53 protein-coding genes, 1 tRNA gene and 1 rRNA gene (1 of these 55 running past the window's edge) are annotated in these 57,515 nt (G+C 44.6%); 33 read left to right on the forward strand and 22 right to left on the reverse strand.

Annotation, left to right across the window (positions count from 1 at the left end; all coding sequences use genetic code 11):
* The 7 genes from rrf to AC2D6U_RS00035 form a co-directional block, all read left to right on the forward strand.
* Positions 1-78 (forward strand): 5S ribosomal RNA (gene rrf / locus AC2D6U_RS00005); the annotation flags it as partial.
* 223 nt (positions 79-301) lie between these two features.
* Positions 302-2,287, forward strand: a complete 1,986-nt coding sequence (locus tag AC2D6U_RS00010; protein ID WP_484718882.1) for a BatA domain-containing protein — start codon at positions 302-304, stop codon at positions 2,285-2,287.
* Between the two features lies 1 nt (position 2,288).
* On the forward strand, positions 2,289-3,551 hold the full coding sequence (locus AC2D6U_RS00015) for a dihydroorotase (protein ID WP_484718883.1): 1,263 nt from the start codon (positions 2,289-2,291) through the stop codon (positions 3,549-3,551).
* Positions 3,548-4,087 carry a DUF4199 domain-containing protein gene (locus AC2D6U_RS00020; protein WP_484718884.1) on the forward strand — a complete coding sequence of 180 codons (540 nt, stop codon included), beginning with the start codon at positions 3,548-3,550 and terminating at the stop codon, positions 4,085-4,087. The genes AC2D6U_RS00015 and AC2D6U_RS00020 overlap by 4 nt, the downstream gene beginning before the upstream one ends.
* 122 nt (positions 4,088-4,209) lie before the next feature.
* The gene (locus AC2D6U_RS00025) at positions 4,210-4,713 is read left to right on the forward strand and encodes a DUF4199 domain-containing protein (RefSeq protein ID WP_484718885.1); all 504 of its coding nucleotides are present in this window, start codon (positions 4,210-4,212) and stop codon (positions 4,711-4,713) included.
* Positions 4,714-4,717: 4 nt separating this feature from the next.
* Positions 4,718-5,680 carry a glycosyltransferase family 2 protein gene (locus AC2D6U_RS00030; protein WP_484718886.1) on the forward strand — a complete coding sequence of 321 codons (963 nt, stop codon included), beginning with the start codon at positions 4,718-4,720 and terminating at the stop codon, positions 5,678-5,680.
* Complete coding sequence (locus AC2D6U_RS00035; protein WP_484718887.1) at positions 5,677-6,657, forward strand: glycosyltransferase family 2 protein; 981 nt, start codon at positions 5,677-5,679, stop codon at positions 6,655-6,657. The genes AC2D6U_RS00030 and AC2D6U_RS00035 overlap by 4 nt, the downstream gene beginning before the upstream one ends.
* Here the strand turns inward: AC2D6U_RS00035 and AC2D6U_RS00040 are convergent.
* A complete protein-coding gene (locus tag AC2D6U_RS00040) occupies positions 6,636-7,403 on the reverse strand; it encodes a class I SAM-dependent methyltransferase (RefSeq protein ID WP_484718888.1) in 768 nt (255 codons plus the stop codon). The genes AC2D6U_RS00035 and AC2D6U_RS00040 overlap by 22 nt on opposite strands.
* A gap of 324 nt (positions 7,404-7,727) precedes the next feature.
* Between AC2D6U_RS00040 and AC2D6U_RS00045 the strand changes: the two genes are divergently transcribed.
* The 3 genes from AC2D6U_RS00045 to AC2D6U_RS00055 are packed head-to-tail and all read left to right on the forward strand — an operon-like array spanning position 7,728 to position 12,083.
* Complete coding sequence (locus AC2D6U_RS00045) at positions 7,728-9,182, forward strand: efflux RND transporter periplasmic adaptor subunit (RefSeq protein ID WP_484718889.1); 1,455 nt, start codon at positions 7,728-7,730, stop codon at positions 9,180-9,182.
* A gap of 18 nt (positions 9,183-9,200) precedes the next feature.
* On the forward strand, positions 9,201-10,568 hold the full coding sequence (locus tag AC2D6U_RS00050; RefSeq protein ID WP_484720569.1) for an ABC transporter permease: 1,368 nt from the start codon (positions 9,201-9,203) through the stop codon (positions 10,566-10,568).
* Between the two features lie 12 nt (positions 10,569-10,580).
* Positions 10,581-12,083, forward strand: coding sequence for a TolC family protein (locus AC2D6U_RS00055; RefSeq protein ID WP_484718890.1), 1,503 nt, complete (start codon positions 10,581-10,583; stop codon positions 12,081-12,083).
* Positions 12,084-12,108: 25 nt separating this feature from the next.
* On the opposite strand, the gene purB is transcribed toward AC2D6U_RS00055, so the two are convergent.
* The gene (purB, locus tag AC2D6U_RS00060) at positions 12,109-13,452 is read right to left on the reverse strand and encodes an adenylosuccinate lyase (protein WP_484718891.1); all 1,344 of its coding nucleotides are present in this window, start codon (positions 13,450-13,452) and stop codon (positions 12,109-12,111) included.
* A 169-nt stretch (positions 13,453-13,621) separates the two neighbouring features.
* Between purB and AC2D6U_RS00065 the strand changes: the two genes are divergently transcribed.
* The gene (locus AC2D6U_RS00065; RefSeq protein WP_484718892.1) at positions 13,622-14,689 is read left to right on the forward strand and encodes a 2Fe-2S iron-sulfur cluster-binding protein; all 1,068 of its coding nucleotides are present in this window, start codon (positions 13,622-13,624) and stop codon (positions 14,687-14,689) included.
* 78 nt (positions 14,690-14,767) lie between these two features.
* Here the strand turns inward: AC2D6U_RS00065 and paaD are convergent, their stop codons facing one another.
* From paaD to AC2D6U_RS00090, 5 genes are read right to left on the reverse strand one after another with little or no spacing between them, the layout of a single operon-like run.
* The gene (gene paaD, locus AC2D6U_RS00070) at positions 14,768-15,250 is read right to left on the reverse strand and encodes a 1,2-phenylacetyl-CoA epoxidase subunit PaaD (protein WP_484718893.1); all 483 of its coding nucleotides are present in this window, start codon (positions 15,248-15,250) and stop codon (positions 14,768-14,770) included.
* Between the two features lie 11 nt (positions 15,251-15,261).
* Entirely contained in the window at positions 15,262-16,017 is a 756-nt protein-coding gene (gene paaC, locus AC2D6U_RS00075; RefSeq protein WP_484718894.1) for a 1,2-phenylacetyl-CoA epoxidase subunit PaaC, read from the reverse strand.
* A complete protein-coding gene (locus AC2D6U_RS00080; RefSeq protein WP_484718895.1) occupies positions 16,014-16,631 on the reverse strand; it encodes a phenylacetic acid degradation b in 618 nt (205 codons plus the stop codon). Before AC2D6U_RS00080 ends, paaC begins: the two co-directional genes overlap by 4 nt.
* 13 nt (positions 16,632-16,644) lie before the next feature.
* Positions 16,645-17,631 carry a 1,2-phenylacetyl-CoA epoxidase subunit PaaA gene (paaA, locus tag AC2D6U_RS00085; protein ID WP_484718896.1) on the reverse strand — a complete coding sequence of 329 codons (987 nt, stop codon included), beginning with the start codon at positions 17,629-17,631 and terminating at the stop codon, positions 16,645-16,647.
* Positions 17,632-17,634: 3 nt separating this feature from the next.
* The gene (locus AC2D6U_RS00090) at positions 17,635-18,234 is read right to left on the reverse strand and encodes a TetR/AcrR family transcriptional regulator (RefSeq protein ID WP_484718897.1); all 600 of its coding nucleotides are present in this window, start codon (positions 18,232-18,234) and stop codon (positions 17,635-17,637) included.
* 46 nt (positions 18,235-18,280) lie between these two features.
* Between AC2D6U_RS00090 and AC2D6U_RS00095 the strand changes: the two genes are divergently transcribed.
* A complete protein-coding gene (locus AC2D6U_RS00095; protein ID WP_484718898.1) occupies positions 18,281-18,808 on the forward strand; it encodes a hypothetical protein in 528 nt (175 codons plus the stop codon).
* 1 nt (position 18,809) lies between these two features.
* On the opposite strand, the gene AC2D6U_RS00100 is transcribed toward AC2D6U_RS00095, so the two are convergent.
* From AC2D6U_RS00100 to AC2D6U_RS00125, 6 genes are all read right to left on the reverse strand, one after another.
* Positions 18,810-19,796, reverse strand: coding sequence for a hypothetical protein (locus AC2D6U_RS00100; RefSeq protein ID WP_484718899.1), 987 nt, complete (start codon positions 19,794-19,796; stop codon positions 18,810-18,812).
* Positions 19,797-19,808: 12 nt separating this feature from the next.
* Positions 19,809-20,657, reverse strand: coding sequence for a porin family protein (locus AC2D6U_RS00105; RefSeq protein ID WP_484718900.1), 849 nt, complete (start codon positions 20,655-20,657; stop codon positions 19,809-19,811).
* A gap of 22 nt (positions 20,658-20,679) precedes the next feature.
* Entirely contained in the window at positions 20,680-21,369 is a 690-nt protein-coding gene (locus AC2D6U_RS00110; protein ID WP_484718901.1) for a hypothetical protein, read from the reverse strand.
* Positions 21,359-21,940 carry an RNA polymerase sigma factor gene (locus AC2D6U_RS00115; RefSeq protein ID WP_484718902.1) on the reverse strand — a complete coding sequence of 194 codons (582 nt, stop codon included), beginning with the start codon at positions 21,938-21,940 and terminating at the stop codon, positions 21,359-21,361. Before AC2D6U_RS00115 ends, AC2D6U_RS00110 begins: the two co-directional genes overlap by 11 nt.
* A 151-nt stretch (positions 21,941-22,091) precedes the next feature.
* Complete coding sequence (locus AC2D6U_RS00120) at positions 22,092-24,536, reverse strand: PspC domain-containing protein (RefSeq protein ID WP_484718903.1); 2,445 nt, start codon at positions 24,534-24,536, stop codon at positions 22,092-22,094.
* Positions 24,533-24,880, reverse strand: coding sequence for a PadR family transcriptional regulator (locus AC2D6U_RS00125; RefSeq protein WP_484718904.1), 348 nt, complete (start codon positions 24,878-24,880; stop codon positions 24,533-24,535). The genes AC2D6U_RS00120 and AC2D6U_RS00125 overlap by 4 nt, the downstream gene beginning before the upstream one ends.
* Before the next feature lie 261 nt (positions 24,881-25,141).
* Between AC2D6U_RS00125 and AC2D6U_RS00130 the strand changes: the two genes are divergently transcribed.
* Genes AC2D6U_RS00130 through AC2D6U_RS00140 form a run of 3 tightly spaced genes read left to right on the forward strand, consistent with a single transcriptional unit; the run spans position 25,142 to position 26,335 of the window.
* Positions 25,142-25,372 (forward strand): hypothetical protein, encoded by a 231-nt coding sequence (locus AC2D6U_RS00130; RefSeq protein ID WP_484718905.1) that lies wholly within the window; start codon positions 25,142-25,144, stop codon positions 25,370-25,372.
* Positions 25,373-25,405: 33 nt separating this feature from the next.
* Entirely contained in the window at positions 25,406-25,708 is a 303-nt protein-coding gene (locus AC2D6U_RS00135; RefSeq protein WP_484718906.1) for a hypothetical protein, read from the forward strand.
* Positions 25,709-25,765: 57 nt separating this feature from the next.
* A complete protein-coding gene (locus AC2D6U_RS00140) occupies positions 25,766-26,335 on the forward strand; it encodes a hypothetical protein (RefSeq protein WP_484718907.1) in 570 nt (189 codons plus the stop codon).
* Here AC2D6U_RS00140 and AC2D6U_RS00145 read toward each other — a convergent pair.
* From AC2D6U_RS00145 to AC2D6U_RS00160, 4 genes are all read right to left on the reverse strand, one after another.
* On the reverse strand, positions 26,332-26,529 hold the full coding sequence (locus AC2D6U_RS00145; protein WP_484718908.1) for a DUF1643 domain-containing protein: 198 nt from the start codon (positions 26,527-26,529) through the stop codon (positions 26,332-26,334). The two genes, AC2D6U_RS00140 and AC2D6U_RS00145, sit on opposite strands and share 4 nt — an antisense overlap.
* Positions 26,530-26,581: 52 nt before the next feature.
* Positions 26,582-26,663: transfer RNA gene (locus AC2D6U_RS00150), tRNA-Leu, on the reverse strand.
* Between the two features lie 117 nt (positions 26,664-26,780).
* Positions 26,781-27,077, reverse strand: coding sequence for a putative quinol monooxygenase (locus tag AC2D6U_RS00155; RefSeq protein WP_484718909.1), 297 nt, complete (start codon positions 27,075-27,077; stop codon positions 26,781-26,783).
* A complete protein-coding gene (locus tag AC2D6U_RS00160; RefSeq protein WP_484718910.1) occupies positions 27,077-27,820 on the reverse strand; it encodes an SAM hydrolase/SAM-dependent halogenase family protein in 744 nt (247 codons plus the stop codon). The genes AC2D6U_RS00155 and AC2D6U_RS00160 overlap by 1 nt, the downstream gene beginning before the upstream one ends.
* Positions 27,821-27,905: 85 nt before the next feature.
* Here AC2D6U_RS00160 and AC2D6U_RS00165 point away from each other — a divergent pair, with 85 nt between their 5' ends.
* The 12 genes from AC2D6U_RS00165 to AC2D6U_RS00220 are packed head-to-tail and all read left to right on the forward strand — an operon-like array spanning position 27,906 to position 41,429.
* Positions 27,906-28,868: a PhoH family protein gene (locus AC2D6U_RS00165; RefSeq protein WP_484718911.1), complete on the forward strand. Its 963-nt coding sequence runs from the start codon at positions 27,906-27,908 to the stop codon at positions 28,866-28,868.
* Positions 28,846-29,283, forward strand: coding sequence for a GNAT family N-acetyltransferase (locus AC2D6U_RS00170; protein ID WP_484718912.1), 438 nt, complete (start codon positions 28,846-28,848; stop codon positions 29,281-29,283). Before AC2D6U_RS00165 ends, AC2D6U_RS00170 begins: the two co-directional genes overlap by 23 nt.
* A 41-nt stretch (positions 29,284-29,324) precedes the next feature.
* Positions 29,325-31,367, forward strand: a complete 2,043-nt coding sequence (locus AC2D6U_RS00175; protein WP_484718913.1) for a ComEC/Rec2 family competence protein — start codon at positions 29,325-29,327, stop codon at positions 31,365-31,367.
* 3 nt (positions 31,368-31,370) lie between these two features.
* Positions 31,371-32,141 carry an enoyl-CoA hydratase/isomerase family protein gene (locus AC2D6U_RS00180; protein WP_484718914.1) on the forward strand — a complete coding sequence of 257 codons (771 nt, stop codon included), beginning with the start codon at positions 31,371-31,373 and terminating at the stop codon, positions 32,139-32,141.
* 31 nt (positions 32,142-32,172) lie between these two features.
* Positions 32,173-34,104 (forward strand): RecQ family ATP-dependent DNA helicase, encoded by a 1,932-nt coding sequence (locus tag AC2D6U_RS00185; protein ID WP_484718915.1) that lies wholly within the window; start codon positions 32,173-32,175, stop codon positions 34,102-34,104.
* Between the two features lie 23 nt (positions 34,105-34,127).
* Positions 34,128-34,718, forward strand: a complete 591-nt coding sequence (locus tag AC2D6U_RS00190; protein ID WP_484718916.1) for a hypothetical protein — start codon at positions 34,128-34,130, stop codon at positions 34,716-34,718.
* Positions 34,719-34,723: 5 nt separating this feature from the next.
* Positions 34,724-35,095 carry a carboxypeptidase-like regulatory domain-containing protein gene (locus tag AC2D6U_RS00195; protein WP_484718917.1) on the forward strand — a complete coding sequence of 124 codons (372 nt, stop codon included), beginning with the start codon at positions 34,724-34,726 and terminating at the stop codon, positions 35,093-35,095.
* On the forward strand, positions 35,085-35,642 hold the full coding sequence (locus AC2D6U_RS00200) for an NUDIX hydrolase (RefSeq protein ID WP_484718918.1): 558 nt from the start codon (positions 35,085-35,087) through the stop codon (positions 35,640-35,642). The genes AC2D6U_RS00195 and AC2D6U_RS00200 overlap by 11 nt, the downstream gene beginning before the upstream one ends.
* A 48-nt stretch (positions 35,643-35,690) precedes the next feature.
* Complete coding sequence (locus tag AC2D6U_RS00205) at positions 35,691-38,519, forward strand: T9SS type A sorting domain-containing protein (RefSeq protein ID WP_484718919.1); 2,829 nt, start codon at positions 35,691-35,693, stop codon at positions 38,517-38,519.
* A gap of 47 nt (positions 38,520-38,566) precedes the next feature.
* Positions 38,567-39,277: a tetratricopeptide repeat protein gene (locus AC2D6U_RS00210; protein WP_484718920.1), complete on the forward strand. Its 711-nt coding sequence runs from the start codon at positions 38,567-38,569 to the stop codon at positions 39,275-39,277.
* Positions 39,277-40,245, forward strand: coding sequence for an L-threonylcarbamoyladenylate synthase (locus AC2D6U_RS00215; protein ID WP_484718921.1), 969 nt, complete (start codon positions 39,277-39,279; stop codon positions 40,243-40,245). The genes AC2D6U_RS00210 and AC2D6U_RS00215 overlap by 1 nt, the downstream gene beginning before the upstream one ends.
* Positions 40,242-41,429, forward strand: coding sequence for a phosphoglycerate kinase (locus tag AC2D6U_RS00220; RefSeq protein ID WP_484718922.1), 1,188 nt, complete (start codon positions 40,242-40,244; stop codon positions 41,427-41,429). The genes AC2D6U_RS00215 and AC2D6U_RS00220 overlap by 4 nt, the downstream gene beginning before the upstream one ends.
* Before the next feature lie 65 nt (positions 41,430-41,494).
* On the opposite strand, the gene AC2D6U_RS00225 is transcribed toward AC2D6U_RS00220, so the two are convergent.
* Positions 41,495-46,789 (reverse strand): T9SS type B sorting domain-containing protein, encoded by a 5,295-nt coding sequence (locus AC2D6U_RS00225; RefSeq protein WP_484718923.1) that lies wholly within the window; start codon positions 46,787-46,789, stop codon positions 41,495-41,497.
* A gap of 204 nt (positions 46,790-46,993) precedes the next feature.
* On the opposite strand from AC2D6U_RS00225, the gene AC2D6U_RS00230 reads away from it, so the two are divergent.
* Together AC2D6U_RS00230 and AC2D6U_RS00235 are read left to right on the forward strand one after the other, a co-directional pair.
* Positions 46,994-48,091, forward strand: a complete 1,098-nt coding sequence (locus AC2D6U_RS00230) for a PorP/SprF family type IX secretion system membrane protein (RefSeq protein WP_484718924.1) — start codon at positions 46,994-46,996, stop codon at positions 48,089-48,091.
* A 13-nt stretch (positions 48,092-48,104) separates the two neighbouring features.
* The gene (locus AC2D6U_RS00235) at positions 48,105-49,346 is read left to right on the forward strand and encodes a M48 family metallopeptidase (protein ID WP_484718925.1); all 1,242 of its coding nucleotides are present in this window, start codon (positions 48,105-48,107) and stop codon (positions 49,344-49,346) included.
* On the opposite strand, the gene AC2D6U_RS00240 is transcribed toward AC2D6U_RS00235, so the two are convergent.
* Genes AC2D6U_RS00240 through AC2D6U_RS00250 form a run of 3 tightly spaced genes read right to left on the reverse strand, consistent with a single transcriptional unit; the run spans position 49,339 to position 53,186 of the window.
* The gene (locus AC2D6U_RS00240) at positions 49,339-50,367 is read right to left on the reverse strand and encodes an NAD(P)H-dependent glycerol-3-phosphate dehydrogenase (RefSeq protein ID WP_484718926.1); all 1,029 of its coding nucleotides are present in this window, start codon (positions 50,365-50,367) and stop codon (positions 49,339-49,341) included. The genes AC2D6U_RS00235 and AC2D6U_RS00240 overlap by 8 nt on opposite strands.
* Positions 50,360-52,066, reverse strand: coding sequence for a 1-acyl-sn-glycerol-3-phosphate acyltransferase (locus tag AC2D6U_RS00245; RefSeq protein WP_484718927.1), 1,707 nt, complete (start codon positions 52,064-52,066; stop codon positions 50,360-50,362). Before AC2D6U_RS00245 ends, AC2D6U_RS00240 begins: the two co-directional genes overlap by 8 nt.
* A gap of 37 nt (positions 52,067-52,103) precedes the next feature.
* Complete coding sequence (locus tag AC2D6U_RS00250; RefSeq protein WP_484718928.1) at positions 52,104-53,186, reverse strand: aminotransferase class I/II-fold pyridoxal phosphate-dependent enzyme; 1,083 nt, start codon at positions 53,184-53,186, stop codon at positions 52,104-52,106.
* Positions 53,187-53,267: 81 nt separating this feature from the next.
* Between AC2D6U_RS00250 and AC2D6U_RS00255 the strand changes: the two genes are divergently transcribed.
* Both AC2D6U_RS00255 and AC2D6U_RS00260 read left to right on the forward strand, forming a co-directional pair.
* Complete coding sequence (locus AC2D6U_RS00255) at positions 53,268-54,275, forward strand: lipid A deacylase LpxR family protein (RefSeq protein ID WP_484718929.1); 1,008 nt, start codon at positions 53,268-53,270, stop codon at positions 54,273-54,275.
* Positions 54,276-54,351: 76 nt separating this feature from the next.
* Positions 54,352-55,326 carry a polyprenyl synthetase family protein gene (locus tag AC2D6U_RS00260; protein ID WP_484718930.1) on the forward strand — a complete coding sequence of 325 codons (975 nt, stop codon included), beginning with the start codon at positions 54,352-54,354 and terminating at the stop codon, positions 55,324-55,326.
* Between the two features lie 94 nt (positions 55,327-55,420).
* Here AC2D6U_RS00260 and AC2D6U_RS00265 read toward each other — a convergent pair whose 3' ends face one another.
* The gene (locus tag AC2D6U_RS00265; RefSeq protein WP_484718931.1) at positions 55,421-55,975 is read right to left on the reverse strand and encodes a hypothetical protein; all 555 of its coding nucleotides are present in this window, start codon (positions 55,973-55,975) and stop codon (positions 55,421-55,423) included.
* 369 nt (positions 55,976-56,344) lie between these two features.
* Here AC2D6U_RS00265 and mraZ point away from each other — a divergent pair, with 369 nt between their 5' ends.
* Together mraZ and rsmH are read left to right on the forward strand one after the other, a co-directional pair.
* Positions 56,345-56,791, forward strand: a complete 447-nt coding sequence (mraZ, locus tag AC2D6U_RS00270; RefSeq protein ID WP_484718932.1) for a division/cell wall cluster transcriptional repressor MraZ — start codon at positions 56,345-56,347, stop codon at positions 56,789-56,791.
* 5 nt (positions 56,792-56,796) lie between these two features.
* Positions 56,797-57,515, forward strand: partial view of a 16S rRNA (cytosine(1402)-N(4))-methyltransferase RsmH gene (gene rsmH, locus AC2D6U_RS00275; RefSeq protein ID WP_484718933.1) — the 5' portion only. Its footprint extends 190 nt past the window's final position; the window shows 719 of its 909 coding nt (coding positions 1-719); it begins with the start codon at positions 56,797-56,799; its stop codon lies beyond the right edge, outside the window.

The following is a 57,515-nucleotide window of genomic DNA, read 5'->3' on the forward strand; positions in this document are numbered from 1 at the left end:
CATTCCGAACAGAGAAGTTAAGCTCACTTGCGCTGATGGTACTGCCTCAAAAGGTGGGAGAGTAAGTAGTCGCCAGACCTTTATTAAACCCTGATCGTTCAAACTTTCAGGGTTTTTTTATGCGCCAGTGTTTCTTAAATAGGGAAACTGTAACGCCTTCTTTGTTCTTAGTGCTGGCTTTTTTTGCACTTCCTTACCTTACCTGTAGAACCTTTTTTTATTTCTCTAGTAATTAATTATGTTGCTTCTGTGACACTCCAAATGGGGAAAAACTGTTACATCATTCCTAAAATCTTCAAGATTGGTACTTAGCCTTTTCGCCCTACTTGTTTTTGATCAGCCAGCCGTGTTACCCTTCTTGGGATTGGTGATCATCCCAATCATTGTCCACTTATTCAATTTGCGAAAGACCAAGAAAGTGGTGTTCTCCAATACGGCACTGCTGAAAAAGGTAAAGGAAGAGACGTCGTCTAAACGGAAACCTAAGGAGTTGCTGATCTTACTCTCACGGATACTTGCCGTTATCTGCCTCGTTCTGGCCTTCGCCCAGCCTACGTTACGCTCATCAGAACAGTTGGATGATTCGGCCGAGCAGGTGATCATCTATCTCGATAACGCACCCGCCCTTCAAAATGTATTAGAAGGGGAAAGTAGAATTAATGAGGCGGTGAAATATGCTCAAGCCATTTTGTCTGCATACCCCGACGGAACTGCTTTTCATTTTATCGAAAACAGCTACGCCAATTCATTACAGACGAAGTATACGAAAGAAAGTCTCGGTAACCTGTTGGCTGAAACCGATGTGGTGGCGACAGGCAGAACCTTAAACGAGGTATTGAGCAGAGTGAATGCAAACAACGCAAAGGGCGATGTTTACTTAATTTCTGATTTTCAGAAGCCCGCCAGTGGTGTTGCATTCGATTCTCTTAACCAATACTACTTGGTACCGGTGCTCAATGATTTGTCTGAAAACCTATTCATTGACACGGTATACCTAGAAAACTCATTCTTATCAGGCACATTTTCTAATCAGTTGAAGATCAATTTGCGTTCAAATAACCAAGAGGAACGCACCACCACCGTCCGAGTCTTTTTTGAGGACAGGTTGTCAGGAACGCTTTCTGTCGATGTAAACGGTATAGGTGAAGGCGTATTTGAGATATCGAAGGATCAGACGTCATTGGATCAAATACGACTGGAATTGGAGGATCCTACGGTGTTATTTGATAACGAGTTTTTCTTGAGCATTAATTCGTTGCAGCAAACCCAGGTGCTGGAAGTCTTTGGTCCTTCTTCATCTCGTTTTATCTCTGACCTTTTTGAAGACAATGAATACTTCAATTTTGATCGTACTTCAGCAGCAAACTTGAATACACAAGTACTGGACAATGCTGATATGGTCATTGTCAATGGCGTGTCGGATTATTCCAATCAGTTGAATAATAAGTTGCAGGAAGTGTTAAGCAATGGCGCGAATGTCACGATCATCCCGGCCCTAGGGATGTCTGCAGGAACTCTAGGCACGCTTGGCATTCGTTTATTGGCAGACGACGATCAGCGCATTGTTCTTGAATCGCCTGATTTTTCGAATCCCTTTTTTGACGGTGTCTTCGAGGAAGAGAATATAAATATGCAAATGCCCTTTGGCACCACCTCCTATCGGTTGTTGAACTCGGAGTATGATCTGCTATCGTATTTGAATGGGAGGCCTTTTCTCTCCAAGGTGGCCGGTCAAAACAACTTATTCATGTTCACAACTCCTTTCGAAACCGAGCTGACCAGCTTTGTCAATCATGCCCTTTTTGTTCCGGTATTCTATCGTTTGGCCTTAGGGAGTCAACGTAATTTTGCTAATCTCTACAATTACACAGACAGCGAAGTGGTTACTTTTCCATTACCTCCAAGTGAAGCGGGACGTGTTTTTCAGTTAGTTGGAGAACAAGTGACCATAACGCCCGATCAACGGGTGGACAATGGCCAACTCATCATGAGCTTTCCTAAAGATCAGCTCGTGGCTGGGAATTATCGGGTCAAGAGTGGTGATGCCGACTTCGGTTATATGTCTTTCAATGAAGCACAACAGGAATCAATAGCCAACCCTGATGTAGGTTCTTATCTTACACAATTGACTGAAAGCAGCAATGTGCAGCAAATTGTGGCGGCTAGCACTGGTGATTTTGCTACTGAGCTACAGGCCAATTTGGTGGGTATTTCCCTCTGGAAGTACGCTTTAGCCCTTGGTTTACTTTTCCTTTTTTTAGAAATAATATTAATCCGATATTTGTAGCATGAACTTGCTCATCAAGAGTGCCGAGATCTTAGACGCTCATTCTCCTCATCACAAAGAAAAACTGGATATTCATATTGTTGACGGAGTCATTCGACAGATCGGTAAAGACCTCGTTGATGATGCTTCAGAAGTCATTTCAGGAAATGGTTTAAAGGTCAGTACGGGTTGGGTCGATATGCGGGCTCATTTCAACGATCCCGGTGCTGAGCATAAAGAAGACTTGGATAGTGGGGCCGAGGCAGCGATGGCAGCGGGGTTTACTAAAATATTACTTATGCCCAATGTCAATCCGGTTGTTGACCAAAAGGGGGGCGTGCAGTACATCAGCCGAAACAGCAAGTCCAAAACGATCGATCTTCTGCCTTGTGCGGCCGTAACGCTAGGTGCAGAAGGAAAGGACTTAACTGAAATGATCGACCTACAAAAAGCTGGAGCAGTCGCTTTTTCAGACGGAATCGAAACCATATGGCATACTGACATCATGCTCAAGGCGCTGCAATACGTGCAAAAGTTTAACGGCACCCTGATCAACCGGGCAGAAGATAATATGCTAACAGCATTTGCTCATATGAATGAAGGAGCGATCAGTACTGTCATGGGCCTCAAAGGCATGCCCGTTTTGTCAGAAACGATCATGATCGAAAGAGATTTGAAACTGTTGGAATATGCAGGAGGAAAGCTGCACATCAGCATGGTCTCTGCTAAGGAAAGTGTTGACCTGATCGCCAAAGCAAAAGCAAGCGGACTTCAAGTGACCTGTGATGTGGGCGTCAATTACTTGCTATACACAGAAGATGACGTTGAAGGCTATGATACCAACTTAAAGGTAAATCCACCTTACCGAACAAAAGCAGATCAACAAGCTTTGATCAAAGGATTAACAGATGGTGTGATCGACGCTGTGGTCTCAGATCACCAGCCTCATGACGAGGAAAGTAAAAAGCTCGAATTTGATCTGGCTGAATTCGGCACCAATAACCTACAAGGCTTTTGGCCTATTTTGAACTCGGTATTTGGGACGGAACTTGATCAGATTATTCCTGCCATTACGTCTAATCCACGACAAATAGTAGGCCTTGATCCCCTAAAGATCGAGGTAGGAGCGAAAGCAGAGTTAACCATCTTTGATGGAGAGACCAAATGGACATTAGATGCATCGACCAATCGCTCCAAGTCGTGCTACTCACCTTTGTGGAATCAAGAATTAACAGGCAAGGTCTGGGCCATTGTCAATCAACAACAGTTCGAATTGTTTACATGAAGGTCCATCCTGGGGTAAAAAAGGTCGTTTGGAATTATGGCGCCGCTGGAGGCCTCATGATGGTCATTGCCTTTGCTGTGTTTTATTGGCTTGATCAACAACCGTGGCGTAATTTGATCTCTTTCTTGCTCGACGCTGTGATCATTGGATTTTTTCTTGTGCTGGCCATCAGAGATTTCAAGGTGAACCGAAACCAAAATGAGCTACGCTTTTATCACGGCATGACAGTTGGTTTTTTATGCTTCATGATCATGGCTGGCTTTTATGCGCTGGCTTATGCCGTTTTCGTTTACGTGATCGATCCCAGCTTTATCGAAACCTATATTCAGTTGGCTATTGAAGACCTAACCTCACGCCGAGAGATCCTGACTGAGAATATCGATCAGGATCCTGATACTTTTATGGCCACCCAGGTCAATAATGTAAAGTCCATCACCAAGTCGCAACTGGTCTTGGATGTCTTCTTGAAGAGAACATTGATCGGATTCTTTTTGACCCCTGTCATCAGCATTGTTTTCCGAACAAATCAACGCTGATTTTAAACGCTTATCTGTCAATAGGGTCGTTCAAGGGTTTTAATGACGGTTTCAGAATGTCTTCACTTATACTTATTGAAAAAATCAGTACATTCAAATCATCAACCATTAATGTAAACAACATGTCAGAAGAAATTAATAAAGGAGCTTACAGCAGAAAATGGGGCTTGATCTTTGGCCTCGTCAGTGCGATCGTGTTTATCATCACTGCCGTGGCTAGACTCAATTTGGGTTTTGCAGGTATTGCGGTCTCGTGGACAATAGTCATTGGTGCGTTTGTCTTGGGGATCAAGGAGTTTAGGACAGACAATGAGGGCTTTGTTTCCTTCGGCCAAGGCTTTGGTATTGCCTTTATGATCGCATTGATCGGTGGGTTGGTACGTTCTGTCATTCAATATGCCTACTTGATGATCGACACCGAGTTCTTGGCTTGGCAGCAAGAGGTACAAGCACAGCAAAGTCCTTTCGGTGCTCCACCTGAAGGGCAAGAAATGCCAAGCTGGTTAGAGTTTTTCCAAACGGCAGAATTTGTTGCCATCGCAAGTGTTATTGGCGCTATATTCGCAGGACTTATCTTTGGGGCCATTGTTTCGGCCATCATGAAGAACGAAGAGGAAGAATATTAAGAAATTGAAACAAATAGCTGTCGTAATACCAGTCTTTAACGAAGAAGAATCTTTACCAGAGTTATTAGAATGGATAAGCCGTGTGATGAACTCGCATGGCTTTTCTTATGAGCTTATTTTGGTTGACGACGGGAGTACAGACAGCTCTTGGCAAGTGATTACTTCACTGAAAGATCAATACCCATTGAAGGCCATTCGTTTCAATAGAAATTATGGCAAATCTGCTGCTTTGAATGAAGGGTTTAGGCAAGTCAATGCTGAAGTGGTCATTACGATGGATGCCGATATGCAAGATAGCCCGGATGAAATACCGGGACTCTACCAATTAATCAAAGAAGGGAATCATTTAGTCTCTGGCTGGAAGAAAAAGAGGCATGATCCAATCTCAAAGACCATTCCTTCGAAGTTTTTCAATCGAGTGACGCGCATCATTTCCGGCATTAAATTGCATGATTTCAATTGTGGATTAAAGGCCTACGATAGCAAGGTGGTAAAGAGTTTGGAGATCTATGGGGAAATGCATCGGTACATTCCGGTCATGGCCAAGCGCAATGGTTATGCGAAGATCACCGAGAAGGTCGTGGAGCATAGGGCTCGAAAGTACGGCACTACAAAATTTGGATTGGAGCGTTTCATTTATGGATTTCTTGATCTGATCAGTATCTCTTTTGTGTCGAAATACCGGAAAAGGCCTATGCATTTCTTTGGCACCTTAGGCACGTTTTCTTTCCTGGCAGGTTTCGCAGCAGTGCTTTGGATGATCTGGAAAAAAATTGAGGCCATCTATATCTTAGAAGGTGCAGTCTACCGAGAAGTTGTTGATCAACCGCTGTTTTTCATTGCGCTGATCGCCATCATTATTGGTGTACAACTCTTTTTAGCAGGGTTTATTGGCGAAATGATGGCCATGAATTTCAACTCCAAAAAGGATTATATCTTTGAAGATACCATCGGTATTGATCAATGAGACTGTACTCCATTATCGTTCCTGTTTACAATCGCCCCAATGAAATTGATGAGTTGCTGCACTCATTGACTCAACAGACTTATCCGCATTTCGAAGTATTGGTCATTGAAGATGGTTCAAAGGAAACCTGTCAGCATGTCGTTGCTAATTATGCTTCCACACTCACCGTTCACTATTATCAGAAGGAGAATGGAGGACAAGGGTTTGCTCGTAACTACGGCTTTGAGCGCGCTAAAGGAGAATTTTTAATTGTCTTCGATTCCGATTGCCTGATACCTAAGGAGTACCTCCAGCAAGTGGATGATTATCTTGACGAAAAGCTAGTTGATTCCTTTGGAGGACCGGATAAAGCCCACCCTGAGTTTAACTCCTTACAAAAAGCGATCAGTTATAGCATGACCTCGCCCTTTACCACAGGAGGTATTCGAGGTCGAAAAAAACACATCGGCACCTTTCACCCAAGGAGCTTCAATATGGGGATATCCCAAGCAGTATATCAGGCGACCGGAGGCTATAAGATTACTCGCATGGGAGAGGACCTAGAATTTAGTATTCGCATCATCAATGCAGGATTTAAGACCGCATTGATCGAGCGCGCCTTTGTTTACCACAAACGAAGAAGCAGTTTGCGACAATTTTATAAGCAGCTTCATTTCTTTGGCCGCGCACGAATAAACGTGAACCGCTTTTTTCCTGGAGAGATCAAACTCGTGCATTTGTTGCCGTTGTTTTTTGCGCTCGGGCTTTGGGGTTGGTTGAGTACCTTTTTCTGGCAGCAAGACCTATTTAGCATTGGTGGGGCCGTTTTGGCTGTATTTTTCGGATTGATCTTTATTGATTGTACCCTCAAGACCAAAAGTCTGCATGTTGCACTGCTCAGTGTATTGACCAGTTTTATCCAGCTCTATGCTTACGGAATGGGGCTAATCGCTGAACGGTTACGGCCAAGGGGTGATCAGCCTTTTGCACAAAAATAAATGATCTCTTGTGCTGGAAGCGCATATCGCTTCACCTTGGCGGGGTCCATCTCCATCACAAAGCGATCTTCAGTGACCTTAAAGCCGGCTTTTTCAAGCCGCTTGCCATAATCGAGACCAAAGAGCCTCACGTGATCATCTTGCCAATACACACGCTCTCTCTCCTTTGGGTCTGTGATGCTTGGGTCTTCCAATGTTTCTGCTCTGCTGTAGTCCTGTGGAGATTGAATGATCGCCCAGCCGCCGGGCTTCAGTACCCGATGGATTTCAGACATGGCCTTGATGTCATCTTCAACATGTTCCATTACATGATTACAAAAGACCACATTGAACGTATTATCGTCAAAGGGAATCTCGTGCACATCCATTTTCACATCGGCAAGAGGACTTTCGAGATCAGCCGTTGTATAGTCGATGTTGGGCATGGACTTGAATTTTTTAATAAAACATAGCTCAGGTGCTATGTGGAGCAGCTTCAAATTTTCCGAAAAGAAATCCGTACGTTCTTTCAGGTACAGCCACATCAATCGATGTCGTTCTAAGGAAAGTGAATCTGGGCATAACGCATTTTCCCTTGGCTTCAGCCTTCCGTAGGGCAAAAATTTGCGGTAAGAGATCTCACAGATGGGACATTCCACGGCGTTGCCTCTCATGAAAAGACTCATCACCCGCAGCACGTAGTGACTGACATATTGCAGCTGTTTTCTTGGCACATGCCGCAGCACAAAACTGATGAGCTTTTTCATTCGAATTATTTGGGCAAAGATAGAAATGAAATCAATACAAAAAGGAAACCGCCTAAATGCTTATTACCCAGCTGGAAATACGTATGTACCGCTCTTGTAATTCGGTCGGATTGACTAAACCAAGGGGGCTTTCTGGGCGTCCAACTAGTGTGTTGGAAAGTACATGAACGGTAAAACATTTAAAAAAATAGCATGTTCTCTTAGCGTTCTCCATCGGGGACGATTTAACGACTTTCTATTATTTGAGAGGCGACAAAGTTTTTTAGATGGGGATAATGAAAAGAACCAACGCAATAATTTTGCAAACAACATAAGATTTTTGTCATGAAGAAAAAGCTGATCATTTTCGGTATAGTAGTGGTAGCAGCCATTGTCATTGCAGTGAATATATTTAATCCTTCTAAGGCTGAGGAAGGAGCCTCATTATTTACCACTGCAGAAAGAGGTGAGTTCACAGTTGAAGTTACCACCACTGGGGAGCTCTCTGCTGAGCGCTCAACAAATATTTTAGGTCCTGCTACGGCGAGAGATTTTGGAATCAGACAAATGTCTGTTCAGTCGATCGTAGAAGAAGGTACACAGGTAAAACAAGGCCAGTTTGTTGCCCAGCTTGATCCAGGAGAGCTTTACGACAAACTCCAGCAAGAGAAAGAACAACTCGATGCACAAGTAGCAGAATTTGATAATGCCAAGATCGATACGGCATTGACGCTAAGAGGCGAAAGAGATAAATTGATCAATTTGGATTATCAAATTGCTGAGAAAGAATTGCAACTAGAGCAATCACAGTACGAGCCACCAGCAACAATCAAAAAATATCAGAACGAGTTAGAAAAGCTCAGAAGAGATAAAGAAAGAGCCATAGAGAATTATGGTCTTAAGAAAGAACAGGCAAAAGCAAAAATGATCGAAGAGACGGCCGACTTAAGAAGAAGACAAAGCCGTTATGCAAGCATGCAGTCGCTTTTACAGGATTTCACGATCAATGCACCGCAAGATGGCATGGTGATCTATGCCAAGAACAACGGAAGCCGCGTAACAGAAGGGGCGCAAATCAGTGTTTGGGACCCAAGAGTGGCCGAACTACCTGATTTGTCTAGTATGCTTTCGACCACTTTTATCAACGAAGTGGATATTCGTAAAGTAAAGCCTAATCAAGAAGTGGAAATTGGCCTGGATGCATTCCCTGACAAGAAGTTATCGGGTAAGGTGATCAGAGTGGCTAGAGTAGGTCAGCAAAATCCTAATTCAGATGCGAAAGTTTTTGAAGTTCAGGTTAGACTGAATGAAAGAGATACGGATTTGCGTCCAGCCATGACCACAAGTAATGTGATCATTACCGAGCAATTAGACGACGTCATACACATTCCACTGGAATGTTTGAACACCTACAACGATTCCATCAATTACGTCATCAAAAAGAATGGAACACTGCAAGAAGTGAAAGTGGGCATTACGAACAGTAACGAAGCCGTGATCGAAATGGGAGTGGAAGAAGGAGATGTGTTGTATTTGTCTCGACCTGATGGTATAGAGAATAAGCAGCCGGTCTTGATTCCTGAATTGAATGGAACCCGTAATGAGAAATACGAGCCGAATGTAACGGAGAATCCATTAAACGAAGAAGAGTGGTTAATGCCTGACGGTACACCAATGTCACCTCAAATGATCGAGGGTTTGAAGAAGAGAGGAATAACCGATCCTAAGCAGGCTCAAGAAATGATGAAGCGATTCAGTGGCGGCGGCGGTAGAGGCGGTGCCAGAGGAAGTCAGCAATAAGCAGATTCGATCATCATGATGAACAAAAAGAATTTATTGTCGAATTTCTACATCGCGCTTGACGCTGTAATAGCCAACAAGGTTCGTTCACTTTTGACCGCCTTGGGTATCATATTCGGTGTAGCAGCGGTAATTGCCATGCTCGCTATTGGGAATGGTGCCCAAAGTGAGATCCTCGAACAGATCGAGTTGGTGGGTGTCAACAACATCATTATTCAACCCAACATCGAACAAGTCGAGCAAAAATTGGGTGGTGACCAAGAGGAAGAAGGAAACAAATTTTCTCCTGGTCTTAAATTATTGGATGTTGAAAGCATTCGGAAGAATATCCCGGGAGTTCAAAAGCTTAGTCCGGAGATCTTACTCGAATCCTATATCATCAAAAATGGTGTACGCAGAAGCTCTAAACTTGTCGGGGTGGAGCCTAGCTACTTTGATGTGGCCAACTTTGAACTGTTAGACGGTGAAATGTTCAATGAACAACAGCTCAAGTCTGGTCTTCCTGTATGTATCATTGGTAAAGGCATAGCGACTAAATTTTTCCCACGTCAGAATCCTATCGGTGAAAAGATCAAGGTAGGAAATCAGTGGTTGGAAGTGATCGGTGTGTTAAAAGAGCGATTCATTTCGGACAAAGCGATCTCAAACTTGGGTATTCGTGATTACAACATGGATGTTTATGCTCCAATTCAAACCGTTTTGATTCGATATGTAAACAGAGATTTGGTAACAGGGTCAGGCCTAAAGAAGAACTTTGGAAGCTCTTCTGCTCCATTCTGGATGCGTTTCGTTAATCCGATGGAACCTGAGGAAGAGGAATCAAAGCCGAGTAACTACCACCAAATTGATAGACTGGTTGTTCAAGTTGCAGAATCCGAAAAGTTAAACCCAACGGCGGACGTCTTGGCCCGTATGTTGGAAAGAAGACACTATGGAGTGGTTGATTTTGAGATCACTATACCCGAGTTATTATTGAAGCAGCAGCAACGCACCCAGAACATTTTCAATATTGTATTGGCGGCTATTGCAGCTATTTCTCTCTTGGTTGGAGGTATTGGTATCATGAATATCATGCTCGCTTCGGTGATGGAGCGTATCAAAGAGATCGGACTACGTCTGTCCATAGGGGCGAAAAAGGCTGACATCGTCATGCAGTTTCTTTTTGAAGCAGTGATGATTTCGGTTTCGGGAGGATTAGTAGGTGTCATCCTTGGCATTGTACTGGCCTATGCGGTTTCTTCATTAGCTGATTTCCCAACCGCAATAAGCTTTGGATCCATCATTATTTCATTTGGTGTGGCAGCCACTGTGGGTCTCGTCTTTGGGATCACACCGGCAAAGCGAGCAGCTTCTCAAGATCCAATCACATCATTAAGACACGAATAAAACTCACTACATATGAAAAAGGTCTTTTTAACAGCGCTACTGTATCTTTTTGCGCTTAATTTAAATGCACAAGGAACACGTGTACTTACTTTGGACGAGGTGATCGAGCTGGCGAAAAAGAATTCGCGTAGTGCCAAGAGTGCAGAAACCCGAAGAACATTAGGTTATTGGGAGTACAGAGTATTTCAATCGCAATTGAAGCCTCAGCTTTTGTTGAGAGGAACTCTTCCAAATTACATCAACCGAGCGATACCCGTAACGCAACCAGATGGTAACGTACAGTTCCGCCAGGTAAACCAGAATAATGTGGACATGGCCCTTGGCTTGCAACAGGTACTGCCTTGGACGAATACCACTATCTCCGTGGAAACGAACTTAGCCCGTTTCGATGATTTTGAAGGAGATATTTCGAATTACCAGGGTGACCCATTCGGTATCACCATATCACAGCCGATCTTCGCTGTCAACCCATTCCGATGGGACAGACAAACCGCACCGTTGGAATATGAGCAGTCGAAAAGAAGATTTGTTCAAGACATTGAAGATGCGTCTAGAACAGCTGCACGACTCTTTTTCCAATTGTTAGTTGAACAAAAGAACTTGGAGATTGCACTGCAGAACGAAGCAGCGAACGATACCATTTATAATGTGGAAAAAGGACGCTTTAACATTGGTTCGACAACTGAGGATGAGCTTTTGCAAACAGAAGCAGATCTTTTGACTGCCCAAGCAGAAGCCCAACAAGCGAGACTAGATGTGCAATCAAGAACCTTGAACTTAAGGAACTTCATTGGTCTAACCGATGACGTTGATCTTCAATTGGTCGTTCCTCAAGAGGTGCCAGATATTTTCATCGAAGTAGAAGATGCCTTGAAGTATGCAAAGGAAAACAGAGCAGAGTTTTTGGATTTTCAAATTGAAAAGCTTAATGCTGAACGTCAAGTAGCAGAGGCACGAGCGCAGCGATTTAACGCGTTTGTTTCGGCTTCTTTTGGTTACAACTCAGCGCAATCAAGTGAAATCAACGGAGTCTATGATCCAGACAACTTAGCGACTGGGGGAACTTTCCGCTTGAATTTTACCATGCCGATTCTAGATGGTGGGCGGAATAAGGCCAGAATGAACCGAGCGCAGGAGTTACAGAAGTTGACTACCTTCAACATTGAACAAAACAGAATCAACTTTGAACAAGAGATCACCAATGCAGTTCGAAATTTTGATCAGATCCGTCAGCAAATCGAAATTGCCGAGAAGAGACAAGAAATTGCTTTGAAACGTTTCGAGATCACCAACGGACGTTATCTAGCGGGTAAAGTAGGTATCCTTGACCTGACCAACGCAAGAACATCCAAGGATTCATCGATTCGTTCGTACATCAATGCATTGCAACAATATTGGGATGCCTATTATGAGCTTCGCAACTTGACTTTATATGATTTCGAGCAAAATAGATTGCTATATAATCCATTGCTTGAATACAATCCGAAGCAGGACATGATGGTTGAAAAGAATTAAATTGAAAGCCCCGCAAGGGGCTTTTTTATTGCCCTGTGTAGTTGAAGGGGGTGATTTGGTTTAGTTCTTTTTTGATATCCTCTGATACGTTGAGGCTTTGAATAAACTCTTTGATGGTGACCTCAGTGATCTTCGTATTCGTTCGGGTAAGTCCTTTCAATGCTTCATAAGGTTTTGGGTAGCCCTCACGTCTCAAAATGGTCTGAATGGCTTCTGCCACGACTGCCCAGTTATCTTCTAGGTCAGCTTCTATCGCTGTTTCGTTCAACTCGAGCTTGCCAATCCCTTTCACGAGGGAGGTCAAGCCAATTAAGGTATGTGCAATGGGTACGCCGACATTCCGCAGTACAGTGGAATCGGTCAGGTCTCGTTGTAGTCTTGAGATCGGAAGCTTAGCCGATAAGTGTTCAAAAAGAGCATTTGCCACACCAAAATTTCCTTCGGCGTTTTCAAAATCGATCGGGTTTACCTTGTGTGGCATCGCAGACGATCCTACCTCTCCTGCTTTGATCTTTTGCTTGAAATAATTCATGGCCACGTATTGCCAAACGTCTCTGGAGAAGTCGACGAGAATGGTATTGATTCGCTTCAAAGCATCAAAATGCGCGGCAAGATGGTCGTAATGCTCGATTTGTGTTGTCGGATGACTCCGTTTCAACTCGAGGTATTCACTTACAAAATGGTCGCCAAAGGCATGCCAGTCTTGGGCTGGATATGCCACGGAGTGTGCGTTGAAATTACCCGTTGCTCCACCGAATTTGGCAGCAAAAGGCACATCGCCTAATTGGACGAGCATCTCTTGAATCCGTGTGGCAAATACAGCTAATTCTTTTCCTAAGCGGGTGGGTGATGCGGGTTGTCCATGGGTTTTGGCTAACATAGGGACATTGGCCCACTCTTTAGCCCTTTCTTCTATCAATGCATGGACTTCAACAATGGCGGGTTCTAATACTTCGTGCATGCCGCGCTTAAGGGAGAGCGGTATAGAGGTGTTATTGATGTCCTGTGAGGTAAGCCCGAAATGAATGAATTCTTTGACCTGTTGAAGCTCGAGTGCATCAAATTTTTCTTTTAGGAAATATTCAACTGCTTTCACATCGTGGTTGGTGGTCTTTTCAATTTCCTTGATCCCGTCGGCATCAGCCTCAGTAAAGTTTCTGTAAATGTCCCTTAGGGGCTCGAATTTTTCTGATGAGACCTCTTGAAGTTGGGGCAATGGGTATTCACACAGTGCGATAAAGTATTCGACTTCCACTTCAACCCTATACTTGATCAATGCAAATTCAGAGTAGTAATTTGCCAAATTCTTGGTGACTCGTCTGTATCGCCCGTCCACAGGGGAAATAGCGGTTAGTGTATTCAATTCCATTGCTGAGGTTTTAAGAAAGGGCAAAGATAACAATTATGGAAAGGACTAGAGGAGCGAAGATCAAATATTGCTTCTCATCAAGGGAAGAAGTCCTTACTTTTGCACGATTAATTGGGTCTAAGGAAAACCCTTGGCTTCTCAATTGGTTAAAGTACAAACTGAGGAAATTATGGCGTTCGGATTATTCAAGAAGAAGGATACTCAAGAAAAAATTCCTACCGGATTCAAAAAGGTGAAAGTGAAAGAAGTGGTGCGTGAAACTGCCGATGCAGTAAGCATTCATTTTGCCCCTGAAGTGAAGGTAGACTATAAATCAGGACAGTTCTTTACCATTGCCGTCACTGTTGACGGAAAGGAAGAAAGAAGGTCTTATTCTTTATGTTCATCACCGGTGGTAGATGATTTTCCGGCGGTTGCTGTCAAGCGTGTTGAAGGAGGGAAAGTATCGAATTATTTGAATGAGCATGTAAACGCTGGTGACGAATTGTTGCTCATGGATCCTTTAGGGAATTTCACGACGGAATTTTCGGCCGATAACGCAAGGGAGCTGATTCTATTTGGTGGAGGTAGTGGTATCACACCGTTGATCTCGATTGCCAAGTCTGCCCTAGCTGAAGAGCCTAACTCAAAGGTTACGTTGGTATATGCCAATAGAAATGACCAAAGCATCATTTTCAAAACAGCCATTGAAGAACTAGCGAAGGACGAAAGATTCAAGGTGATTCATGTGTTGGAAGAGGCGCCAACTGACTGGACAGGTCACACTGGCCGAATAAATGAATCCATCATCGGCGAGGTGATCGAAGGGGCTACTCTAGCTACAGAGTGTTTCATGTGTGGACCTGGTCCCATGATGGATGTGGTGATGAATGGATTAACCAAGCTGAACATTCCTTCAGACAAGATCCATAAAGAGAGTTTCGTTTCTGAGGCCGTCAACGAACCTGTATCGGAAGACATTGTGGCTAGAGAGGTGACCATCATTTACGACGGAGATGAATACAAATACACCGTTGAGCCTGATGAGACCATTCTAGAAAAAGGACTGGAAGAAGACATTGACCTGCCTTTCTCTTGTCAGAGTGGACTTTGCACGGCCTGTAGAGGGAAATGCTTAACAGGTAAGGTGAAAATGATCGAGGATGAAGGACTTTCCGAAGCGGAGATCAACGAAGGCTATGTACTGCCGTGTGTGAGTCATCCACTCACCGATGATGTGGTCATCGAAATTGGATAAAAAATTAAAGCTCGATTTGATCAAGCTTTTTTTTAGTCAGTAGCTGATCGCTTACTTGATCGTTGGAGATTTGAAAAACTAAAGAGGCTTGAATTGCTCAAAGGCCTGATGACAATTGTTGCAATAATGCATGGATCGGCAAAGAGCAGGTCCAAAAGGCGTTTTCATCTCGGTATTTTCACTGTCACAGTAAGGACACTTCGCATGCTCAATGATGTCGATGTCTACGATGAGATCATGCATAGGTGGAGGTGCCAAGCCAAATTCCTTCAGTGCTTTTCGCCCTTTTTCAGAGATCATGTTTGAATTCCACTGGGTATCAAAGCTTAAGTTGACTTCGAAATCGTTGATTCCTTTTTCCTTGAGTACTTCTTCAACATCAGACTTCATCACATCCATGGCAGGACATCCGGCAAAGGTTGGGGTCATGTTGACACGCACATGTCCATTTTCACCCGTCTCTATACCCGTGATCACACCAAGGTCGTTAAGCGATAAGACCGGAATTTCTGGGTCTTTCACTACGTCTAACCATTCTTTGATTTGATCTTCTGTTGGCATAGTTTGTTGGTTTACCACTCGGCTGTGGGGTCTGTTTTGAATACCTCAGACATTTCGTCCAGCAACGGCTGCAAATTGCTGGTGTGTTCTCCTTTTCTTCCACCAAGTATAGGATCAATACTGTTCCAAGCAGGAAGTGTCAGTGAGGTCTGTGCGATGATCTCTTCAATTCGAGTTTTCCATTCTTGTAGAATAGCGGTTTCTCCAACAAAAAGTCCTTCTTGGATCAACTCATCTTCTAATTCAGACAATTCGAAAATACCTAAAGCATAAGGAAGAGCTTCGTTAAGTGAGCCTTGAAGTCGGCTAATACTTTCTTCTGTTGCACTGCCTAATTGTTTGACCCAAATTTTGGCGTGCATGTTATGGTATTTGATCTCTCCCTTGATCTTTTTCGACAGGTTTGCCAAAGGTACATGGCTGGAGTTTGCCAAGGCTTCGAACCTGACAAGTTCAGCTGTATCGAATAAGAAGTGTCTAATCAGGCTAAAATCATATTCTCCATTGGGCAATTCCACCAATTGACAATTATGAAATTGATTGGCGTTTCGCGTGAAGGCGACAATGTCGGGTTCTGCTTCACCCAATTCATACAAGATTTTGAACAGTTGCCAGCTTTGCCCAATCTTATCTTGTGCCATGCTCGAAAAGGCAATGTCCTCTTCTAACAGTGGACCAAACCCTGTCCATTCAGAATTTCGATGGCCAAGGATCAATTGATCATCAGCCATTTTGTAAAGTAATTCTTTTAATGCTGCTGTATTCATGACCCTTGTCTTTCTTTGAATGCTTTGATTTTATCGGCTGCTTTGTAGTCAATGGCATCGCGATATTTTTTCTCTGGAAGGGTGTCCCAGATATCGCGGTCGTCTTCATCCGTTGCCAAAATATCTGATGTCTTGACTACCCAAATGTTATAGACAGGTTTGCTCAAATCGAGAGCCGTTTTCGCCTGTGCGATGGCATCTTCATAGTCATTCGCCATGACGCTGCCTGCATGCTTGTGTTGCTTACCTCTTTTCAACAAATGGAAGATCTCAAACGAAGTGCTTTCTTTTCCTGAAGGCTGCTCGGTGTGAAGATCATAAACACTGGTTTGATTATCAGTAAATGCACTCACTTTGACATTCTCTGTTTTTACCACTCCAATGGCCGTGCAAAATACCCCACGACGGCTGTATTGTTCTTTTGCAAAAAGAAACGCCATTTCCTCATTAGGTGCATGGACAATGCCCACGTGTTCAAACGGTTTGTTTTCTTTCATTTGAACAAAGGCTTCATAGGTTTCCAGTTGATCGAGCAGTTCCTTGCCAGGCATGGGCTGCTCAAAATCGTTGGGTAGATAAAGCCTGTTCACACGTGGATCGAGTGATTCTAACATAGTTGAAAAAGTGTTAAGCCAATGGTGTTACGTAGTTTGACTTTGGTGTACGCAATGCTTCTCGTACCCAACGTCCTCTCTCTTCAGCTGTTCTGCGCACAGCCAAACGTTCTTTGTTGCACGGGCCATCTCCATTGATGACTCGCTTGAATTCTTCCCAATCCGGTTCAGTGAATTCCCATTCCCCAGTATCAGGGTTCTTGCGGAGGTTTTCATCTGGTACGGTTAAGCCTAATTCCCAGATCTTTGGTACGTACATGTCGAGGAATTGCTGACGGCACTCGTCATTGGATGCCATTTTCACTTTCCACTTCATGAGGATCTCAGAGTGCACTGAGATCTTGTCCGAAGGACCAAAGAAGTGCATCATAGGTGCCCACCATCTGTTGATGGCTGCCTGCATCATATCCCGTTGTTTTTTGGTGCCAGTCGCCATGTGGATCACACAGTGATGGCCATATTTCAAGTGGAAGGATTCCTCAGCACAAATTCTTTCCAATGCTCTGCAATAAGGTCCATAACTTCCTTTGGAATTGGCCAATTGGTTTACGATAGCTCCGGCATCGACCAACCAAGAAATAAAGCATGAATCTGCCCAAGTAAAAGCTGGATAATTGAAGATGTTAGAATACTTTGATTTACCGCTGATCAGGTCTTCGATCATTTGTTCACGCGGCTTACCCAATGTTTCAGCTGCAGAATACAATAATTGCGCATGACCTACTTCGTCTTGCACTTTGGCCATCAAGGCCAATTTTCTTTTAAATCCAGGGGCTCGTGTGATCCACGTACCCTCCGGTAAAGCACCGATGATCTCGGAATGTGCATGCTGCTCGATCATTCGGATCAATTGCTTGCGATAGAGCTGGGGCATCCAATCGGTTGGTTCGATCTTTTCGCCACGTTCAATTCGAGCTTCGAATTCCGCTAGTTTTACCGGATCCTCATCGGCTAGTGCCGTTGATTTCATTGCTTCGAAAACTTGTCCTCCTCCGTACATATTTTATTTCTTTAAACCGTTTAATATCATGTTTGATAATTTCTTTGCAACCTCCTCCGGACTTAACGTACCTTCAGGTTTGTACCAGGTATGTGTCCAATTAAGGGATGACAAAATGGCTAACATCATGAATTTAGCATCTACAGACTGAAATTCGCCTGCGGCAATGCCCTTTTCTATGATGCCAATGAACCTTCCTTCGTAGTCATCTCTCATTTTGAGGAAATCACTCAAATAGGGTTCACTCAAATGCCGCCATTCATTAAAAAAGACAGCTGATGCATCGGTATTGGCTGTAATTACCTTTACGTGTGCTAAGGCTGCTTTTTCCATCTGTTGAGCATAGCTCGAATTGGCTAATTCAACAGCTTTCCAAGCATCAAAAAACTCATCTGCCATACGGAAGCAGACCTTTTGTAAGATCTCTTCTTTGGACTTTATGTGTGAATAGAGACTTGCTGCCTCAATGCCTAAAACCTGTGCAAGGTCGCGCATCGATGTGGTTGCGTAGCCCTTTTCTCGAAAAAGTCTTGTAGCTTTCTCTTCAATTTGAGCTTTTCGGCTTTTCTTTGCTACAATATCCATCGAAGCAAATGTAAACATACTAACGTTCGTTAGCAAGCGATTGTTTCGGTGAAATTATGTGCCCATGGTGAAATTGGAAAACGAGGAATTTGATCAAAAGAGCTACTTCAAAAGGTTGGAGGCCGTCGTGTATTTAATATTGGCAGTGCCATTGATTGCCTTTGGTTGGGTGTTTTTAGAGAAGGAGCGAGCGGGAGAATTGCGTTCGGTATTCTTCGAGGAACCTGATTTTATGTTTCATGCGGTGATGTTCGTAGGGGTAGCCTATGTGTTAATGCGTACGGTACTCACCTGGAAAAGAGATGTGCTCAAGGGCCTTGAGGGGGTTGAAGAATTGGACGTCAAATTACAGCTCTTACGTAAGCCGATCATAGTGCGGAATCTTTTATGGGCATTTGGTGCGGGTATTGGTGCTTATGGGCTTTACGACAAAGGTGATATGATCTATGCTATTGTGTTCACTGTTTTCTTGTTACTCATGACCTCCAATCGACCCAGTGGGCACTACTTTGTACGCCTATTGCACTTGAAAGGAGAGGAGAAGGATTGGGTATTAAAACAACACCCCGCTGAAAAACGGGGTGCTGAATAACTTAAAATACGACGCCTAGGGTTATAGGGCTCAGGGCCGGCCCATTTCCATCTTCGAATATCGGTGCCATGTCGTAGGTCATGAACATATCAAAACGGTCAATACCGATTTGCGCTCTTAGCCCCCAACGGAAATTATTGATATAAAACCCACCTTTGTCCTTGTCTTTTTGATTGCCTGCATCGTTGCTGTATTTGTACTTTGCCTTTTGGCTTAATTTCAAGCTGGCATAAGGACCAATTCCAAATCGAAAGCCGCGTCGAGCACTCAAGGCAACACGCACATCATCGTCTTCATATTGCCTTACAAGGCGTTTGCCTCGGCCGAAGTCAAAGACTGGGACCAGATTAAAATTGAGATAGGTGACTTTCAGCTTGCTCTTCTTTGCGCTATTGACGGTTAGGTCTTCAAAGAAATTCAGCTCACCACCACTCGGGTCTAGACGAGTGCGCGGGTTTTCGAATTTGAAGTTGTACCAATTGAATCCCCAACCCCAATCGAGGTACAAAGGTCCGCTCAAATAAGTCGTGTGGTTCCAGATCAGGCCAATGAAGGTAGAGTTGATCGGACGAAGCTGATACAAGTCATTAGAGCTTGGAAATTCTCCATCTTCTAACCAGTTGTTGATGCCGATCTCGAAGTTCAGGTCTCTAAGCGTTCCATGATCATGTTGTTGGTAATACTCAACATCCCTCGATCTTCTACGTCTTTTGTTTCGCCAGTCGTCACCATCGTTGTCATCCCAATAGTCCCAACTATCCCAGTTGTCCTCCACCTCTACTTCAACTCCGAGAAAGCCTGTTCTGAGGTAAAAATTATCATCGTCGATGTACAGTTTATTCACGCCGCGTTTAGGGATACTGATGACCGTATCTACTCGATCAAATTGGTAGTTACTACTCCATCTCCAACCAAATTGTGCATGTGCAGCTTGAATGCTGAAGATCATTAAGAGAAAGGCTATTGCTGTTGTTTTGAATCTTTTCATGTGTTCTGTTGATTAAAATATGAAACCAAATGTGACAGGGCTTAATCTTGGAGCGTTGATGTCGTCTTCAAAAAGATCAGTGAGTTCATAGTTGAAGAAGATGTCAAAGAAATTCCAGCCCATGGTGGCTCTGAACCCGTAACGAAATTGATTGAGGTTTGATCGTCCGCGATTTTTCTCTTTTTGTTTGTTTCCATTCGCGTCGTCGTATTTGTAGATGACAGAGCTGTCAAGGCGATAGCCACCGTACATCCCAAATCCAACTCTGAAGGCATCGTATCGACCAAAGGCAAGGGTAGGGACCATATGGACATTGAGATGCCACATTTTGATCTTACTTTTTCTTCCTTTGATGTCAGGCTGCTCAAAGAAGTTGATTCCGGTGTCTGTGATGTCGAGGCGGGTGCGCGTGTTTTCAAAGGCAAATTCTTGCACACTTGCTCCAATTCCCCAATCAAGGTAAAGCACGCTGAATACATGCGTGATGTTATCAAAATTTAGTCCGCCATACCAAGAGTTGATTGGGTTCAGGCTGTACAACTCGCTTGACGAAGGCAACTTGTCGTTTTCAAGGTAATTATTCAAGCCCAGGTAGAAATTGACAAAATTTCGTGTTCCTCGTCGAGGGTAGTATTTGTCGATGGGCATGTCTTCCCAAGCAGAAGTAGCCACTTCTTGCTTTTCTTCAAACGATCTGTAATAAGGCTGATGCTCAACTTTCAATAGGTTGTTGTAATCAGGCGTATAGATCGCTTTGTTGTTGTTTTTGTTCAGTTCAATGTCGAAGAAGTTCTGTGCATTGAGACCGGTACCAAGACATATCAGTAATAGTACCAAGGGTAGCTTAGTAGAAATTTTCATATTCAGTTATTTTGAGTTGTTGTTACTTCTCTTTAGATGGAGAATCTTGCTCGATGGTTGCTTCGCTCTTAGAAACTTCTTCAGATTTATCGAAGTTGAGCTCTTCATTAATGAAGTCGATCTTTGATTTGCGCATGCTGTTGAAGGCTTTTTTGCCATCATTTACACCTCTTGCTACAGAAGCTAAACTTTTGATGAAGCTGAACTTCAAGCCGCTTGATGCGGGGACAACATCGGTATAGGTAGGTAAATCAAAACGAAGATCGCTGCTTAGTGGAATCCGTGCATCGGTCATTAGCAAATCAAGTGGTCGTTTATCGAGAGCAGCGACAAATACCACTTGTCTGTTATTTTCTATGCTGTCGTCGATATTACTTAGAGGAGCTGGTTGTGTCGTTTTCGATATGCCAGTCACCTGGGCATGAAGGACTCCGGGTTTGTTTACTGGATCTACATTGAATTCGGGTTGGTTTTTAGCCACTTCAGCAATTTGAATAGCACTGGTTGTCTGCTGAGTTGTAAGCGACGTCCAAGTGAAGGCACAGACTAAACTTACCGAAGCCGCAATGGCCAGGTAGAAAATAAAACCCCGCTTGGTTGACTTCTTTTGTACATTGGCTTCAATGGCACTCCAGGCATTAGCGGGTGGGGTCATCTTTTGGGAAACCAAACCCTCGCGGAATAGACTGTCTATTGGGTGATTATCCTTCATGGCTCAATGCGTTATCATTCATGTAATTCTCTGTCTCCACAAGCATCATTTGTAAATGCTTGCGAGCTCTACTCAATTGCGATTTTGAAGTGTTTTCACTGATCTCCAATTGATCAGCGATCTCCTTGTGGGAGAACCCTTCAATGGCATAGAGGTTGAATACGGTTTTATAACCGCTAGGAAGTTTGTCGATCAGTTTTTGAAGGTCTTCTGCCTCCAACTGACCGGCAAGCAATCCGAAATCCGGTTCTCTTTCTGCATATTCAATCTCCACCTCCAAGTACATGCTTTTGTTTTTGCGGATGTGCGAAAGCGCTTCGTTGACCATGATCCTACGGATCCAGCCTTCAAAACTTCCTTCACCTTTGAATTGGTCAATCTTCTGAAAAACCTTGGTGAATCCGCAGATCAACACATCTTCAGCGGCATCGACTTGTCCGATGTAGCGACCACATAGGGCGAACATCAAAGGGGAATACTTTTCGTAAATATCCCTTTGTGCCTTTCCATCTCCTTTTCGACAAGCTGCGATGAGCTTCTCTTCAGTTGTTGACCTTTTGATTTGAAGCATGTCTTGGTTGACTCATGGGTAAGATGAGCGAATGATTAAAAACGTTGCATCCTAAAGATGATTTTTTTCAAATTTAGTTGCTTTTCCTCAGGTAAGAAATGTAAATGACTAGGAATCAAACAAATATGGCCAGAGAATCTGGCCATATTTTTTAGTATTTGCTGATGCTCGCGCTGCGCCCTTGCTCGCGGATGTCGAGATTGGGTTCACCTTTGTAGCGTATCGACGAAAACCCGTCTGCTTTTGCCCTCAAGTAGTTTGACACTGAAATGCGAACCCGTGCTTCTGATTCGGTATCCACATCGGCTTCTTTAATGTTCGCGTCATAGGCATAGACCCTGCTCTCATCAGTGAAATGAAGTTTTACCTTTTCTGAGTCTACCACCAGATCTGCTCTGGCTGAACCAAATGCGTAGATCTCCAATTCATCAATTGTTCCTTCAATGGCTAGTCTTGAATTATCATACATGCGCACCACTAAAAAGTCTGCATTGAATTCGCGTAAATCAAGATCAGCTCCTTGTCTGAGGTTAATGCTTTCAAGGTCATTCGTGTAGACCGTTACTTTTACACGATTCCAATTTTGGTCTGAACTTGCCCTAGAAGAAGAGGCTTGGATGTCGACACTCTGTTTGAATTGTTTGAGTTTGACTTCTTTGACCAAGTAGGAAGGACCACTTAATTCAATTTTATATTCGTCAGATTGAACAAAATCAACATCGAATTCTCGGTAGATCTCTAAGCTGTGGAATTCGTCAAATGAAGTTACTTGTCCCTCTTCTTTTTCGATCACTTCATTTTCTGCAGAACAAGAAAGGCAAACCAGCTGTCGGTCTTCATCGAACATCCAGACGTTGCGAGAGATCTCCCACCAGCTATATCCATAGCTTAAGTACCTGATCAAGGTTCTGGCCTCTCGGTCGATTCTAAAGGGCTGATCGATCGGAATGAACAAGTCCACGTCCACTTCTTGGAAATAGAATTTTGCTCTATTCGGGAAGGTAATGTCATTATCAAAGATCAATTCATTTCCTTCCAGCCTGACGTCATAAGTAACTTCTTGCGCATGTTCTTCAGCTACCCTTGGGTTTCTGCCACGTGCCCTGAAGCGCTTATTGATACTGAATTGACCGTCCGTGCTTGGACGAATATCTAAATCTGCAAATTCAGCGTCATAATCTATATTTCGAGACGTCCTGTATCCATAAAAGCTCTCGTATTCATTGTCCACCCGATCCACTTTGATCACCAAGGTGTCAGCTGAGATACTGAGGTTTTCAGATTCCTGGTAAACGCCTTCATCTCTAAAATCTCTTACCACATTCGGAAGAATGGCAAACGATCCAAAAATGGCGATCATCCAAATGCCCAATACACTCCAGCCGAAGGATGAACTCATCACTCTTCTTTTGGCGATCACCGTGATTCCTGCTAAGAACAGGTAAAGGAATGGAATGAATACCGCTACAAGTAAGAAGAGCACACCAATTCCTGGTATGGTGTTTTGAAATACTTCGAAAGGGAAGTAGGTCAACTCCGGATCCCACATGTACCAATCACCATTGTACATGCCAAATAGGACACCCGCTGATACCAGCAAAGAGAACATAACGGAAATGGCTATTATGGTGATAATACCCCCTGTGAAAACACGCAGTGCTGCCACGAGGAATAGAAAAAGTGGAGCAATGGCCCTTCCTAAACCAGCGAAGATCTTAGCGATCAGTCGAAATGGAAAGAGAAGGATCTTCGTAAATGTGTTTTCTCCTTTTGGATTTAATTCTTCTTCTTTTTTTCGTTTGATGGTCGTGTCAATGTTAGAAATGGTGACTTTCTCACCTTTCATTTGCATTCTGTCTGTAAGCGAATTGGCCTTTGGAGTGATGATCCAAAGGACAATGTAAGCGAGAATACCAAAACCACTAAAGGCAAATACGATAAAGAGTATGCGGAACAAAAGGGCATCGGTTCTAAAATATTTGGCAAGCCCTCCTGATACCCCGCCGATCACACGATCATCGGGATCTCTGTAGAGTTTTCTCACCGCATCATTTTCCGGTAGCTGATCATTTCCACTCAAAGCGATCCATAGGATCGGGTAGACGATCAACGAAATGCCACCCCCGAAAAGTAGGGCAAGGAATAGCCCCCTTACCCAAATCGGGTCAGTTTTGAAATAGTAAGCAAGGCCTGAACATACGCCGCCGATCAATTGGCGCTGTGTATCGCGTTCGAGTTTTCTGCCCGTGCTCGCATTGGCCTGTTGCTTTTCCTTTCGATCTGAACTTGAACGCTTTTCCTCTTTGGCAGCGCCTAGGTCCTCTTCTGATTCCATGGCTTCGAAATCGGCGATTTGACCCATGGTTTGAATTAAGGATTCAATGTCTTCTTTGGAGATGACTTGTTTGTCCTCCTTGAGTTTGTCCAAGAAGATCTCCGCAATTCTACCCTCTATATCAGCCACGATCTCGTCGTTGTCTTCATAGGAAGCAAAATATCGGCTGATTGCATCGAGGTAACCTTTCAGAAGGTCATATCCGTCTTCCTCAATGTGGAAAATGATGCCGCTAATATTGATACTGATGTTCTTTTTCATGACTGTTGACTAGAGTTGTTTTTTGAGATGATTTGACTTGTTGAATCCACTAATTGATGCCAAGTGGATTGGAGGCTTTCCAAAAATTCGGTCCCAGTTTGCGTAATGGTGTAGTACTTTCTTGGTGGACCAGAACTCGATTCTACCCATTTGTAATCGACCAATCCTGCCTTGCGTAAGCGCGTTAGCAGGGGGTAGAGCGTTCCTTCCACGACCATAATTTGTGCGGAGGTCAGCTCTTCCAGCATATCCGATGCGTAGACTTCTCCTCGAGAAATGATCTGCAAAATGCAAAACTCGAGAATGCCCTTGCGCATTTGGATTTGAGTGTTTTCTAATTTCATCCCCTCTTTTTTTGATAATTAAGTTGTTAACCTTATGCAAATATACGAAAGAAGGTACTATGTGTTGCATAGTACTGTATAAAAAACATTACCTTGTATTGGGTTGAGGGAAATATTTTGAGATAAAATGGGCTTTGCACCTATTTAAAGCGCGCATTTGGCAATGCAGAAAAAATGGAATTTTTTTGTAAAAGAATTAAGTTTTACGCCTTTTGGGTAGGTTGCGAGCGCCTCTTGGTGTAGTATTGTCTATAGGATTCAGTGAAGAACAGTAAGTTTAAAATATTTATAGGGGTGTTGTGCATCCCTATCTTTTTGCTGGGACACCAACTGCGCGGGCAGTCCTCTCCAAAATACAGCAATGAGTTCCTGGCCATCGGTGTTGGAGCACGTGCGCTTGGCATGTCTAATGCCATGACATCAGCTGTGAATGATGTAACGGCTGTGTACTGGAATCCAGCAGCACTGACCGATATTGAGTTCAAGTACTAATTTGCTGCGCAGCATGCAGCCTACTTTGCTGGCGTGGCCAATTACGATTACATCGGAGCCGCAATGGCCATTGATACGGATAGCCACATTGGCCTGTCGCTAATTCGTCTGGGGATAGATGACATTCCGGATACGCGAATGCTTTTTGATGCCAATGGTCGTTTGAATTATGACAACATTAATTTTTTCACAGCTTCTGATGTTGCCTTTATCTTCTCCTACGCGAGGGGAGTTAGCCTGATCTCGGGAGAGAGCTTTGCCGATGGAGGCGGATTGACTTTTGGTGTCAATTTCAAAATCATTCGGCGTAAAGTTGGAGATTTTGCCGGGGCCTGAGGCTTTGGAGTAGATGTCTCCACTAAGTACCGCTACAATGACTGGGACTTTGGCTTGATGATCAGGGATGTGACCACTACATTTAACGCATGGACGATAGAGCAAGCTGAATTGCAGCAGGTCTTTAATCAGACAAACAATGAAATCCCCAGTAATTCACTTGAGTTGACCTTGCCGAAAATGATCGCTGGTGCTTCCAGACCCTTCCAGATCAATGATAAGTTTGGTCTTCTCGCTTCAGCTGACCTCGTCTTTACCTTCGACGGTCGGCGCAATGTGTTGGTCAAATCCAAGACCGTATCCATCGAACCTCAAGTAGGTCTGGAATTGGACTATCAAGACAAGTATTACTTAAGAATGGGTGTGGGTAATTTTCAGCGTGTCAAAGAATTCAGTGCACTCGAGAACTTGACCAATGAAACCTACTGGACCTTTCAGCCGAATATGGGAATGGGCATAGTTCTGGATGAATTTGTGATCGATTATGCCTTAACAGACATTGGGAATGTAGCTGAATCGCCTTATTCGCATGTGTTTTCCATCACTTATTCGTTAGAAAATTTACCGGGCATCTATGCACGAAATAAACGAAGACAGAAAAAGAAAGCCACGGATGATGAGAACTAGCTTCCGTAACCCAATTCTTTGGCGAATCCGATGCATCTACGAATGGTCGGGTCATCTTGTTGATGATCTGCGGTAGAGGGATTTAACATGATGAAGAGCACTTTGGGTTTGGTTTCGTCCCAAGTGCGTTCGAGCAAATAGCGATAGGTTTTGCAGCGAGAAAAAGTGGCTTTTCGAATCAATTGGGATTGCATTTGCAGAATAAAGTTGGGCAAATAAAAAAGGCTTCCGAAGAAGCCTCCTTTGTACCTTGGGCCGGAGTCGAACCGGCACGTCCGAAGACATTGGTGTTTGAGACCAACGCGTCTACCAATTCCGCCACCAAGGCATTCTCTCCTAAGCGTCCACCTCCCGATAGTTATCGGGACCGCCACCAAGGCTTGATTGAAATTGGGAGGGCAAAAATGGACAAAGATTTTTGATTATCCAATACCGAAGAATCAATTTATTCCACCTTGATGTACTCAAGATTTGAAAAGGCAATGGGCTTAGCTGAGAACTTTCTTTTTGTTGCCATCCAAACATTCTCAAAAAGCGCTGAATGCCTGTAGTTGTTCAGGGCTTCGTCATCATCCCAAATGCTGTAGGTAGAAAAAATATTGTCCTCGTGGTAATCCTTCATTAAGGTAAGGTGGCGACAGCCCGGGAAGTTGCGAATCTGCTCTTTCGAGTGATCAAAGAGTTCCAAAAAGGCCCCGACCTCTTCGGGCTTAAAGGTCATGCGTACGATTCTGATCAACATTAGTCTTCAAAGGTTATGATGATGGCACTGTCAAACGATAATCCTAGCAATTGGGCACCGTTTCCTTGATAAAGCCCGATTACTAAACGGTTCATGTCGTCGAATACCGCGAAGGCATCTCCCGGTTCTACCTCCTTCATTTGTTCATGCACCTGATGAAGTTTTTCTCGGCTAAACTGGATGGTAAAATTTCTATCCTTGCTTAGGATGTCGAAATCAGTCTTTTCAATATTAGTGATGAGGTTTCCAAAGTGGTCAACGTGAATCACATGGCCACTGATCTCTCGTTTAGTCGCTCGCGCCTTTCGTTTTGAGAATTCTTTATACTGAGTTAATGGTGTGCCAAGGCCCTCTACGGGAACTTCGTTGGCGAGCTGTACAGCAGCTTGAACGGCACCTTTCAACGGATTTTTCGTTGGAGGTAGCGCAATCATATGATCAGGCCGGCGTTCAGCGATCAGACTCATCACCCCATTGTTTGGCGCCACAAAGTAATGACCTTCGACAAAGGCAATGAAATACCCTAATTCATCATCTTGACCGATGAAGTGAATTGTGCCCAAAGGGAATTCCTTAAAAACGGAACTAATGACAAAGGCCATGTGTGAAACATCATTCGGTTTAACGTCATGACTGATGTCAATGAGAGGCAGGTCGGTGCGCTCAGAAAACAGGGCAGCCTTCACGTAAGCCACATAATGGTCACTATTTCCAAAATCAGATGTGAAAGTGATCAGGGGCATGAGTGATATTTAGGTTTTTATCTAGCTTTGTGTTGCAAGGTTTCAAATTTAAAGCTAAAGCAATTCACTAAATCCATCAGCAAATTTGGTAGAAAAACTCATCACACTTGAAAATATCGCTATGGTCGATTTTCTGGGCGTCAGCAATCAGAACATCAAAGCGGTGGCATCGGCTTTTCCAAAGAGTAGGATCGTTTCTAGGGGAAATCAGCTACTCATTAAGGGAAGCGCTTCGGAGATTCTACAGATCAATGAAGTCGTACAAGACTTGATCGCTATTTACCATAAATATGGTAAGATCACTGAAGAACAGATCAGCTCTCTTTTGCGCAAAGAGGCTGCCCAATTGGATCATCAGGAAGAGGATCCATTGGTCTATGGCTCTCGAGGCACAATGGTCAAACCCAAGACACCCAATCAGCAAAAGCTCGTCGATGCGGTCATGGAAAATGACTTGGTCTTTGCTGTAGGCCCGGCGGGAACAGGAAAAACCTACATTTCCGTTGCCATGGCGGTTAGGGCATTGAAGAACAAAGAAGTTAAAAAAATCATTATTACCCGGCCAGCCGTTGAGGCTGGAGAAAATTTGGGCTTTCTTCCTGGTGACCTAAAAGAAAAGATCGATCCCTATTTGCGACCCATCTATGATGCCTTGGGAGATATGATCCCGGCAGAAAAATTGAAATATTATCAGGAAAACAACATCATTGAAATTGCACCATTGGCCTATATGCGTGGACGCACCCTAAACAATGCTTTCGTTCTGTTGGATGAAGCACAAAACACAACGGCCATGCAGATGAAGATGTTCTTAACCCGAATGGGTCCAAATTCTAAAGTGATTGTGACCGGAGACCAGTCGCAGATCGATCTGCCTCATCGACAAAAATCCGGTTTAATCGAATCTTACCGTATTTTACAAAACGTAAAAGGCATCGCTATCGTAGAACTAAGTGCAAAAGATGTTGTACGTCACCGATTAGTTAAGCAAATTATAGCAGCATACGATAAACACTTCGACCAAGATGATTCGAGTAAAAAAAATTGAGACAGACCAAGAATTAAAAGAAGCCTTCAAGATCAGAGAGGTGGTTTTTGTAGAAGAACAAGCTTGTCCGGTGGATGAAGAATTTGATGGTTTGGATCAAGAGGCCATCCACTTTATCGCCTACATCAACGACCAACCCGTTGGAACCTGCCGTTATCGCATCACAGACAAGGGAATTAAGCTTGAGCGTTTTGCAGTTATCAAAGAACAACGCGGGTCAGGCGTTGGCAAGCGATTGGTACAAACGGCCCTTGGTCATATTGAAAAGAAAGCACATCCTTCAGGCACCTTGCTCTATCTCCATGCACAACTTGCGGCCATGCCCTTGTACACCCGTTTTGGATTTGAGAAAATCGGTGAACTAATTGAAGAAGCCGGTATCGATCACTTTGAAATGCAGAAGAAGGTAGGCTAGCGTGTATTTATCGAATTTTGTACATTCGATAAAGCACACACATGTTTTTTCAACAATTTCCACTGCTACGCCTAGTGCTATGCCTTGCTGCGGGCATCACAGTTAGCCATTTTACCGGTTTTTTTTTAAGCAATGCCATAGTTGTGATCGGCCTGTTGCTGACCATTCTTTTTGTGCTCAATTGGCGCTTTTCCCTCAGATTTAACCTGTTTTTTGGTTTTCTCTCCCTTTTACTTTTCATTTTTTTAGGAAGCTATAGGCTTCAACTGTCTCTGGCAACCTCTGATCCTGATCAGTTGGTCAACCAGGAACTGGATGAGGTGGAGGCTTACCAGGCCATGCTAACCGCTTGGCCAGAGCGGAGGGAAAAAAGTGATAAGCTCGAAGCTAATGTATTTAGTTTATACCAAGAGGGGCATTGGGTTACTGCAGAGGGTAAAGTGTTGCTCTATACCGATACGATCATAGGAGATGGTCTAGAAAGAGGAGACCTGATCTGGGTGGGTGCTGCACCTGAACGTACCCAAGCGCCTACCAATCCCTCTACTTTCGATTACCGTCGCTACCTCAGCTTCCAAAACATACATTTTCAACACTTTGAACGGAATGTTCATCCGGTGGGCCATGCTCCTGTGAGCGGGTTGTGGCGCCTGTCATACCGCTTCCGTTCTCAGGCAGAATCAATTTTGCGAAAGTACGTGAAAGATGATCGTTCTTTTGGTATCGCGTTGGCTTTGGTCTTGGGCGAGAAGAGAGAACTTGACGCCACCCTTTCAAAGGCCTATGCCGCTTCCGGGGCCATGCATATCTTAGCCGTCTCTGGGCTTCATGTTGGGTTGATCTATTGGATCTTTTCGATCTTCTATCGGCAGTTGCCTTTTCGCCTTAGACAATACCGATGGATAGAGCCCGTTTTCTCCATTATACTTTTGCTTTGTTATGCCCTACTCACGGGCATGTCGCCTTCAGTAATGAGGGCAGCAACCATGTTCAGTTTCGTGGCGGTTGGGAAAGCGATCAGGCGGAGGTCCAGCATTTACAATGCCTTAGCGGCATCGGCTTTGGTTCTCCTTTTGATCGATCCGCAACTACTTTTTAGTGTCGGGTTTCAGTTGTCGTACCTAGCGGTTTTTGGGATTGTCTATTTACAACCCAAGTTTTACCAATTATTGGCCTTTAAACATCCTATCGTGGATAAGCTTTGGGCGATCACCTGCGTTTCTCTGGCTGCTCAGTTGGCCACTGCCCCTTTGAGTTTGTATTACTTCCACCAGTTCCCGACGTATTTTCTATTGACCAATCTGTTCGCTATACCGGCTGCTTTTTTGATACTTTTTCTCGGGTTACTACTCCTTACTGCTAGCTTCCTGCCAGCCGTGGCCAGTGTGATTGGGTTGGTGCTCTCTACTTTGATTCAGTTGACCAACGCCTTAGTGACAGGAGTCGGTAATTTACCCTTAGGCCAGCTGAATGGAATCTACCTTACCAGAACTGAGACCCTCTTGCTTTATGGGTTAGTGGCATGTCTTGTGCTTTTTTTCTCCCTTCGGCAGTTTCGAATGATCTATGCGGCACTTTTCTTAAGCATGTGGTTTGGCGTTAATCGTCTTGCGAATCAGTTGGCGACCTTTGGTCAGCGTGAATTGATCGTGTTTGATATCCCCAATGAACAAGCCATTCACTTTCGAAAAGGCAATAGAGGTCATTTAGTCATCGATTCGACTTTGATGAAGGACAATGATCTGATGGAATTTATTGTCGCTCCTTATCAGCGTGTTCACGGCTTGGACAATCAGGATGACGCGACTTCATTGTCTGTACCTCGCTATGAATTTGCGGCGGGGCAGGTATTGGTTTTTGAAGGGATGAAGTTGTTGGTGTTGGATAAGGGAGTCGATCTGACTCAACTACCCACTGAGATCAGCTGGGACCTCTGTATCTCTTCAACTCCAGATGCTCTTTCCATTGTTGAAGCCAAGGAATTTGTGCTAAATTCGAATGCAACTGGTGCTTTTCTGCAGGAAACAGAGGACGACCAGATCCACTCGATCAGGGAGAGTGGTTTTTTTATGAAGACATGGTAAACTATGGAATTGGTAAGATACAGACTTGACAATCGCGTTGCGACAATCACGCTCAATAGGCCAGAAAAACGGAATGCGCTGAATGCGGCAATGGTCACAGCGCTGAAAGGTGCATTTGAACAGGCAGCAAAGGATGAATCCAAAGTGATCGTGCTGGATGCGGCTGGAGAGGCATTTTGCGCTGGGGCGGACCTGGCCTATTTAGAACAATTGCAAGAGAATACCTACGAGGAGAATTTAGCGGACTCCTCACATTTAAAGGAGCTTTTCTACCAGATCTATACGCACCCGAAAGTGGTGATCGCCAAGATCCAAGGGCATGCCATTGCCGGTGGCTGTGGTTTGGCCACGGTGTGTGATTTTTCTTTTGCCGCTGAGCATGCAAAGTTTGGTTACACCGAAGTGCGTATTGGCTTTATCCCGGCCATTGTGAAAGTATTCTTGTTGAGGAAAATAGGAGAGGGGAAAGCCAAAGAATTGTTGTTGACAGGTGCCCTTTATAGTGCAGAAGAGGCAAAAGGCCTTGGCTTGATCAATGAGGTAGTACTTGCCGAAAAACTGGATGAAAAGGTGCATGCATTTTCTCAAATGCTCATCGAAAAGAATTCGGGGCAATCGATGCAGTTGACCAAACAAATGATTGCTGAGGTGCAGGAAATGTCCTTAATGGATGGCTTGAATCATGCGGCAGAACAGAACGCCGAGGCTCGGGCTACTTCAGACTGTCAAAAAGGAATTGCCGCTTTCCTGAACAAAGAAAAGCTCAGCTGGTAGAAAACAGCATGAGCTTTCGTAAATTTCTTTCATGACCAAGCCACTGGACATATTGGCCAAGTACTGGGGCTACAATAAGTTCCGTTCTCTTCAACAAGAGATCATCGAAGCCGCTTTGGCCGATCAGGACGTCTTGGCTTTGTTACCAACGGGCGGTGGTAAATCCATATGCTTCCAGGTGCCGGCCTTAATGAAGGAGGGGCTTTGCCTGGTGATTTCACCGCTTATTGCCTTGATGAAGGACCAGGTTTCACAATTAAACCAGCTAGGCATTAGTGCCCATGCCATACACTCTGGTATTTCTTCACGTCAGCTCGATCACTTATTGGACAATGCCTCCAATTCTGATTTGAAGTTTCTTTATTGTTCTCCCGAGCGATTGAAGACAGAGCTCTTCCAAGAGCGGATGAAAAAGGTGATCGCAAAAAGAGGTATCTCCTATTTGGTGGTCGACGAAGCGCATTGCATTTCACAATGGGGATACGACTTTCGGCCGGCTTACCTAGAGATCGCCAATTTCAGGGAATTGCTAGGGGATGTGCCGGTGATCGCGCTTACGGCTACGGCAACCCCTAAAGTCAAGAAAGAAATTGAAGAAAAACTGCTTCTCAAAGGAGCCTTTTTTCAGAAGAGTTTTGCACGGCCTAACCTGAGTTATGCGGTCAGGTTTGAAGAACATAAGGACAGAAAGTTACTTGAGGTGATCCAAAAGATCGAAGGGTCGGCCATTGTTTATGTCAATACCAGAAAAAGAGCGAAGGAAATCGCACATTGGTTGTATCAGCATCATATTTCTGTGGATTATTACCATGCCGGATTGAGTCATCAGGAAAGGACGTCTAAGCAAGACAATTGGCTTTATGGTCGCACGCGTGTGATCGTCGCTACCAATGCTTTCGGTATGGGCATCAATAAGGCAGAGGTCAGGCTCGTGATTCACATGGATTTGCCAGATAATCTGGAAGCCTACTATCAAGAGGCAGGAAGAGCAGGTCGCGATGAACGAAAGGCCTTTGCCGTCACCATATGTAACCAGCGCGATATTGAACAGTTGAGGGAACGGTTAAAAAATGCCATGCCTGAGCTCTCCGTGATCAAAGAGGTGTATCAAATGTTGGGTAATTTTTACCAATTGGCCAATGGCAGTTTACCTGAGAAAGCTTTTCCTTTCGATCACCAAGAGTTTGCTCAGCGTTTTCAGAAGCATCCATTGCTGATTTATAACGCATTGAAAATGCTGCAAGAGGAAGGAATTATTCATTTGACAGAAGCCTTCTTTTCTCCACCCAGGTTGAAGTTGTTACTTGATTCTACGGCTCTTTATCAATTTCAAATCGCCAATGCAGCATTAGACCCATTGATCAAAAGCTTGTTACGGTTATATGGAGGAGACCTCTACCAACGAGAGGTACAAATCAATGAAACGGAACTGGCCGGTCTGCTTGGAGCGACCACCGCCGTGGTCAAGCAGCAGCTTCAATTTTTGATGCAATCGCAAGTGGTTGACTATCAAAGTTCATCCGATTCGCCACGCTTAAGTTTTTTGATCCCTAAACAAGCAGCAGAAAAGTTACCGATTGATCAACACAGGCTAGAGTCCAGGCGAAAACTGAAGCTTAGCAAAGCCGAATCGGTGATTTCCTATTTGCACGAGGAAGACCAATGCCGTACGGCCATGTTGTTGGCTTATTTGGGAGAGACCGCTTATGATCGTTGCGGCGTTTGTGACAATTGCCTCCGTGCAAAGCAGCACCACGACGACGAAAAGTACCTCGGTCATTACAAAAAACAAATTTTGAATACCCTTCATCAGCCCATCAATGTAAAAACCGAGGAATTGGTAGAGATGCTTGACCCTCGGAAAAAGGCGCTTTTTCTAGAAGTATTAGCCAAACTGCTCGACCATGGAGAATTGCATTACGATGATTTCGGATATTTAAAACCATCTCGCCATAACATTTGAAGTTGGTTGGAGTATTACTAGTGATGGATAGATCTTTTTTCGAAGACGTATACAATAAATTGTTCAAGAAGCAGCCGCCGAAACAGCCTGTGGTCACAGAATTGCTCAAACGATCTGAAATAGAGCTTGCAGCCTATGCTGCTTGGGAGAGTTCTTCGGCACGAAAGCATTTGATCGAGGACTTGGATAGGGCCTACCATTTGAAGAGACAACAAATTGAATCGGCGATGAAGGTGCATATCTTGGACTCTCAATATGCCAACGGCTTTGCCATCACATACAACCAACTGTTCACCCCCGCAAATTTCAAGTTCCTTTTCGATTACTTCAAGGATCAGGTCTTGAGCATGGGCTATAAATTAGCTCAAGGCGATAGAAGAATTTCAGATAAGGAGACCTATGAAGAAACCATTGAAAAATGGTATTTAAAACCTCAAACGAGTGATTTTGACCAAGAGCAAATCGATCAACGCTATGGTAATGTCATTATTGAGTTTGTTTCTGTGAACCGAAAGCCCAGCTATATGCGCCTAATGGCCAACGTTTATCAAGACCGCTTATACGCCAAGGCAGAACCATTTGAAGAACTATTTAATAACTTAGTATCAAACTAAAGATCATGAAAAGACTAACACTCATTGGACTATTGCTTTTTACAGGACTATTCCTTGGTACAACTAATGCGGAAGCACAAATTTTTAATACCAAACTAAGGATCACGGTACTTGATAAGTTGGGGAATGTGGTTCCTGAGGCCGAGGTCACCCTTTATGCCTCCAAAGAAGATTACACCAAAGAGACAAACCCAGTACAACCCACTGAGTTGACAGATGATAAAGGAAGGGTCACCTTCAAAAAATTAGATGCTCAGTCGTATTACGTCATCGTCAGAAAAGGAGACATGACCAACATAGGGGGTGGAGAGATCATTAGTGAGCTGGAAGAAAAAAAGCTGAACAAAGCGAATGTGATCATCACAGATGAACTCTAACCAACAGAACACTCCTTTTGAAAAGGCCTTGTCAGCTTACTTTCCAAAGGACAAAGAAGAGATCCTTTTCAAGGAACGAATGCTGTCACTTCTGACTTTTGAGAATTGTTTTGATCGCTCCTTGCTTCATGCTCATTTTACAGGATCAGCCTGGGTGGTCGACCCTCAAGCTCAAATGGTGTTACTGACCCATCACGCCAAATTGAACCGTTGGCTGCAGCTTGGCGGCCATGCCGATGGGCAACGTGACATGCAGCAGGTTGCCTTTCGTGAATTGAAAGAAGAGTCAGGCAGCAGTGAATTTACCTTGGTGATGGGACAAATCTTTGACCTGGATATCCATAGAATACCGGCAAAGGGAGAGGTGCCTGCTCACGATCACTACGACGTGCGCTACCTGTTCCAAGGTGATGCCTCCATGCTATTGCGTAAGAACCATGAGTCTATGGAGCTTCGTTGGGTGGCATTTGATAAAGTCAGTACTTTGGTGGGTAACAATGAATCTATTTCTAGGATGTTAAACAAAAGTCTTGAATTGGCATTTTAATTGAGGCCATTATGCCAATTATAATTGAAGGGATACTTATTTAGCACCATGCGAAAGCCAAAACACCAAATTCTTCTTTTAGCACTTCTAGCCTATGTATTCCTGGCTCTGTTCGTCCCTCTGGCACTTCCAGTGAAGCAAGAGGCGGCCGATCAGATCATTCAGCCAAAAGCGGGAATTGAAAATGAAGGAGAAGACCTTCAGTCGCGGTGGGCTTATGAACAGGAAATGCTAGCAGATCCTAGGACCGGGGAAATCCCTGCCAATTACGGGCAATTGGAGCTGGCCTTTTCGAAGGAACTCGAGCGTGAAGAAAAACTTAGGCCGAAGCCTCAATCCGTAAATGGCACCGCGGCTACAGCCAATTTAGATTGGCTTGCTGTTGGGCCAAATAATTTTGGCGGCAGAACCAGAGCCTTTGCTCTCGACGTACGCAATGAAAACACCTTATTGGCTGGTGGTGTCTCTGGTGGCATGTGGAAGTCTGTTGATGCCGGTCAATCGTGGCAAAAAGCAACTACCAACGAACAAATTCATAGCGTGTCTTCCATAGCCCAAGACATCAGGCCCGGAAGAGAGCGTGTGTGGTATTATGGAACAGGTGAGTTGGTAGGCAATTCGACTCGTGCAGCTGGTGCGCCGTTCCGAGGGGATGGTATTTTTAAGTCGGTCGATAACGGAGCTACTTGGACCCAATTGCCATCTACTAAAGCACGTTTAGCGACTACCTTTAGCTCTCCATTGCAATACGTTTGGGACCTGGAAACAGACCCGGACGAGAGCAATGATGTGGTGTTGGCAGCTATTTGGGGAGGCGTGGTGAGGTCGGCTGATGGAGGGGCTACCTGGACTACCGTATTAGGACGTGACCTGTTGAACTTACCACCTAATGCGGACCTTAATGAGATCAACTCTATCTTTTATACAGATATTCACCGCACTAGCGATAACACCTTCTATGCCAGCCTCAGTAGCGTGACCAACTCGAATGTGCTGGCACCGGAGGCAGGAGTCTATCGCTCAGATGATGGGATCAACTGGGTACGCATCTTTCCAATGAGTTTTACGATCAATCGGCGGACAGAGATCACTTCTTCTCCATCAAATCCTAACCTGATCTATTTTTTCACTGATGGCCAAAGAGGCTATGGGCTTAGGAGTTACAACAGGCTGACGGATGAAGTAAGAGACCTTTCGGAAAATTTACCAGTAAGCGATGGGGGCTTGGGCGGTGTCGATTCACAGGAAAGTTACAACATGCTGATCAAAGTGCATCCGACGAATCCTGATGTGGTATTTCTGGGAGGAACAAACCTCTTCAGAAGCACGGATGGTTTTCGAAGTAATGACAATACCGAATGGATCGGAGGCTACGATCCCGTGGAAGATGACGGCAGCTTGTATCCTAATCATCACCCCGATCAGCATGAACTTGTCTTTATTCCATCTGCTCAGAATGCGGCGTATAGTGCAAACGACGGTGGTGTTTTTCGTACAGAAGATATTTTGGCCGAAGAGGTAACTTATACACGTAGGAATAATGATTTCGTGACTACGCAATTCTATGCGGGGTCGATTAGTCAATTTCCTCCTGATGACTTTGTCTTTGGAGGCACCCAAGATAATGGTACTCTTTTGGCGATCAATTCAGTAAATCCGAGTGGACCCAATGGTACTCGTGTATTGGGAGGAGATGGAGCGTACACGGCGAGCTCTCGTTTCGGTGTCTACTACTACATGAGTTTTCAAAACTCTCGAATTTTCCGATTGACGCTTGGTGACAATGCTGAGATCACGTCCTTTGCTCGAGTAGATCCTGCAGGCGGAGGAAGTGATCCCGGACAAAGTTATTTGTTCATCAATCCGTATGTACTCGATCCAAACAATAGCAACAAAATGTATTTGGCCGGAGGAGGTTTTTTATGGCGAAACAGAAACTTATCCCAAATCCCTGCCGGCACCAATTCGCCACCCTCCGCCAATTGGACGCGATTGGATCGAACCGCATTGGACGAAGGGGTGATCAGTGCTGTGCAGGTCGCCACGGTGCCTAGGGATATTGTCTATTATGGAACCAATAGTGGAAGACTCTTTCGCATTGATGCAGCGAATGGAGAAGAATACGTCGTAAGAGAGGTAACAAATACTGATTTCCCCCAAAACGGCTACATTCGAAGCCTGGCCATCGACCCCACAGATGCGGACCGTGTCTTGGTGAGCTTTTCCAACTACAATATTCCTAGTCTCTTCTTAACTGAAGATGGTGGACAAACCTACACTGATGTTTCTGGCACCTTAGAAGAAAACCCCGATGGATCTGGAAGCGGCCCCTCGGTTCGCTGGGTAACGATCGTACCGAAAACCGATGGTAGTTCGGAATACTTCGTGGGCACAAGTATTGGTCTGTTCTCTACACAAAGGTTAGCAGGGGCATCGACGGAATGGTCTCAGGCCGGCCATGAGGAAATCGGTAATGTGGTGGTGAATATGATCGATTTTAGAAGAAATGACGGAAAGATCATGGTAGCAACACATGGTAGTGGGATGTTCACTTCGCAGCTGTCAGATGTCTTGCCCTATGACATGCAAGGAGGTGAGGACAACTTTACCTTTTCTAACGCTTACCCCAATCCTTTTGACGATTTTGTGACCTTACAATTCGAGGTGCCTGAAACGGATTTTACCTTACTGAGGGTCTACGATAGCTCCGGTCGATTGGTCTATTTATCATCAGGGTCTTTGGCATTTGAAGGAGAAAACGAGTTTTTTTGGGAAGGCACGAATACATTAGGCCAACCTGTTCCCAATGGTGTCTATATCGTAAGATTGACCTATCGTTCCAATAGTCTGACAAAAAAGGTATTGCTGAATCGTTAATGGAAATCGCCTCTGCTCTTTTATCTTTGGGCTTTCAAGGGTGAACTATGAAAAAAGACAACTGGCGCTTCTTCCTTTTCTTTGTTTTGGTAATGAGTTGTACTCCTACTCGAGAGGAGTTACTTGAGCAAGGCATTGCCAAGATGGATGCTGCACAATATGAAGCGGCTGTTCCGTACTTCGAACGCGTGCTGGAAAGGGAACCCTATCAATACACTGCCTTAAATGCGCTGGGTGTGGCCCAAATGAGATTGGGTGAATATCAAAAAAGTGTCGAGTTATTCGGTACTGCCATCAATGTCGATACAACCAACTACAAGGCGTTTTTCAATCGGGGTGTAGCTTTAGCAGCCCTAGAGCAGGACAATGAGGCCATGCTCGATTTTGATTATGCCATTGGGTTGGATTCGACTGTGGTAGATCTTTATTTGAATCGTGGTGCCTTGTTATTCAAGTATGACGAATTCGACCGAGCCCTTTTTGATTTTCAATTTGCGCTGAGTATTTCGCCGGAAAGTCCGATCATTTTATTGAACAAAGGCAAGGCAGAGCTGAGGATCAATAACCCCAGTGATGCCATCTTCAGTTTTAAAAAGGCTTTGGCTTACGATCCAGAATTAGGAGAAGCTTATTATTGGTTGGGCTTGGCCGAGATCGCCAGAGACAATCAAGTAGAAGGCTGTAACTACTTATTCAGTGCACAGAGTTTCGGTATTGAAGGAGTAAGCGAAGTGATTGCAGAAAATTGTATGCAATAATGGCGCTCATCGGAAACGATATTGGGCTGGCGAAGCAACTATTACAAGAAGGAGGATTGGTAGCTATTCCCACTGAAACAGTTTACGGTTTAGCAGGAAATGCGTTTGATGCAGACGCGGTTCGTAAGATCTTTGAAGTAAAGAACCGGCCTTCCTTCGACCCGTTGATCGTTCATACCGATAGCCTGTCGAAGGTAAAGCGTTTCACAAAGGAAATTCCGCCAAAGGCCGAGCATTTAATGCAAACCTTTTGGCCCGGGCCCTTGACTATCTTGCTTGAAAAGGAAGAAATAGTACCCGATCTGACCACCTCAGGCTTATCAAGTGTGGCATGTCGTGTGCCGAACCATCCGTTGACGTTATCTTTATTGAAGACCCTTGACTTTCCTGTGGCGGCACCGAGTGCCAATCCATTTGGATATGTCAGTCCGACGTCGGCACAACATGTGGAGCAACAGCTTGGAGATCAAATCGATTACATCTTGGATGGAGGGGAGGCCAAGGTGGGTATTGAATCGACCATCATCAGTTTTTTAGAAGACATGCCCAAGGTATTGCGTTTAGGTGGGCTATCGGTAGAAGATATCGAAGATGAGATCGGTGCCATAGCCGTAGCCACCCATTCAAGTTCTCAGCCCGCGGCTCCTGGCATGTTAAAAAGTCATTATGCCCCGAAAAAAGCCATCGTGCGGTTAGAGGACATCAACATGGGTGAGATCACGGATTTTACTCAATTTGGTTCCTTGATGTTTCAAGAACCCCTAGCCCTGCTTCCGATCAAGAACCAAGTCGTATTAAGCGCTACCGGTGATTTGAATGAGGCGGCAAAGAATCTGTTCAAGGGGCTTCGTTCCCTCGACGAAAATAAAGACATTCATACTATCATTACCCAATTCGTTCCCAATGAAGGATTAGGTAGAGCGATCAATGATAGAATTAGAAGAGCAACAGCCAAATCTGTATTATGAAAAATCTAAATGACTTTAACTTCTCGAACAAGAGAGCACTCATTCGCGTGGACTTTAATGTCCCATTGAATGAAAATTTTGAGATCACCGATTTTACCCGAATAAAAGCTGCTACACCCACAATCAGAAAGATTTTGGACGAAGGAGGAGCAGTGGTTCTTATGTCTCATTTGGGGAGGCCAAAGGGTGGTCCTGAAGAAAAATTCTCTTTAAGACATTTAGTTGATCATTTATCAGATGTTTTTGGGACCTCGGTAAAATTTGGTCCTGATTGCATTGGTGAGGAAGCTTTTGAGCTCTCTCGAACACTAAAAGGGGGTGAGGTCTTGTTGCTGGAGAATTTACGTTTCTACAAAGAAGAGACAGCAGGAGACCTAGCTTTTTCAAAGAAGCTAGCAGCTCATGGAGACATCTACATCAACGATGCTTTCGGCACTGCGCACCGAGCGCATGCTTCGACGGCGGTGATCGCACAATTCTTTGAAGACAAAGGCTGTGGTTTTGTGATGCAAGCCGAGATCGATAATGCACAAAAAGTTCTTGAGACAGGAGAGAAGCCGATGACAGCCATTATGGGAGGAGCTAAAATCTCAGACAAGATCTTGATCATTGAAAAATTATTGGAACGTGTTGATCACCTGATCATCGGCGGAGGCATGAGTTATACCTTTTTCAAGGCCATGGGAGGTGAAATAGGCAATTCGTTGGTGGAGGAAGATAAACTGGAGCTAGCCAAAGCTTTGATCCAAAAAGCAAAAGAATTAGGTGTTGAGCTTCATTTACCGATTGATTCGGTGATAGCGGATGAATTTTCCAACGACGCGCATACGCAGGTAGCGATGAACAATGCCATTCCATCAGGTTGGATGGGCTTGGATATAGGCCCACAAGCTGCCGAGGTTTTTTCTGGTGTGATCAAAGAGTCGAAAACCATTTTATGGAATGGACCAATGGGTGTTTTTGAGATGGAAAATTTTGCTTCCGGCACGAAGGCCGTTGCAGAAGCTATCGTAAAGGCAACAAAGGCGGGCGGATTTTCGCTTATCGGTGGTGGTGATTCCGCTGCTGCAGTCAATCAATTAGGCTTTGGCAACGATGTCTCCTATGTTTCAACGGGTGGAGGAGCTTTATTGGAATATATGGAAGGCAAAGTGCTGCCAGGTGTAGCTGCCCTTGATGCCTAAAGCCAACTAGAAATAAGAGGACCCGAGAATCTACTTGGCTTAAGCAGATTCTCGGGTTTTTTGTTTTATCGGATGATGGTCACCGCTCCCTGCTGCTCGAATACTCCTCTTTCCGGTTCAAACCGCGAGGTAAATTTGATCACATAGGGATAGGTGCCTAGGGGAAGTAGCTGACCTTTGAAGGTACCATCCCATTTGAAGTCTAGTATGTTGCTCTGATAAACTAGCTCTCCCCATCGGCTGTAAATGTAGATCTCAAAATTGGCTACAAATGGATTTGGGAAAACAGAGAAGGTGTTGTTTGGCGCTGGACTCGTTGGGGCAAAGGCATTGGGTGCAACAATGGTCGGGTCACAGCTTTCGATGATCTCGACAGTATCTGTTCTGACGCAGCCAATGGCTGTGGTCATGGTCACCACATAGACACCTGGGCCCTCAACCGTTAAGATTCGATCGGCCTGAGGATAAGGAACACCATCGAGTGTCCATTCGTAGGTGTCGAATCCGTTTCCGGCTACCAGCACCGGGTTATCAGTCCGGCTTGAACAATAATAATCCAATTCAGGGAGTTGTCCTTCCGGAATATTTTGTCTGCGAACATTGATACTTAAGGTCGTTGCACAGGCCCCGTCACTGATCGCTACCGTATAAACCCCCTCATTGCTTACGACAATGCTTTGCCCACTTCCGACCGGTTGGTTCCCAAAGGTCCATTGGAAACTAGTTGGAGACCCTGTCAACACATCGGCGCTCAGTGTGATGTCTGAACTATCATTACAAGCCGGTGTTTGTGCTATTCGAGCAGTGATCGGTTCAGGTATGGCAACCGTTTCGGTGACCGGTGTTGAAGCACAGGTAAGGTCAACCGCATTGCGCGCAGTTACCGTATACGTGCCACTTTGACTGACTTGAATGGTCTGACTACTTTCTCCTGAATCCCAATTGAAGATGTAATTGGCTCCTGCCTGAGGATTAGTGACTTCCGCCCTTAGTGTTATCGGGCCATCACAGCCGTCTCCATCACGGACAATATTGACTTCGGGCCGAATGCTCAGATTAAGGACAATGGTTTGCGCAGTAGCGCAAAATCCAGGTGCGCTCCCTGTAACGGTATAGGTGCCGCTTTCAGTGGCAGTAATAGATTGAGCATTAGTTGTAATAACCGCCCCATCTGGACCGCGCCATTCAAAAGTTGTACTGGCCGGAGTGAAACTGTTTATGCTCAATGTCGCATTTGGTGCACATAGATCAACGAAAGGCTCAGTATCGAACTGTACAGGAGAAGGAACGGCCAACACAATTCCCGAAGCCAACTGCGTACAGCCACCCGAAGAGACCACCTCTAAGTCGTAGGTACTTCCAGCCAACCCAGTGATCTCAAAATCAAAGGTGGAACCCGTTATGGGAACATTCACTGTATTGGTCAAAACCGTGCTGGTGCTGGTATTGGTTAAAGAATAGGTGATTGGGAAAGCGTTGGCGCTTAAACTCACACGAATGCTACCGGTTGGACTATTACAGTCTGCGTTTGACGGTGTTGTACTCGTGATCGTGAAATCTGGTGGGTCATTTTGCACATTGATATTTTGAATGTTGTTGACGCAGCCGCTGGCATTGTCAGTCAATTGTACGGTGTAGGTATCAGCAGCCAAGCCGTTTACGCTGATGCCGGTGGTAGGTCCATTCACACTGCCTTGTGCAGCAATACCAGTGGCATTACCCGTCACAAAATAGGAATAGCTTCCTGTGGTAGTGATGTCAAAGGTGAAGCTACCATCTGTAGCACCACATACAGGGTTGACGATGTTATTGGCTAGGCCTTGCCCTAGTGGATTGATGGTCACCACTGTGGTGTCATTCACAAAACAACCTGGGGTGATGGGGTCTTCTACAGACACCACATATGAGAAGGTGCCGGGGACAGTACTGATCACATCAGCTCTTCTTTGATTCGGTAAGGTCGTTGTGACGTTATTGGCATCTGTGACCGTCCAAATGTAATTGGTGGCATTGACTTGTGGATCCAATGCCAATGCCGCGCCTTCACAGATCACCGCAGTGGGAGGTAGTTGAATCTCAAAGGGTGGCCCTGCGAAAACTTCCCCTGAGGAAGTACAGCCTAGCTGATTGGCAATGGTCACACGATAGATCTCCTGCCTTTGTATCGTGTAGACTTGGTTCGTAGAAACGACCGTGCCTTGACTATCCGTCCACTCAAAGGTCAATCCTGTCGCGTCAATTCCTTGTGCGGCATCCAAGGTGGTGCCGTTGGGCTCACAAATAGAGACGGCCTGAGGTATGGTAGGCGGTGCAGGTGTGTCCAAGACCTCCAGGCGTTGAACAAAAGTTGTGTCAAGCCCACATCGGTTGGCGATGTTCAAGCTGATATTGTAAAGACCACCTTCTCCCTGAGCAAAAACAAAGGTCGTATCCAATGTTTCCGTCGCGGTGACTGAAAAGATAGTGCTGTTATCTATTGTGTTGGTAATGGATAAAGACAATTCATCGATATCTGAAGTACCGGCTCCGGAGAGTGTTAACACTTGTTCCACACAAAGTAGTGAATCTGCTGAGAAACCGGGTGTCCGTTGTGGACTGGCATTGTTCTGAACGAAATTAGGAAGACCCAGCAAAGAAGTGCCGGTAGTTAAGGCCAGTTGTTGCGGAGTATAGGTAGAGCTGACAAGGCTATCTTCATTGGCCACAATTCCACCAACGAAACTTTGGTCTTCAACGGCGACAAACAATTGGCCGTTAGGCGCTGTTTGAATTTGACCAAAATTTACCCCTGTCGTTTGTTGGGCAATGTTGGTTTTGGACGCTTGCCGCGTGGCTTCTGTAGAGAAGGTGTCGATGCGGTACTCAAGTATTCTTCCACCGGCTGAACCGGTATTTCGATTGTTCATCGTTGCGAAGAGCTTATTTCCTCCATTAGAAAAATGCACATCGTACACTTCATCGTTGACCGCGGGGCCTCCTTCATTAAGATCTATGGAATACTCCAGTTCGGTTACTTCACCAGTCAATTGATCAAAGGAAAAGATTTCAGCAAAGTCATCCTCTCCTTCAATGACCGCAGTTGCAAGCCGAGTGCCATCATTTGAAAATTTCATCCCTGCTTGGCCACTGAGGGGGTCATTTGTTGAGTGAATTCTACCCGCAGATGAAATTACGGGAGCCCCAATTCCATCGGGGAGCACGGGGTAAGCCCTGAAACTATTGGTGCCATATTCATGTGTGATGACCCAATAACCTCCACCTGCCTCAAAGGCGGCAAGTTTCTCTGTGCTTTTGGTAAACAATACCACGTCCTTGATGATCACATCCCCTTTACCATCATCTTCCTTCATGTCGACAACCGAGTATTTCAATCGGAAGGTGTTGATGCCGTAGACTTGCTCTGTGGTAAAAATGTAATAAAGTGTTTCGTCATCGATAAAGGGAACAATGATGGCTGCTTGAGTGGAGAGGCTATCACCACCGATCTCCGTTCCATTAGGCATGATTTCATTTTCTCTGTTCCAAACGGTTGTGCCGTTGCTGTAAAACAGCACATCTCCATTTTGGTCTGAAATGGTGGAAGTTCCCGCTGGGGCAACCATGGCATGGGCCGTTTCAATACTTCGAGGAGGGGGAGGCAGACCGTCTTCTTCATTAAAGTCGATGCCGGCGCCATCACCAAAGTACCAGATATTGGCACTACTCGTTTCCACTCCGTAAACCCTCACTTCCGTGGTGGCATAGACGGGACATCCATTTTGAGGAGACACAACCACCCAATAATTGCCTGCTTCGGTGACATCGATCGAGGAGGTCGTTTCGCCGGTATTCCAAAGATAGGTATACGGACCCCCTGAGGCACCTCCTTGCTGTCCTTGACCGCCCGATTGAGGTTCTGCATCTAATGTCAATACTTCACCAGGACAAATAGTGGTATCCGGAAGGCTGACTTGCAAGTCGTTTTGATCGATCATGACCATGCCGTTGGCAGAAATGAACTGGCCGTTGATCTCTGCGGTCACGGTGTAGGATACAGGACCTGCTTCTTCAAAGGTCATGATGGGGGCATAATTGCCGGACTGTATATTCAAAGGTTGAAAATCCCAGGTGACAGAGGTCGGTATGGCATTATCCGGAACGATAATGGGGTAGAACTGAATGGGGTTATTCATACACAAGCCATCACTCTGAGCCAAAGCGAAGATCTGTGGTTGAATGCTCTCAGGTGGATTGAAATTGGTAAAGTACCTGGACTCAAACCGTTCCGAATCCAAAAGTGCTGCTTCGTAATCGACTTGGTCGATAAGGCTGTCTGCCTCGTTAATGCGCCCAAGGAGGATCTCACCCCCTGCAGAGGCACGATAAAGGTGGTAAAGGCTACTATCAGGAGCCATCTTTAGACTAAAGCTTTCAGCAACTGCTGTGGTCAACACGGGCTCTATTGCGCTTAACGAGTCGGTTAAAGGGTATCGGTAAATATTTCCTGTTGTCCCGTTATTTCGGCTGAAATAAACATAATCACCGGACAACGACCAACCTGCATTTCCACCGAATGACTCATTCAAAGCGAAAGAATTCAATACACTACGTTCAAAGAGGATCTCCGGAATATTTGGATTAAAATCCAACACTTGAATGTTCGTATCATTTGCCGGGACTAAGGCTATTCTACCAGTTCCATTATGAAAGGCCATGGAGGCTGTGGTGATCGGGACGGTAAGATTCGTTACTCCCGCTGAATTCAACAATCCTCCTTCAAAAGGGATTTCGAAGAACTCGATCATTCCTCCATTTTCTTGCTGAGTGATCAGCCAAAATGTAGTGCCATCTGCATTCGATACGGTGAGCATGCCATCACCTCTTGCATTGACACCCATAGGTAGGTTTTTGGTTGTGACTTCCCCTAATGGTGGGCCATTTGGTCGAGTGCCTTGAAGCGTCTGGTCAATGATAGTCGCTAAAATTTCGCCATTATCATTGCGGTGAAAGAGGTAGTATTTGCCTTGAGATCCAGGGCCAGGGACGGGGCTCACCGCCATGGCCTGTATACCCGTACCGTCGGTTAAAATATCTTCTCCATTGAGCATGGGAGCATGCGACGCATCAAAAATGGTGTTGCCATCACTGTAGGCAATCAGTTCTCCTGAGATAGGATCAGTGATGGTCACTTTTTCTCCCGGATTGGTTTGGGCAACCTTCCCCAGATCGATGATGGGCTCTGCGCTATTCTCTTTCCCAAACACCAGCCCTCTGTTATTACCAGTAAAGTACCAGTTCACATCGCTAAAGCCTTGCCCAAAGGCCGATAAGCCAGAGCAAAGGAAGAGGATGAGAAGGATATGTTTAGGTGTAGTTTTCACACAGGTCCGAAGCAAAAGTTTTAGGTAAACGGATAAACTAATTACGCCATTATAGGACTTTTTATTATATTCAGCGCCTTTATAAAGACTCTAAGTTAAAGGAAAACTTTTTTGGTGAGTCACTCCAAACTCTTAAAGCGTAAATAAAACATAAGACCAATTGTTGCGTTAGGGTGTTGATGCATTTAAATGTTATACTTGCACATGATTAAGCGGTTGCTCGTACTTTTTGTTTTGGCGATGACCTCCTTTACAGAGTTGAAGGCGCAGGATCCCCAATTCACCCAATTCTATGCAGCCCCTCTTTACATTAATCCAGGGTTCACAGGTGCGTCAGGATACACACGCTTTGGTGTGAATTACCGAAATCAATGGCCTAACTTAGAGTCATCCTTTAATACCTTTTCCTTCTTTGCTGACCATTATTTGCAAAACATCAATAGTGGTATTGGATTTATTGTGACCACCGACCGTGAAGGTCTGGCAGGGTTGAATTCAACCAGTTTAGGGTTGAGTTATGCATACCAATTACGTATCTCAGAAAACTTGATCTTTAGTCCGGGTATTCAAGTCAGCTATTTTAATCGCAGTGCAGGTTTTCAAGACCTAGTCTTTGCCAACCAAATCGACCCCATTTCGGGCGCTATTGATCCGACCATAACCGATCCGTCAGTGATCGGGCAGGGTTTGAGGACGAACTTTCTGGATTACAGCGTCGGTGGGGTATTCTATACCAGGACCTTATTTCTGGGAGCCGCTCTGCAGCATTTGACAGAACCAGATCAGTCACTGCTAGACCCTTATAATTTTGATGCAGATGGAGATGGTTTTGCAGAATTAATAGTACCAGAAAGTCGATTGCCCCAAAGGCTTACCATTCATGGGGGAATGAAAATTAAAATTGGAGAAGGGCCATTGCGAAAGGACCTGACCTACACGCGAGCAGAGAGAAGCCTTACTCCGGTATTTCAGTATAAGCAGCAAGGACAATTTTCGCAGCTGGACGTTGGTGCGTATATCCATTTAGAACCTGTGAATTTTGGTTTTCAATACCGTGGACTACCCTTTAGTCCTTTCGAAGCGACGGATGGCACTACTTTTCCCAATAACGAGGCACTCATCTTTATTTTGGGGGTGACAACAAACAATTTCAACATCGGGTATAGTTATGACTATACGTTGTCAGAACTTGGGCCCAATGCCGGCGGTGCGCATGAATTCTCTATGACTTATTTTCTTGATTTTAATAAGCCACTGAGAGTTCCGAGAAATCGTTGGAGGATCCCTTGTCCTAAAAATTAAGCGGTAAATTTGAATGGAACCCAACCAGTTACTCTACCTGATCTTAGGTGTTGTTATTTTTGATTATGCCATTGATCAAGCCTTAAATTTGTTGAATTACAAGCGATTTGATCGACCCATTCCTAAGCCATTAGAAGATGTTTATTCGGAAGAGGAATACCGCAAGTCTCAAGCTTATCAAAAGGAAAAGGCCAAATTTGGATTAAGTACTTCGGTATTTAGCACCTTGCTTTCTCTACTCATTATTGGCTTCGGAGGGTTTGGTTTCTTGGATCAGTTCTTAAGGGGCTATATCAATGATCCGGTGTGGTTGGGCTTGGCTTTCTTTGCCGTCATTTTTATTTGCTCGGATCTCGTGAACCTTCCCTTTTCGTACTACGCCACGTTCGTCATTGAGCAAAACTATGGCTTCAATAAAACAACTCTTAAAACCTTCTTTCTCGATAAAATAAAAGGGTACTTTTTAGCCCTAGTCATAGGCTTGCCTTTGGGTTATGCCCTGTTGAAGATCGTACTGGAATTAGGTGGTGATTTTTGGATCTATGCCTTGTTGTTGGTGAGTGTCTTTATACTTTTCATGAATTTGTTTTACACGTCTTTGATCATGCCTCTGTTCAACAAACTCAGGCCCTTGGAGGATGGTGAGCTCAAAACAGCTATTGAAGCATATGCGCAGCAAGTAAAATTCCCTTTGACCAATATTTATGTCATCGATGGTTCTAAGCGTTCGACAAAAGCCAATGCCTTTTTTTCAGGTTTAGGCAAACGAAAGAAGATCGTGTTGTACGACACATTGATCGCCAATCATACCACGGAGGAATTGGTGGCGGTATTGGCTCATGAAGTCGGGCATTACAAAAAGAAACACATCGGTCAGAGTTTGGTATTGAGTATTCTTCAGCTGGCCATTACATTTTTTATCATGTCGCTCATGATCTTTAATGAAGATATCTCGTTGGCCTTAGGGGCTGAACAGCTCGGAATACACCTCAATTTTATTGCCTTTGGTATTTTGTACACACCGATCTCCAGAACGACGGGACTTCTCATGAACATCTTAAGCAGACGTAACGAATACCAAGCCGATGAGTTTGCCGTCAAGACCTTTGATGGGAAACCTTTGATCAGTGCCTTGAAAGGACTGTCAAGGCATTCTTTGAGTAATTTGACGCCGCATCCTTGGTATGTCTTTGTGAATTATTCACATCCTGCATTGGCGCAACGCATTCGGGCTATGCAAGCCCTGATCAAATAAAATCAATGTCTATATGGCCTGGGTAACGCATCAGAAAGTTGACCCCATCTTCTGGTTTCATGCCTTCGAGCAGGATCTTGTAAAGGGTTTCTGTGATCAAGGGTTTTAAGCCTTGAGCTTCTGCGAGTTGCCGGATGATCTTGATCGTATTTAAGCCTTCGGCCACTTCATCCATTTCAGCTAAGGCCTCCTCTAAGGTTTTACCGCTCGCAATCTTATAACCCAGCGTAAAGTTTCGGCTATTGCTACTAGTGGTTGTCGCCACCAGATCTCCGATACCGGCGAGGCCAATGAAAGAGGAGATCTCTCCTCCAAGCGCCTGACCCAAGTAGATCATTTCAACCAGCCCTCTGCTGACCAGCAGTCCTCTGGAGTTTTCGCCTAAGCCCAAGCCGCTCAGAATACCGGAGGCTATGGCGATGATATTTTTCAGCACTCCACAAAGTTCAACACCTCGTAAGTCCGAATTACCATAGACCTGAAAATTCTCTGACCTTAACAAGGCTTTTCCTTGTTCTACGATCTCGTTGAATGGGGAGGCAATAACGGTCGCGGCAGGGTGTCCTGTTGAAAGCTCAGAGGCTAAATTTGGGCCGGCCATGCAGCCGACACGGACAACGACAGTTTCTTGTTTGATGACCTCTGACATGGTAAATACATTCGCTCTGGTCAGGGGTGCATTGGGGTCCTCATCTAATTGCAGGTCTAGTCCCTTCGTACCATGGATCATCATATGGTAAGGACGTAAATAGGGGGCAAGGTCTTTCATCAGTGACCGAAAAGAGGAGGAGGGCACGATGGGAAATAGGATATTGCAGGCCTTGGGTAGTGCATCGAGTTCATGGGTCACCGTAACACGCTCGTGTAAGCGCTGCCCTGCTGAAACCTTCCCTTGAGGAGTGGTTTGAATGCTCGAAGGGTTTCGGGCATAGAGCAGCACATCGGTATTGCGAGCTAAGAGATTCGCCACCGCTGTCCCAAAACTACCTGCGCCAAAAACACCAACTTTATGCTCAGACATGTTGCTCAAGATTATAACCTACTAATCGGTTGTGATAGTAAAATAATAAATTAAGATCCTGCGTGGTGAAGGTCCCATTTGATGTTCTGATCAAAGGTCTTTTCGCGTGGTACATGCCCACATTATTTAATCCATGTTCAATGATCTCCTCTGGCGCTCCTGTCAGGTAGGGCGAAATACCGACCTTTCCTTCATTGTGCAGGCTATGGACCTGCTTCAGCAGACGGTCAAATACCTGAGCAAATTCGTCTTGCTCAATCGTGAGATCTTCTTCAGGAAGCCGGAGTAAATTGTACAGGTCGAGTTTATGGTATCGCTTTTTGAAGATCTCAAAAGCGGTAAAAGCCACCAGATGACTAGCGAACACCTTATTGATCCGATGAAATTCTTCAACAATGCGGTTGCTTAGCATCCGCGTGTACTCGTCTTCTCGTTGCTGGTTGTGCGAGATGACTCGTCCATCTTGCGTAAAATACTCTTGTGTATCGATCACACGACCTTTTTTGTCGTAACTCTTTCCTTCGTTATCGACAAAATTGCCCAGTACATCCATGGCTTTGCCAATGGATACAGAAATGTGAGATCCTTTGGTGAAGAACTTGAAGAGGAAGGCCGAGATCTTGTACGAGGTGGAGTATTCATCATTTTCAACGTAGTACCTTTCTTGACCCTGCATCTTCAGGTACTGACTGATGAGACTGGGTGCTTCTAGCACAAAATTGTAATTCAAGGTGACGGGTACCACGAAGATCTTTTCTAAGGCATTGCGTTTTCCTTTTTGATAGTTGATGCGTTGCGCTTCAATTGCCGTACTCAACAAGCCCAGTTTTAGCCTTTTTTCAATTTGCCCGGACCTGGATCGTGTGCCACCAGGGAAAAACAAACTATGACATCCATTTTGAATCGCTTTGCTGGAATACGTCTTTAAGGTCTCCAAGTAGAGGAGGTTCTTTTTTCTTCGGTCCACCTTGTATGCGCCAAGGCTATTCATGAAATAAGCGAAGATCCTGATATTGAAGAGGTTGAGTCCTGCACCATAGATGAAGGCGGGTAAGCCAAGGGCACTGATCACCCATCCCACAAGGATAGAATCTAAATTGCTAAAGTGGGTGGGCACCATGATGATGGTGCCTTCTCTAGCCAGCGTGCGCAGCTGCTCCACTTCACCAGTGATATGAATTTTGTCTTGAAGGGTAAATTTGGTTTTGAAGATTGACCAAAAGCCACGTGCTCGGGAGGCATTCAGTAGACGGGCAAAACCAAAGGTGACAATACTTCTTGCAATTCGATACCTTGATTTTTTAAAATTCCCTGCGATCTCATCGGCGTAGCGAAAGATGATCTCTTGCAGAATTTCATCTAAGGTTTCATCAATTTCCTCATTGCTGAGATCGTCTTGCGAGATCTCTACGAGTCGTTCCTTGATGCTAGCCAGAAAACCCGCTTCATCTTCTGGATCTACGGCCCAAGGGTTTCTTTTAATCCGTAGTTTTTCCCGAAAAAGCGTAGTTTCGATCTCCTCAATGAGCCCTTCACGGTTTTTGGTGACCTTTTTAATGCGCTCAACGCTTTCTTTAGCAACCTCTTCTACAAAGGCCATCCGGTTTTGACTCATCGTCACCACGGGCCACTCATCCATACCACCAGGGAGAACCTGGTCGTAGCGTTTCTTCACATAGTCAGGGACGATGTATTTCATTTAAAAAGTTTGGTCAAAGATAATTCAAAAACCATACTCAAGACTTCAACTTTTGAATTTGCTCAGCTAAACTACTGATCTCTTCTGCTGAATTAAAACTGTGAAGACATATTCTTATGCGCTCGGTACCTGCTTTTACAGTTGGGCTGAGAATTGGCCGGACATCAAATCCTGCTTTTTGCAGAGAATTAGCCATCTTTTTGGTGTTTTCGTTTTGTCCAAGCACCAATGTTTTTATTGCAGAAATATGCGTGTGTCCGGTGAGCTGATTGAAGAGTGCGATGCGTTGGTGGAGTGTTTGTTGATTTTTTGGATGATGGACCAAATGATCAAAAGCCTGAGAAATGGCCAATAGCTCAAAATCGGAAGGGGCAGTGGTGTAGATGAAAGGGCGAGCAAAGTTAATCAAGAACTGTTTGAGCTCGCGAGGTCCGGAGATGCTAGCTCCGTGAACGCCCATGGCCTTGCCAAAGGTATGGATGACTGCAAATACCTGATCTTCTAAGCCTTTGTGCTGAACTAAACCCTGACCTTTTGTTCCCCAAACGCCGGTAGAGTGTGCCTCATCAACCACCAGAAAGGCGCCTTTGTCACGACAAAAAAGGCTTAATTCTTCCAGTGGAGCCAGATCGCCATCCATTGAATAGACTGATTCGCAGGCAACGTACACCTGGCCGGTGGCCTGTTTCATTTTGAACTCAAGGTCATTGAGGTCATTGTGCCGAAAAGGTAACTTTTTGGCAAAACTCAATCGCATGCCGTCTTTGATGCACGCATGAGCTAGTTCGTCGTAGAGTACAGTATCTCCTTTTTGGGGGACCGTGGAGAAAAAGGCCAAATTGGCCATGTAACCTGAGCTAAAGACCAAGGAGCTTTCATGGCCAAATAAAGAAGCCAGCTGTGCTTCGATCGGTTCGAACAAAGCAGAATTTCCAGTCAGGAGTCTTGATCCAGTGGCTCCATTCCAGGTCGATTGTTCTTGGTAAGCTTCAATGATCTTGAGTTTCAACGATTTCGAACGGGCCAGCCCGAGGTAGTCATTACTCGAAAAGTCAACAAGAGCATTTTCAGAATGGCCGAGTTCTCTGGTATTCCCAGACTGGGCTCTCCTATGAAGCATTTTAATTATAGGGTGATCTGGAGACATTTAGACGAAGATACTGGTGATTTCAGCAAATATTAAGACTTTTGTTTGCTTAATATGAAAGCGCGTCTACCCCAGATCTTCTGTTGTCTCCTTTTATTGGTCGTGAATGAAGGGCTTGGGCAAGAAGCGCAGCGAAGTCAAGAGCTTACCTTACGTACAGACAATGATGTCTACACCTTTCGAGATTCAGACAAGTACTATTCAAATGGGTTGATTTTAGCTTATCGATGGGTTCCTACAAAGAAAGGATTTTTAACCCCAACTAAACGGTCTGATTCGGCTAAATTGATCTTAGAACTGGGCATTGCCCACAAGTTTTTTACACCGAAGTTTTTAGAGAACGAAGACGTCGACGATTTTGATCGACCTTACACAGGTGCTCTTTCTGCCTCCTATTTGATCAATTATTTCCCAAGTGAACATGTCAAATGGAAATATGGACTAAACACTACTTTGGTTGGCCCTGCAACGGGCGCGGGGGATTTCCAAATTTGGTATCATGAGTTGTTTGGCTTTCCTGAGCCCAGAGGCTGGGACTTTCAAGTCCCCAATGAATTGACTATCAATCTTTCCGGTGAATTTCAACGACAAGTACCATTGACTACAACATCGCTAGACCTCATCAGCACCTCATCGCTGATGTTAGGAACAGGGTTTACCAACGCCAAACAGCAGTTCGATCTGCGTATCGGTCGTTTAGCCTCCCTCAATGAAAGCGCCTATGCTCGATCGGTCATTGGAAAAAGTAGCCAGACTGCCGGAAAAGAGTTCTTCTTGTTTGTAGGGGCAGGCCTAGAATATGTTGTGCAGAACATTACCATTCAAGGCTCCATCTGGAACGACAAAGCGCCACATACTGAAGTAATAACCCCTTGGGTAATGCACTTTAGAACGGGTCTGGTCACGGGTAATGCAAAGTCGACATTTCGCTTGGTCTACCACTGGTTGAGCAGCGAGGTCAGACAAGTAGGTTGGCATTCCTACATCGGAATTGAACTAAACCTCAGGTTTGCGTCAGCTAAAGAGAAAAGAAAAGCAAGCAATCGACAAACGAATAAGTGAACGCTCCGTTAACTGTGCTAAGTTCATATAATCTTTGACGTTGCTCTTGAACCTGTTATTATTGTAGCTCGCTAGAATGGCCACTCAACTGAAGGAAATCCAGGCGCCTGTTGCCACCGAAATGCAGGCATTTGAACGCAAGTTTAGAGACTTTATGAAAAGTAAGGTTTTTCTTGTGGATCAGATCATGAGCTTCATTGTAAAACGAAAAGGAAAGCAAATGCGGCCGCTTTTCGTTTTCCTCACAGCTGGAGTCTCTGGGCAAATCTCAGAAAGAACCTATCGGGGAGGTTCATTGATCGAATTGCTGCATACCGCGTCTCTGGTTCACGATGATGTGGTCGACGATTCCAATTACCGCAGAGGGTACTTTTCTGTTAATGCCATCTGGAAAAATAAGATCGCTGTATTGGTGGGTGATTACCTTCTTTCGAGGGGCTTACTGCTTTCTGTAGATCATGGGGATTACGACCTGCTAAAGATTGTGAGTGAGGCGGTGAAAGAGATGAGTGAGGGTGAGCTCTTGCAGATCAGCAAGGCCAGAACATTGGACATTACCGAAGAGGTCTATTATGATGTCATTCGGCAAAAAACGGCTTCTTTGATCGCCTCCTGTTGTGCAGTTGGAGCGTGCTCGAGTGGTGCCAATGAAGAACAAGTCGCCAAAATGAAGGCTTTTGGCCTTAATGTGGGCATGGCCTTTCAGATCAAAGATGACCTGTTCGATTACGGTTCAGACGAAATCGGAAAACCAAGGGGAATCGATATCAAGGAAAAGAAAATGACACTTCCGTTGATTCACGCTCTGAGTAAATCTACCAAAAGTGAGAAACGTGCAGTACTGAAAAAGATCAAGAAGTATTCTAAAGACAACCAGAAGGTCAATGAGGTCATCGCCTTTGTTAAAGAAAAGGGGGGAATTGAATACGCTACTGCAGCCATGAACTCGTATCATCAAGAGGCATTGAAAGAATTGGATGATTTCCCTGATTCAACCTACAAGCGCTCCCTTATCGACCTGGTGCAGTTTACAATAGAACGGACCAAATAAGACAAAAGCCCCGTACTAGATAGAACAGGGCTTTTGATTAGTTAGTAGTATAGTTATTCTGTACTAAAGATAACAACTCATTCAACATCCTCCCTTATTGGTCGAATAAAAGTATGATCCATTTCCAATTGATATTGCTCGATTCAATGGGCTTATACAAGAATCGACCAATCATGGCATTGTTATTCACAAACACTTCGGAAAGCCCTAATTGGTCCACAGCACCCCATATTGGTCCAAAGGGCTCGTCATAGGGGCCTCCAATATCCTCGACACCGCTAAGGTTAATGGTGACGCGGTTGTCGATCTCGAAAAATCCGTCGGCAGCTGCCATACCGGGATAATTGATCCGTGCGTTGCCTTCTAAAGTCAGCGCACCTTCAAATATTTTGTCTCCCGTTGGTTCGTAGATGAGCGAAATGGCCCCGTCATTTCCATTTTCAATGGGGTCTTCGTCAATGTCTACCTCCAAGGACGTAAAACTGATGTTAACTTTCTCAAAGTTCAGGACAGTGCCGGCTTCAAATCGATTGCTTCCATAATCTACAACATATACCACTAGTTGACTTTCTTCCACTGGTTGTGGATCAGTAGCACAACTGGCAATGAAAAATCCAAAAACTAAGACGGCTAAACTCTTCTTTATCATATCTCGCTCACTATACTATGTCGACAAAACTAAGGATTATCTCTATTGGCTAAGGTTCTTTCAGTACCACTTAACGTTTCTTAACCCTATTTTATTCAGTTTATTTTTTCTAATGGGATGTAGTCCCACCTTCTGCCACTTTTGCCCAAAACCTCTACGGAATGGAGGCTAAGAAAGTTTTATAGGAGCTAACTAATTGGTTTTTAGAAAAATAGATTCGTTGGTCTTGTATGGATAATCAGGTGAATACTGCTGTGGTATTTGTTTTTTCCAATAGAAAAGTCTACTTTTCACTTAGAGTGGGAAAAAGTAGAAAAAAGTGGGGAACTGTGGGAAGTATTTCTAACTTTGTCTCAATTCAGGTGTGTAATGTCTTTTTTTACTGGTGAATATGATTGCAAGCTCGATGCGAAGGGGCGTTTGGCTTTACCGGCTAAGGTGAAGGCTGCGTTACCTGAAGTATCTTCTAATGAGCTAGTGCTAAGACGAGGTTTTGAAGCCTGCTTGGTGCTCTATCCTATGCTCGAGTATAAAAAGATCATGAACCGTGTACGGTCTTTGAGTGAATTCAATGAGGACTACAGGAAGTTTCAGAGAAGCTTCTTTCGAGGCAATGTCGATCTAGAATTAGACGGCTCTGGCAGAATAAACATCCCAAAGCGGATGATGGATTTTGCAGGTCTTGAAAAGGAAGTGGTGGTCGTGGGGCTTGGAAACAGAGTAGAGATCTGGAACCCTGAACTGTACGAAGAGAATTTGATCTCTGATGCCTCAGAATACTCCAAGTTGGCTGAAAAGTATTTGGCTGACGATTAAACGAGATGTCTGAATATCATGTGCCGGTCATGCTTCGCGAATGTGTCGAAGGGCTAGCAATAAAACCTGATGGAATTTATGTGGATGTCACCTTCGGTGGAGGTGGTCATTCTCAAGAGATATTAAAGCATTTGGATGAGCAGGGGCAGTTACTTGGGTTTGACCAGGATGTCGATGCAAGAAAAAATGCGGAAATAATAAAAGATCGTTCTTTCACATTTGTACAAGCCAATTTCAGGTATTTGAAAAGATACTTGAAGCTTCATGGACTATCTCAAGTAGATGGGGTGCTGGCTGATCTGGGAATCTCTTCGCATCAAATTGATGCGGAAGCTCGTGGGTTTTCCATTCGGGGAGATGCCGAATTGGACATGCGCATGGATCGCAATGCTCAGCTTACGGCCAAGGAATTGGTCAACGAGTATAGCGAAGAGCAGCTTCATAAAATTCTGGGAATTTATGGGGAGATCAAGAATGCCAAGTCAGCGGCGGCTAGGATCGTGTCTTCACGATTCTCAAAGTCAATCCAGACAACGCAGGAGCTCATGGAGGTGCTGAAGCCCATTGCGCCAAGAAATAGAGAGAATAAGTATTTCGCTCAGGTATTTCAGGCGATCAGGATAGAGGTGAACGACGAGATGGGGGCTTTAGAAGATTTTTTGCAACAATCAGCAGAAGTGATTAAGCCCGGAGGACGGCTTGTGATTGAAAGTTATCACTCATT

The organism is Roseivirga sp. YIW32, from assembly GCF_057219245.1.

Excerpts from the sequence above, each read along its gene's own strand:
- AC2D6U_RS00015 (WP_484718883.1), top strand. The coding sequence starts at position 2,289 with ATGAACTTGCTCATCAAGAGTGCCGAGATCTTAGACGCTCATTCTCCT.
- AC2D6U_RS00020 (WP_484718884.1), top strand. The coding sequence starts at position 3,548 with ATGAAGGTCCATCCTGGGGTAAAAAAGGTCGTTTGGAATTATGGCGCC.
- AC2D6U_RS00025 (WP_484718885.1), top strand. The coding sequence starts at position 4,210 with ATGTCAGAAGAAATTAATAAAGGAGCTTACAGCAGAAAATGGGGCTTG.
- AC2D6U_RS00035 (WP_484718887.1), top strand. The coding sequence starts at position 5,677 with ATGAGACTGTACTCCATTATCGTTCCTGTTTACAATCGCCCCAATGAA.
- AC2D6U_RS00040 (WP_484718888.1), bottom strand. The coding sequence starts at position 7,403 with ATGAAAAAGCTCATCAGTTTTGTGCTGCGGCATGTGCCAAGAAAACAG.
- AC2D6U_RS00045 (WP_484718889.1), top strand. The coding sequence starts at position 7,728 with ATGAAGAAAAAGCTGATCATTTTCGGTATAGTAGTGGTAGCAGCCATT.
- AC2D6U_RS00050 (WP_484720569.1), top strand. The coding sequence starts at position 9,201 with ATGAACAAAAAGAATTTATTGTCGAATTTCTACATCGCGCTTGACGCT.
- AC2D6U_RS00055 (WP_484718890.1), top strand. The coding sequence starts at position 10,581 with ATGAAAAAGGTCTTTTTAACAGCGCTACTGTATCTTTTTGCGCTTAAT.
- purB (WP_484718891.1), bottom strand. The coding sequence starts at position 13,452 with ATGGAATTGAATACACTAACCGCTATTTCCCCTGTGGACGGGCGATAC.
- AC2D6U_RS00065 (WP_484718892.1), top strand. The coding sequence starts at position 13,622 with ATGGCGTTCGGATTATTCAAGAAGAAGGATACTCAAGAAAAAATTCCT.
- paaD (WP_484718893.1), bottom strand. The coding sequence starts at position 15,250 with ATGCCAACAGAAGATCAAATCAAAGAATGGTTAGACGTAGTGAAAGAC.
- paaC (WP_484718894.1), bottom strand. The coding sequence starts at position 16,017 with ATGAATACAGCAGCATTAAAAGAATTACTTTACAAAATGGCTGATGAT.
- AC2D6U_RS00080 (WP_484718895.1), bottom strand. The coding sequence starts at position 16,631 with ATGTTAGAATCACTCGATCCACGTGTGAACAGGCTTTATCTACCCAAC.
- paaA (WP_484718896.1), bottom strand. The coding sequence starts at position 17,631 with ATGTACGGAGGAGGACAAGTTTTCGAAGCAATGAAATCAACGGCACTA.
- AC2D6U_RS00090 (WP_484718897.1), bottom strand. The coding sequence starts at position 18,234 with ATGTTTACATTTGCTTCGATGGATATTGTAGCAAAGAAAAGCCGAAAA.
- AC2D6U_RS00095 (WP_484718898.1), top strand. The coding sequence starts at position 18,281 with ATGGTGAAATTGGAAAACGAGGAATTTGATCAAAAGAGCTACTTCAAA.
- AC2D6U_RS00100 (WP_484718899.1), bottom strand. The coding sequence starts at position 19,796 with ATGAAAAGATTCAAAACAACAGCAATAGCCTTTCTCTTAATGATCTTC.
- AC2D6U_RS00105 (WP_484718900.1), bottom strand. The coding sequence starts at position 20,657 with ATGAAAATTTCTACTAAGCTACCCTTGGTACTATTACTGATATGTCTT.
- AC2D6U_RS00110 (WP_484718901.1), bottom strand. The coding sequence starts at position 21,369 with ATGAAGGATAATCACCCAATAGACAGTCTATTCCGCGAGGGTTTGGTT.
- AC2D6U_RS00115 (WP_484718902.1), bottom strand. The coding sequence starts at position 21,940 with ATGCTTCAAATCAAAAGGTCAACAACTGAAGAGAAGCTCATCGCAGCT.
- AC2D6U_RS00120 (WP_484718903.1), bottom strand. The coding sequence starts at position 24,536 with ATGAAAAAGAACATCAGTATCAATATTAGCGGCATCATTTTCCACATT.
- AC2D6U_RS00125 (WP_484718904.1), bottom strand. The coding sequence starts at position 24,880 with ATGAAATTAGAAAACACTCAAATCCAAATGCGCAAGGGCATTCTCGAG.
- AC2D6U_RS00140 (WP_484718907.1), top strand. The coding sequence starts at position 25,766 with ATGATCAGGGATGTGACCACTACATTTAACGCATGGACGATAGAGCAA.
- AC2D6U_RS00145 (WP_484718908.1), bottom strand. The coding sequence starts at position 26,529 with ATGCAATCCCAATTGATTCGAAAAGCCACTTTTTCTCGCTGCAAAACC.
- AC2D6U_RS00155 (WP_484718909.1), bottom strand. The coding sequence starts at position 27,077 with ATGTTGATCAGAATCGTACGCATGACCTTTAAGCCCGAAGAGGTCGGG.
- AC2D6U_RS00160 (WP_484718910.1), bottom strand. The coding sequence starts at position 27,820 with ATGCCCCTGATCACTTTCACATCTGATTTTGGAAATAGTGACCATTAT.
- AC2D6U_RS00170 (WP_484718912.1), top strand. The coding sequence starts at position 28,846 with ATGATTCGAGTAAAAAAAATTGAGACAGACCAAGAATTAAAAGAAGCC.
- AC2D6U_RS00175 (WP_484718913.1), top strand. The coding sequence starts at position 29,325 with ATGTTTTTTCAACAATTTCCACTGCTACGCCTAGTGCTATGCCTTGCT.
- AC2D6U_RS00180 (WP_484718914.1), top strand. The coding sequence starts at position 31,371 with ATGGAATTGGTAAGATACAGACTTGACAATCGCGTTGCGACAATCACG.
- AC2D6U_RS00185 (WP_484718915.1), top strand. The coding sequence starts at position 32,173 with ATGACCAAGCCACTGGACATATTGGCCAAGTACTGGGGCTACAATAAG.
- AC2D6U_RS00190 (WP_484718916.1), top strand. The coding sequence starts at position 34,128 with ATGGATAGATCTTTTTTCGAAGACGTATACAATAAATTGTTCAAGAAG.
- AC2D6U_RS00195 (WP_484718917.1), top strand. The coding sequence starts at position 34,724 with ATGAAAAGACTAACACTCATTGGACTATTGCTTTTTACAGGACTATTC.
- AC2D6U_RS00200 (WP_484718918.1), top strand. The coding sequence starts at position 35,085 with ATGAACTCTAACCAACAGAACACTCCTTTTGAAAAGGCCTTGTCAGCT.
- AC2D6U_RS00205 (WP_484718919.1), top strand. The coding sequence starts at position 35,691 with ATGCGAAAGCCAAAACACCAAATTCTTCTTTTAGCACTTCTAGCCTAT.
- AC2D6U_RS00210 (WP_484718920.1), top strand. The coding sequence starts at position 38,567 with ATGAAAAAAGACAACTGGCGCTTCTTCCTTTTCTTTGTTTTGGTAATG.
- AC2D6U_RS00215 (WP_484718921.1), top strand. The coding sequence starts at position 39,277 with ATGGCGCTCATCGGAAACGATATTGGGCTGGCGAAGCAACTATTACAA.
- AC2D6U_RS00220 (WP_484718922.1), top strand. The coding sequence starts at position 40,242 with ATGAAAAATCTAAATGACTTTAACTTCTCGAACAAGAGAGCACTCATT.
- AC2D6U_RS00230 (WP_484718924.1), top strand. The coding sequence starts at position 46,994 with ATGATTAAGCGGTTGCTCGTACTTTTTGTTTTGGCGATGACCTCCTTT.
- AC2D6U_RS00235 (WP_484718925.1), top strand. The coding sequence starts at position 48,105 with ATGGAACCCAACCAGTTACTCTACCTGATCTTAGGTGTTGTTATTTTT.
- AC2D6U_RS00240 (WP_484718926.1), bottom strand. The coding sequence starts at position 50,367 with ATGTCTGAGCATAAAGTTGGTGTTTTTGGCGCAGGTAGTTTTGGGACA.
- AC2D6U_RS00245 (WP_484718927.1), bottom strand. The coding sequence starts at position 52,066 with ATGAAATACATCGTCCCTGACTATGTGAAGAAACGCTACGACCAGGTT.
- AC2D6U_RS00250 (WP_484718928.1), bottom strand. The coding sequence starts at position 53,186 with ATGCTTCATAGGAGAGCCCAGTCTGGGAATACCAGAGAACTCGGCCAT.
- AC2D6U_RS00255 (WP_484718929.1), top strand. The coding sequence starts at position 53,268 with ATGAAAGCGCGTCTACCCCAGATCTTCTGTTGTCTCCTTTTATTGGTC.
- AC2D6U_RS00260 (WP_484718930.1), top strand. The coding sequence starts at position 54,352 with ATGGCCACTCAACTGAAGGAAATCCAGGCGCCTGTTGCCACCGAAATG.
- AC2D6U_RS00265 (WP_484718931.1), bottom strand. The coding sequence starts at position 55,975 with ATGATAAAGAAGAGTTTAGCCGTCTTAGTTTTTGGATTTTTCATTGCC.
- mraZ (WP_484718932.1), top strand. The coding sequence starts at position 56,345 with ATGTCTTTTTTTACTGGTGAATATGATTGCAAGCTCGATGCGAAGGGG.